The sequence below is a fragment of the Lacimonas salitolerans genome (genome assembly GCF_042677865.1).
Lineage (GTDB): Bacteria > Pseudomonadota > Alphaproteobacteria > Rhodobacterales > Rhodobacteraceae > Lutimaribacter > Lutimaribacter salitolerans.
The window spans coordinates 1-50,580 of the sequence record NZ_JBHUDD010000153.1 but is presented as its reverse complement, the minus strand read 5'-3'; the positions used below and the strand labels follow the sequence as shown (position 1 = coordinate 50,580).

Genomic DNA, 50,580 nt, shown 5'->3' with positions numbered 1-50,580 from the left:
GGGCGGCATCTTCTCAAGCGTCGCGACCAAGGATTCTCATCCTGATTGACGCGCTCTTCTCATCAAGTTTGTCGCGCTACAGTTTATAGCCCCGGCCCATTATGTCGATATCCTGCCCTGTCTCACGGCTCCAGTCGGCCACGACATGCCGCAGCTTGTGCCCCGGTTGCTTTGCTTTCGCAGAGGCGATCAGCGAACACATCGCGTGCTTGGTCAGGTCGATCTTTTGCCAGTCGGGCACCCATGACCCGGCAATCGGGAAAAACGCAGCGTTGGGACAGTGCGCCAGCAAGTCGCTGTCGGCGGTCAGGACGCGGTGAAACCGGCGATGAAACAGACGGATCAGGGACATGTGCCTGTGATGCACGGCGCGGGGTTCAAGAAGCATGACAGAGACCCGCGCGCGCGTGCCAAAGGACGGGCGAAAGTACAGGGTTGTGTGCGGTGGCGTCAGTACATGATCTGTCGGTTCAAGGTCGGCCAGTGTCTTGCCCTGAATATCGTCGGGGGTGCCGAGCGGCCAATGCAGGTCTGACAGTGGCAGCTGCGCGGCTTTCCATCCAAGACGCTGGCGGTAGGGAAGAACGCATACTTTGGGCGTTTGGTGTGTCATTGACCTGTTTCCGGTTTCCTTCGGGCCGTCAGTGCCGCGGCGCGCTGTGCGACGGTCACGGCGTGCTTGGGCGATGGGGCACTGTTTCGACGTAGGGGCAGCGGCTGTCCACTGCTTTTGTGGCACAGGACCAAGGGTCAGGCCCGGGTTGCTGCGTAGCCGGCGCACAGCCATGACCAGTCCGGGGAGTGTCCTGAACTTTGTGTATCTGGCCCGGTCCATGCGGTTTCAGATACTCAAGCGTCGAAGCGCTCGCCAAACATTATGGCGAACTGGTTGCGGGCTGCAAACCATTCCCTGACATTTCTGCCGTCCTTTTCAAAGTTGCGGATGGCGAGATAGATCAGCTTGGTTGCAGCCTCGTCGGTCGGGAAAGAGCCGCGCGTCTTGATCGATTTTCGGATCACCCGGTTCAGACTTTCTATGGCATTCGTCGTGTAGATGATCTTGCGGATCGCCGGATCGAAGCCAAAGAACGGGGTCACCTCCTGCCATGCCCTGCGCCAGGCCGGGGCGATGGAGGCATATTTTCCGGCCCATTTGTCCTCGAAGGCATCAAGTTCGGCCTCGGCAATATCGGCGGTCGCGGCCCCGTAGATCCGGCGCAGGTCGGCGGCCACGGCCTTGCGGTCCTTCCAGGAGCAGAAGTTCAGAGAATGGCGCACCAGATGCACGATGCAAGTCTGGACCATGGTGTCAGGAAAGGCCGCTGTGATCGCATCTGGGAAGCCCTTCAGCCCGTCCACGACCGCGATCAGGATGTCCTGGACGCCCCGGTTCTTCAGCTCGTTCATAACCGACAACCAGAATTTGGCGCCCTCGTTCTCGGCGATCCACAGGCCCAGAACCTCACGCTGGCCATCGCGGGTGACGCCGAGGGCGACATAGACGGCCTTGTTCTTGACCGTCCGGCTGTCGGCGTCGCGGATCTTCACCCGCAGCGCGTCGAAAAGAACGATGGGATACATCCGGTCCAGTGCCCGGCTTTGCCATTCGCGGACCTCGTCCAGCACAGCAGCGGTGACGCGGCTGATCAGGTCGGGCGAGACCTTCAGGCCATAGAGGTCGAGCAGATGCGCCTGGATGTCCCGCACCGTCAGCCCGGCGGCATAGAGCCCGATGATCTTGTCATCCATCCCGTCGATCCGGGTCTGGCCCTTCTTCACCATCTCCGGCTCGAAGCTGCTGTCCCGGTCCCGCGGGATCGCCACCGGCAATTCCCCGTCCTGCCCTTTCAGAACCTTGGCCGATGTGCCGTTGCGGCGGTTGGATTGGCTCGGCGGCGCGCTCTCGCCATCTTCATAGCCAAGATGCGCAGTCAGTTCGGCACCAAGCATCCGCTCCATGAGCTTGATCTTCAGCTCTTTCATCAGCCCGGCGTCGCCAAGCAGGTCTTCAGGGCGCTCCACGCCCTTCAGCAGTTCGTCGAGGATTTCTTTCGAGATGGTCATTCATGCTTCCTTTTGGTGAAGCATGAACCGGATTACTCATACACAAAAGATCGGACACTCTCCCAGTCCGAATCCGACCAGAAAAGCGCAGGGTGCTTGCGGCTTTCCTTGTCCAGCGACCGCCTGAGCCGGGACAGGTTGTGGTCTTGCCATGCGCCTTTTGCCCGGCAACGACACTTGTCGAAATCAATCAGCGACGCCTGCATCTGCGCGTCCAGCAGGATGTTGCGACAATTCAGGTCGGAATGATCGACACCCAGCGCATGCATCCGGCCGATCGCCTGTCCGATCCCTGACCAGACCTCGGGCGGCAACTCGGACTCTTGCAGAACATCTGCCAGGGGTTTCGCCTGCGGTATCCGCAGCGTTATCAGCTCCGCACGATAGAAACCCCCCGCAGGAACGTAGCGCGCCGCCACCGGACGCGGCACCGCAAGACCCTGCTCGTGCATCCATTCAAGCAAACTGTATTCCCGGAACACGCGGCTGCGTTCGGCCCCAAGGCGCAGGTACAGGCTGCGGTTGATCTTTCCCATCAACCCGCCCCGCCGATAGGGGCGCAAGACCAGATCATGGCCATTGAGATGCAGGAAATGTGCTTTGCTCCTGCCAGGCGCACTGCCGGTCCTATTGCCTTGGCGGAACTGATAGTCAGTATCGAAGGTGCTTGGAGAGACCCGAAGTGAAATTTGCGGATCGTACCAGATGACCTGCCCATTGATGTTCAAGCGTTCTCTTGTGTTCACGTTATCGCCCCTAGCCTGGCGCACATGGTGTCCGACGGCCGGGCGTATTGCAAGAAACCAGTTTTTTCCCAGACCACGGGACTGTTCCACAAAGCCTTTGCCGCGGACCGCCGGGCATTAATCGCCAAAGCTGCACGGAAACTCAAAGTTTTGCATGCTTCTTGCGGGATCGGCGTGCGTGTGTGTCAGGTTTCGTTCAAGGTGTTGATCGCAATCAGGCCCGCTGGCTCCAGAGCGCATTGAGGTTCGGATAGGCAAGGGTGATCTGCTCGGTTGAACGGTTTGTCGATCAACCCGATCGGCGCGTTAGCGGGTGGACCAGCCTCCACAGCATTACGTTTCTACAGTTTGATCGCACGTCCCGTGGTGAAAACCGCCGGCCTGCGGCCAACCCGAGGGAAAGGCCCGGATCGCCCAAGCGCACAAAGACTGCCGGACTGCGTGGCGGGCACGACGCACACACTGATTAAGGGCCGATACGTTCCGTCAAGAACCAGACAATCCACGTTTCGCAGGGGATGCTTCGGGGGGCTCCATCCCGGCGATGTAAGATTTAGCTGAGCAAATCAATCGCTTGAAGGGGAAAGTGGCGGACTGGGGAGGATTCGAACCCCCGACCCCTTGATTCGTAGTCAAGTACTCTATCCAACTGAGCTACCAGTCCGTGGAGGCGGGGTTTAGTCGCCATGCCGGGGTTATGCAAGGGCAAATTTCAGGATTTCTTCAATCGCCCCGATCCCTGCCGCAGCAGGATGGCCGCCCCTACATCAGGTTGCCGAAACCCTGCTGGAACGACAGCTTGACCACGTCAACCGTGCCCTGCAGATCGCCCTCGGGCAGATAGGCCAGCAACTCGGTCATGCCGTCGATGCTGACACCATCACGCAGCATCAGCCCGCAAATCCCCAACGACATGATCGCCAGAAATGCAATCGCGCCACGGGTCAGGGCGTTGAACAAGATCATACCGGATACTCCACTGTGTCAGATGCGGGCACCGTCGCGACACAGCGGGGCCTGGGTAGGGCGCAAATGTGGCAGACAAGAGGCTTTTGCCCTCCTCGCCCCTTTGCCCGGCTGTCAGCCGGTTTCGCCCATCGGCAGGGAAATGCGGAACACCGTGCCGTCGGGGCCGGTGCGTTCCAGCGTCAGCGTGCCACCATGACCACGGATGAGTTCGGCCGAGATCGCCAGACCCAGCCCCGAGCCGCCCTTGCGCGCCCCGCCCTGGAACGGGGTGAACAGGTTGGCCTGCGCCTTTGGCGGCAGGCCCGGCCCGGTATCGGTCACCTCGATCTTCCACGCGCCGTCCTCTTCGCAGGCGCGCAGGCCGATCTCGCCGCCCTTGCCGGTCTGGGCCAGCGCCTGCCGCGCGTTGCGCACGAGGTTTGACAGCACGCGGAACAGTTGCTCGGGATCGGCACGCACCACCAACCCGGTCGGCACGTCCCCCGACATCGAGATATCGGAGTCGTCGCTGACGGCCATCCGTTCGCTGTCCAGCACATCCTCGACGATATCGGCCAGCGCCACGCGCGCCAGCTTGGGCGGCGGCTCCTCGGCCTTGCCGAAGGCGAGGGTGGATTCCGTCAGGTTGATCGCCCGGGTGATCGAGTTCACCAGCTTGGGTGCAAGGCGGCGCACGCTTGGGTCTTCGCTCATCTCGATCCGGTCGGTGAAAAGCTGCGCCGAGGTCAGGATATTGCGCAGGTCGTGGCTGATCTTGGCGACGGCCCCACCCAGTTGGGCCAGCCGCTCCTTTTGGCGCAGCGCGCCGGTCAGTTCGGTTTCCATCTTGGCCAGCGCCTCTTCGGCTTCGCGCAGTTCGGTCACCGTGGCGCTGGGGGTGATGATGCGGCGGGCATCCTCGGGGTTGGCGGCGTAGTTCTGCATCGCCGCCACCACGCCCTTGATCGGCTTGACCAGCAGTGCGCGCACCGACAGGAACAGCAACGAGGCGGTGAAGATCGAGATCACTGCCGACAGGATCAGGATGCGCAGCCCGTAATCCAGCATGGCCGCCCGCAGGCCCGAGGTCTCCATCGTCACCTCGATCAGCAGCCCCGCCTCGCGCACCGGGTTGCCGATGACACGGATGACGCGGGGTTCAGGATCGGCCAGCCGCAGCATGGCATCGCGGATCAGCACCAGAGGGGACGGATCGCGCAGATCAAAGGTGGCATGGATCGGCTGCGGCACGGGCGATTGCAGGATGAGCTGCCGCGCCTCGTTGCGGCGCAGCACGACGTTGAACACCTCGGCGTTGCGCAGCAGTTCCTCTTCCAGATCGGGGCCGATCATGTCGTCGGCCAGCAAGGCCAGCGACGCGATCTGCGCGCGTTCCAGCCGCGAGAACAGGTAATCCTCGCGGAACCGCGCGATCGACGGCACAAAGATCAGGATTTCCGCCAGCATCACGAAGATGACGGTCAGGATCAGAAATCGCCCGGACAGGGTGCGCAACATTCAAGCCCCTCGTAACTCGCACGCTATGGCAGCCAGCGTTGCACCGCCCTTACCACGCGTTTGACCCAAGGGTTATCAAACAGTTTCGGCGAGAAATAGGCCCCAGCCGCGCGCTTGTTGATTTCGGCAAATGTCGGGTAGGCGGCCACCATCCCGGCCACGGCAGACATCTTCAGCCCGTTGGCGATGGCCATGGACCACAGGGCAATCAATTCGCCCGCCTGATGGCCCACGATGGTCACGCCCACGGGCTTGCCCCCCACCACCATGACCTTGATCGCGCCGGTGGTGTGACCGGTGGCGATGGCCCGGTCATTGTGGTGATAGTCGAACCGCGCGACATCCAACCCGAGCCCATGCCTCTTGCGTGCCTGCGCCTCGGTCAGGCCGACCTGCGCCAGTTCGGGGCTGGTATAGGTGGCGCGCGGCAGGTGGGCGGTTTTCACCTTTGCAGGCAGGCCGAACAGCACCTCGCGGATGATCAGCCCGGCGTGGTAGCCCGCCACATGGGTGAACTGCATCCCCCCAGCGACATCGCCGATGGCATAGACCTTGGTGTTGGTCGTGCGCAGGCGGTCATCGACCCTGATGCCCGTCCTGGTGGTCTTGATGCCCGCCGCCTCCAGGTTCAGCCGGTCGGTATTGGCGCGGCGGCCCACGGCGACCAGCAGATGCGTGCCCTTGAAGACGCGGCCATCCTTGGCCTCGACCTCGATCGCGCCTGCCTGCCCCCGCACCTCTGATGCCAGCGCGCCTTCTTCGATGGTGATGCCCTCGGCGCGCAGGCGGTCCAGCACGATGGCGACCATTTCAGGGTCGTCATTGGCCAGCGCCCGGTCGCCTTCGATCACAGTCACATCACAGCCCAGCCGCCGATGCGCCTGCGCCAGTTCCATGCCGATCGGGCCGCCGCCGATGATCAGCAGGTGATCCGGCCGGTCGCGCAGGTCGAAAATCGTCTCGTTGGTGAAATGCGGCACGCCGTCCAGCCCCGGAATGGGTGGCACCAGCGGGCTTGAGCCTGTGGCGATCACGATGCGCCGGGCGGTGATCTCATGCGCGCCCGCCTGCACGGTGTTGCGCCCAGTGAAAGTCCCGTATTCGGTGATCACGCGCACGCCCAGCCCCTCGAACCGTTCGACGCTGTCCACGGGCTTGATGGTGTCGATCACGCGGGTCACGTGATCCTTGGCGGCGGCGAAATCCACCTCCGGGGCCACCGGGGTGATGCCCATCGCGCCGCCCGCCTGCATCGCATGGGCGGCATGGGCCGCCGCCAGCAGCGACTTGGACGGCACGCAGCCGTAGTTCAGGCAATCGCCACCCATCCTGTGCCCTTCCAGCAGCACGACGCTCGCTCCCATCTGAACGGCCCCGGCGGCCACCGACAGCCCGCCAGACCCCGCACCGATCACCAGCAGGTCGGTCTTGATCTTTTCCATGTCTCAGATGCCTTTCTTGCCACGGATGGCCTTGATCACAACGGGCAGAAGCGCCAGCGCGCACAGGCCCAGGATCGGGCCAAGGATGTAGGGTTCGAAAATGATGCCAAGGTCGGGCGTCTCGCCACGCGCGAACACATCGCCCAGCCCCGCGCCGACCGAGGTGTAGACAACACCGCCCGGGATGATCCCGAAAAAGGTCGACACCGCAAAGCGAAACAGAGTGACCCCAACCAGCGCGGGCAGGATATTGGCGACAAAGAACGGCACCGCGGGCACCAGCCGGATCAGGAACAGCATCGACCACTGGTTTTCGTCGATCCCGTCCTTGATGCGCCTGATCGTGCCTGTCCCGGTGTCCATCCGAGCTTCCATGCGCGCCCCCAGCCCCATTTTTGCAGCCAGAAAGATGGCGATGGCCCCGATGGTGGCCGATGTCACGTTCAGCGCCGATCCCACCCAGGTGCCGAACAGGAACCCGCCGGTCAGCGTGGCCAGCGTGGCCCCGGGCAGTGAAAACGCCACGATCAGGATGTAGACCGCCATGAAACCCAGCGCAGTCACCAGATAGTTGGCATCGCGAAACGCCAGCAGCGCCTCGCGGTTGTCGCGCAGCGTGTCGAATGTCAGCACGTCGCGCAGGGTGAACGCCCCGATGGCCGCCACGACCGCGATCACGATCAGCGGCAGATTGCGCCGCAGCAGGTTTTTTTGCGGCTGGGCCTCGTCGGAATGCTGGGTCATCAGGGTGCCTTGGTTGTTGCAGGCCCAACATGCGGGGGCGGTGCAGGATTTGACAGCCCCCTCACGCCGCCTTGATCCCGGGTGACGACAGCGCGGGCGCATTGCCTGCAAAACCCTGTTGCTGTAACACTTGGCAGGTGCCGGCAGGAATTTTGTTTCAAACCCGTCACACTCGGTTTGACTTATGCGGATGTCCCGCCTATAGACCGGGCTTCAGTTCACTGGCCCCGCGCGAATCCGCGTGGCGGGCTTGCTTTAGTCGGAGATGGCAGCGATGAAACGCACCTTTCAACCCTCGAACCTGGTTCGCAAGCGCCGCCATGGTTTTCGCGCCCGTATGGCCACCAAGGCCGGTCGCAAGATCCTGAACGCGCGCCGTGCGCGTGGCCGCAAGAGCCTGAGCGCCTGATCCCAACCGATCGGACCGCAACGATGACACCGCCGGAGGCCCCGAGGGACGCGAAACCGCCCCAAGGGAACATGCCCCCGGCGGTGTCCGTTTGCGCGCGCCCCAAGGTGGCGGACAAGACCGACAAGGCCGGTCTGGTCACGCTGAAGGCGCGCAGCGACTTCCTGCGGGCCGCCCGCGCGCGACGGCAGGGCACGTCGGGCATGATGGTGCAGGCACGCGCGCGCCATGACGGCTCGGATGCGATCCGCGTGGGATTCACCTGTTCGAAAAAGGTCGGCAACGCCGTGGCCCGCAACCGGGCCAAGCGCCGCCTGCGCGCGGTGGCCCGCGACATCCTGCCGACGCAGGGCCGCCCCGGCTGGGATTACGTGCTGATCGGCCGGGCCGAGCACACCGCCGCCCGCCCCTTTGCACAGTTGCAACAGGACCTGGCATGGGCGCTGCGCAAACTGCACGGTGACGCATGACACCGTTGGCCCGCCTGATCGCCCTGCCGGTCCGGGCCTACCGGCTGCTCTGGTCGCCTTGGGTCGGGCACAACTGCCGTTACCTGCCAACATGCAGCGCCTACGCGCTGGAAGCTCTGGAAAAACACGGGCCGGTGCGCGGCACATGGCTGGCGATGCGCCGGATCGGACGCTGTCACCCCTGGGGCAGCAGCGGCTATGATCCCGTGCCGCCCGGAAAGAACGATACGGACAGGGAATGAGCCAGCGACAGTTCATCTTTGTCATCGCCCCCGCGCGCAGCGGCACAGGGTTTCTGGCCGAACTGTTGCGACAAAACCTGCAAGGCGCGGCCCATGTCATCCGGGCAAGACAGGGCTGGCGCGATCCCGGCGTACATGGACCGGATGGCGCCCATCACATGTGCTTTGGTGCGGTCGGCAACGACACGACCGTGCGCGCGTTCTGGCAGCAGAAGATCCAGCGCCTTATCCGGTCAAAGGCTTCGGTTGTGGCCGAAACGGACCCGGGTTTCGCCCGCGCGGGCCTGATCGAGAATATCGCCCCGCTGACGCAGGCAGGCCGGGTCGATCTGGTTGTGCTGGGCCGGGAGACATCACCGCTGATGTGGAGCCTGATGAACCGTCTGGCCCTGCATGTCGAGAATGCGCGCTGGCTGACCGCGCTGGACCCGCGCCTGCCCAATGTGATCGTCGATCCCAAACCGTTCAACGCAGCCAAGGTGCCCGGTCAGACCCTGTGGTACATCCATGAAATGCGCACGCGGGCAGAATACTATCGCCTGCTGCTGCGCGGCACGCCCAATATCCGACTGCACGAGTGCAGTCTGGAGCAGATCACGACCCGTGATGGTGCAGGCGCATTGCTTGCGGCGTTGGGGCACGGGGCGGATGATCTTGCCCTGCCCGGTCCGGTGAACACCCTGCGCCACACCTATTTCAATGCCGGGATGCAGGCGCGCTGCGAAGGGCTGGTAACCAAGTTCCGCGTCGATCCCGTGCAGATCGCGGCCGAGTATTTCGAGGCAGGCCGTCGGCTGGAACTGGGACCAAAGCAGCGCCTGAGCGCGCCGCCCGACGCGCGGGTGCACTGAACGCCCCAGAGTGCGGTCGTTGATCCATTCGGCTTGCCCTGCAGGCGCGGCTGCTCTAATCCGATCCCATGCTCGATGATGCCGACGATATCCATCCGCTCTTTCACGGTGCCCCCAAAAGCACCGAGTTCAAGAAGCTGCGCAAACGCATCGTGCAACACACGCGCGAGGCCATCGAGCAGTATGGCATGATCGAACCGGGCGCGCGCTGGCTGGTCTGCCTGTCGGGCGGCAAGGACAGCTATACCCTGCTGGCGGTGCTGTACGAGCTGAAATGGCGTGGGCTGCTGCCCGTCGACCTGCTGGCCTGCAACCTGGACCAGGGACAGCCAGGCTTTCCCGCCACGGTGCTGCCCGCGTTTCTGGAAAAGATGGGCGTGCCGCACCGGATCGAGTATCAGGACACCTATTCCATCGTGATGGACAAGGTGCCCGAGGGGCGGACCTTCTGCGCGCTATGCTCGCGCCTGCGACGCGGCAACCTCTATCGCGTGGCGCGCGAAGAGGGTTGTTCGGCCGTGGTTCTGGGCCATCACCGCGATGATATACTCGAGACGTTTTTCATGAACCTGTTTCACGGCTCGCGGCTGGCCACGATGCCGCCCAAGCTGGTGAACGAAGAAGGGGACCTGTTCGTCTATCGCCCCCTCGCCCATGTGGCCGAGGCCGATTGCGAGCGGTTTGCCCGCGCCATGGAGTATCCGATCATCCCCTGCGACCTGTGCGGATCGCAGGATGGTCTGCAACGGATGCAGGTCAAGGCGCTGCTGGACCAGTGGGAAAAGAATCACCCCGGACGGCGGCAAAAGATGTTCCGCGCGCTGATGAACATCCGCCCGTCGCACATGCTGGACCCGGATTTGTTCGACTTTGCCGGTCTTGTGCGGGATTTGGATAAAAACGACCGCGACTCCGAGGTGATTCCCGTTTTGCGTTAAAGTTGCGTTCAGGCTGCGCGCGTAGCCTGAGGCGAGACTAGCAAAGGGAACCCGCCCATGACCCCTATCGCCCGGCGTCTGACGCTTATGCGTGGTTTGGCCCGACGTGTCCTGTCGGGCCCTCCGGCGCTGGCCTTCATGCCTGCAGCCATTCTGGCGTCTTTCTGGCTGGGTGGCGAGGGGTGGCTGGTGGTGCTGGCGCTGACCTTGCCGGTGCTGTTCGCCGCCCTTGGGCTGTTCGATCAGCCCGGGGCCAATGCCCTGACCCAGCCCCAGCCCAACACGCAAGAGGCGATGGAACGCGCGCTGACTCGCGCGGCCCAATCGGGGCGGCACACCGCCTGTATCCTGCTGGAACTGGACGATTTCGAAACGATCCGCGCGCGCTATGGCAGTGCGGGCAGCGCGCGCATCGTTGCCCGTGTGCTCGACCGCTTGCGCAGCGCCACGCGCGACGGCGATCACGTGGCGCAACTGCAACCGGGCCGTTTTGCCGTGGTCTATGCCCCGATGCGCCATCTGGATCTGGAGGTGGCGATACAGATGTCCGGTCGCCTTCAAACTCGGGTCGAGGAACCAGTGTCGCTGGATGCGCAGGCGGTTTACCTGTCATGTTCTCTGGGCTTTGCGCTGGACAGCCAGGTGCGCGGGGCCAGTGCGCGGGACATGCTGACCGCAGCCGATCTCGCGCTTGAGGTTGCGCGCGCAAATGCGCCATCGGCGATCCGGGCCTATGCGCCCGATATGGCGCGCGGTCCCACAACACCCGACCAACTGGCCGATGAACTGGCAAGTGCGTTGGAAAAGGGTCAGATCGTCCCCTGGTTTCAGCCACAGCTGTCCACCGATACCGGCCGTGTCTCGGGGTTCGAGGCGCTGGCGCGCTGGCACCACCCCGAGCGCGGGCTGATTCCACCGTCGGAGTTTCTGCCGGTGATCACTCGCTCGGGCCAGTTGGAACGCTTGGGCGAGGTGATCCTGTTCAACGCGCTAGAGGCCCTGCGGGCGTGGGATGACGCCGGGTTCGAGGTGCCTCGCGTGGCGGTCAATTTCGCCGGCGACGAGCTGCGCAATCCCAAGCTGATCGACAAGATCCGGTGGGAGCTGGACCGGTTCGACCTGACACCCGACCGGCTGTGCATCGAGGTGCTGGAAACAGTCGTTGCCGCCTCGCCGGATGACATCGTGGCGCGCAACATCAACGGGTTGGCCGAACTGGGATGCAGTATCGACCTGGACGATTTCGGCACCGGCCACGCCTCGATCAGCTCGATCCGGCGGTTTTCCGTCAACCGTCTGAAAATCGACCGGTCCTTTGTGCTCAAGGTCGATCGCGATCCCGAACAGCAGCGCATGGTGGCCGCAATCCTGACCATGGCCGAGCGTCTGGGTCTGGACGTGCTGGCCGAGGGTGTCGAAACCGCCGGCGAGCATACCATGCTGGCGCAACTGGGCTGCAATCATGTACAGGGCTTCGGTATCGCGCGGCCCATGCCGGTGGATCAGACCGCGCACTGGCTGCGCGACCACAGCACCCGTCTGGCCGAGCCGCCACAGATCGGTCGCGGCACCTCTTGACCCTGCCGCAACCGCGCCGATTGGGCGCGATTGCCCTAATGCCCCTTGACCTTTGGGCCTCACCTCTGTTGAACCGCCCTGAAACGATCAGGACAGGTAGCGCCCCGACATGGACGATCAGAACAAGAACCTCATTTTGGCCACCGCACTCAGCTTTGCGGTAATCCTGGTCTGGTTTCTGCTGTTTCCCCCACCCGAACCGGTCGAAGATCCCAACGATCCGACCGTGGCCGAAAGCACGGAAGGTGCGGTTGATTCAACAGGCGCGCCGATCGCGGCCACGCCTCAGGTGGCCCCGGGCGAACCGGGCGCGGCCCGGTCCGAACCGGAAACGGCCGACGCGCCGCGTCTGGCCATTGAAACCGGCACGCTGACCGGTGCGATTTCTCTTCAGGGCGGGCGGATCGATCAGCTTTCGCTGAAAAACTACCGCGAGTCGCTGGAACCCGGTGCCGATATCGTGTCGATGCTCAAGCCCGTTGGCAGCGCCGATGCCTATTACGCGCTGTATGGCTGGGCGCCCGGTGGCGACCTGACACCCGATCTGGTGCCCGGGCCCAACACGCTGTGGCAGGCCCCCGATGGCGCAACCCTGTCGCCCGGCGCGCCGGTCACCCTGACCTGGGACAACGGGCAGGGTCTGGAATTCGCGCGCGAGATCAGCATCGACCAAGACTACATGTTCACCGTCACGCAGTCGGTCACCAACACCGGCAGCGCCAATGCCACTCTGGCCCCCTATGGCATCCTGGCCCGCCACGGTGAGCCGCAGGACCTGAAGAATTTCTTCATCCTGCACGAAGGCATGATCGCCATGGCCGATGGCGAGTTGACCGAAACCAGCTATGACGATCTGGACCCGGCCACGCGGTACGACGAAATGGCTGTCGAAAACTCCGGCTGGATCGGGTTCACCGATCATTACTGGATGTCCACGATGATCCCGGCCAAGGGCACCGCCGTGCGGTTCAGCGCCTTTCACGACGGCGCGCGCGATATCTACCAGACCACCATGCGCAAACCGACGCAGACGCTCGCTCCGGGGGCCACCGTTGCCATGACATCGCAACTGTTTGCCGGCCCCAAGGAGTGGAACACCATCCGCAACTACGAGGCGGGGGAGCGGCTGGACAGCTTTGGCAGTTCGCTGATGTACGGTCTGGGGCTGCAATCGGCCCAGCCGCACGGCATAGACGGGTTCATCGACGCGATCGACTGGGGATGGTTCTTTTTCCTGACCAAGCCGATCTTTTTCGGCCTGCACGAGTTGAACGCCGCCATCGGCAACATGGGGTGGGCGATCATCGCGCTGACCCTGATCATCAAGGCGCTGGTCTTTCCGCTGGCCTACAAGTCCTACGCCAGCATGGCGCGGATGAAAGAGCTTCAGCCCAAGATGGAAGAGATCAAGGAGCGCGTGGGCGACGATCGCCAGAAGATGCAGCAAGAGATCATGGCGCTGTACAAGAAGGAAAAGGTGAACCCGGCCTCGGGCTGTCTGCCGATCCTGATCCAGATCCCGATCTTTTTCTCGCTCTACAAGGTGATCTTTGTCACGCTGGAACTGCGCCATGCGCCGTTCATCGGCTGGCTGCGCGATCTGTCGGCCCCCGATCCGTCTTCGATCTTCAACCTGTTCGGCCTGATGCCGTGGGATGCGCCCGACCCCAATTCGATCGTGGCACTGATCTTTATCGGGGTGTTGCCGATCCTGCTGGGCGTGACCATGTGGATCCAGCAAAAGCTGAACCCGGCCCCCACCGATCCCACGCAAAAGATGATCTTTGCCTGGATGCCTTGGGTGTTCATGTTCATGCTGGGCGGCTTTGCCAGCGGGCTGGTTGTCTACTGGATCGCGAACAACACGATCACCTTCACCCAGCAATACCTGATCATGCGCAGCCACGGGTACAAACCCGATGTGTTCGGCAACATCCTGTCCAGCTTTCGCCGGGAAAAAACGGATGACGGCAAATGACCGGACAGGTCGCAGCCCTGTGGCGGCACCCGATCAAGGGGATCGGGGCCGAGGCGTTGCAGACCGTGGCGCTGAGCCCCAACCGCCCCCTGCCCGGTGACCGGGCCTGGGCGGTGCAGCACGCGGGCGCGCCGACGGATGCAACAGGCTGGCGGCCCTGCCGCGAGTTTCTGCGCGGGGCCAGCAGTGCGACGCTGATGGCGATCACGGCGCAGACTGCTGCGGACGGCGCGATCGCCCTGCGCCACCCGGATCGTCCTGATCTGACGGTGCGGCCCGACGCCGATGCGCAGGCCCTGCTGGACTGGCTGCTGCCGTTGTGGCCCCGCGACCGTCCTGCGCCAACACGCCTCGTCAAGGCACCCGAGACGGGGATGACCGATGTGGCCTTTCCGTCGGTCGCGATCCTGAACACCACCAGCCTGCGCGCCTTGGGGCAGCGGCTGGGACAAGAGCTGGACCAGCGCCGGTTTCGCGGCAACATCTGGCTGGACGGTCTGGCCCCCTGGGAAGAGTTCGATCTGGTGGGGCAGGAAATCACCATCGGCACCGCACGCCTGAAGATCGAAGAGCGGATCACCCGTTGCCGCGCGACCGAGGCCAATCCCGATACCGGCCAGCGCGATGCCGCTACCCTGCAAATGCTGCAAGAGGGCTGGGGCCATCAGGATTTCGGCGTCTATGCCTGCGTCGTCGCCAGCGGCGATGTGGCGATCGGTAACACGGCAGAGGTTGCCTGAGATGCAGATGCCCTTTCCCCTGGCCGAGGCCCCCGACGACATCACCGCCGAGCGGGGGCGCAAGCTGTTTGCCGGCCAGTCCGAGTTTGTCAAAGGCGTGGTCGCCATGTCCGGCCTGCCCCCGGCCGACCGGATCGAGGTGTGCTTTGCCGGGCGATCGAATGTGGGCAAGTCCACGCTGATCAACGCGCTGACCGGGCGCAAGGGGCTGGCGCGGGCATCCAACACCCCGGGCCGCACGCAGGAGATCAACTTTTTCACCATCGGGCCCGAGCACTATCTGGTCGACCTGCCCGGCTATGGCTATGCCAATGCGCCGCTGGCGGTGGTGGAAAAATGGCAAAAGCTGCTCAAGCAATACCTGTCGGGCCGCCCCACCCTGCGGCGCGCCTTCGTGCTGGTCGACACGCGCCATGGCATCAAGGACGTGGACGAGGAAATCATGTCCCTGCTCGACAGTGCGGCGGTGACATTTCAGGTGGTGCTGACCAAGGCCGACAAGCTGCGTGAGGCCGAACAGCAAAAGGTGCTGGCGCAGGTGCGCGACAAGCTGGCCAGACACCCCGCCGCCTATCCGGAGATCGTGATGACCTCGTCCGAAAAGGGCGATGGCATCGCCACCCTGCGCGCGATCATCGCCGGTCTGGAGTAGACCCCGGCAACAGCCGCGCCAGTGCCGGATGCGGAAACTTGCGCGGCAGTGTCACGGCATAAAAGCTTTCGACGATATCCAGATCAAAGGGCGCGAGGGTCAGCAGCCCCGCCGCGATCTCATCCGCCAGCACGACGGCAGGCGCGATGGCCAGCCCCGCCCCCTCGCGCGCCAGCAGGCGGACCATCGCCATGTCGTCCACCTCGGCCACGATGCGCGGCGCGACGCCCAGCCGGGCCACCAGACCGTCGAACCCGGTGCGGATCGAGCTTTCGGTTGGCAGGATCACGGGCTCCGCCGCCAACATGTCTGCCAGTGTTGCATGGCCCAGCCGCGCGGGTGCCCCATAGAGGCCGACAGGCTGTTCGGCGATCCGATGCGCCACCAGATCGGAAAACGCATCGCGATGGGGCGGCTCGGTCGTCAGCACCACATCCAGCGCCAGCGATGTCAGCGCCTGCAACAGCACCGAACCGCTGCCGGAACTCAGCACCAGATCAACACCCGAATCGCCCAGAACCGGGCGCAGGAACCGAAGCTGGAAATTGCGCGACAGGGTCGACAGCGCGCCCACGCGCAGCGGCTGACGGCTGTGGCCGGTCTGGTTCAGCGTCGCCAGCAATTCGTCACCCGCACTGAAGATGCGGTCAGCGTGATCCAGCGCGATGCGCCCCGCCTCGGTCAGGTGCAGCTGACGGCCCTGGCGGGTGAACAGGTCATGCCCCAGACGCGCCTCCAACTGCTTGATCTGCGTCGACAAAGCCGATTGCGACAGGTGCAGCCGATGGGCCGCCCGCGTCAGGTTCCCCTCATGCGCGACCTCGCGGAAATAGCGCAGATGGTGATAGTTGATGCCAGACATGCATCTATAAAACAGAACGTTTTTGCAAAAACAATGTAATTTTCTTTATGCCGCAGCGCAGCTAACTCGGTCCAACACCCAAGGATGGAGGGATGAATGACCTTGCTGCCCCTGATCGCCCCGCTTGCGCTGCTGCTGGTGGCGCTGGATCTGATCCGCCGCCCCGTGCCGCGCGCGGACACGCGGCTGCGCCTGCCCGAATATGCCGCTTTGCTGGCCGTGGGGCTTGCCATCGGCGCAGCCACGGCGCTGGCAGCGCATGGCCCTGTGACCAGCCCGGTTCTGGGCATCGCCGGTCTTGGCCTGTCGGTGCGCATCGACATCGTGTCGGTCGCCATGTTGCTGACCGTGTCCTTTGTCGGCTGGATCGTCCTGCGGTTTTCGCGCACCGCGCTGGATGGCGAGGCCGGTCAGGCCCGGTTCATGGCGGCCATGTCGGCCACGCTGGCCTGTGTGCTGCTGCTGGTCAGCGCGGGCAATCTGGTGCAACTGATGCTGGCCTGGGTGGCCATCGGCGTCGGTCTGCACCGGCTTTTGCTGTTCTATCCCGACCGCCCCCGCGCACAGCGCGCCGCACGGAAGAAAACCATAAGCGGACTCATCGGCAGCGGCGCCTTGCTGGGGGCGGCGGCCATCATGATCACCGGTTTCGGCACGGCTGACATCGCCACGATTGCGCAGGCCGCAAGCGAGGGCGAGGTGCCCGGCACGATCTGGCTGGCCGCGACATTGCTGGCGGTGGCGGCGGTGTTCAAATCGGCGCTGATCCCCACGAACGGCTGGCTGACCGAGGTGATGGAGGCCCCCACCCCGGTATCCGCCCTGCTGCATGCGGGCGTGGTGAATGCCGGTGGCTTCCTGCTGATCCGCTTTGCCGATGTGCTGCTAGCGTCCCCGGGCGTGCTGGCCCTGCTGGCACTGATCGGCGGGTTCAGCGCGCTGGTGGGGGCAGCGGTGGCGTTGACGCAACCGGCGGTCAAGACCGCGCTGGCTTGGTCCACCTGTGCGCAGATGGGGTTCATGGTGCTGCAATGCGGTCTGGCGCTGTTCCCGCTGGCGCTGCTGCACATCGTGGCGCATTCGCTGTACAAGGCGCATGCCTTTCTGGCCTCAGGCGGCGCGGTCGAGCAGGTGGCCGCGATCCGCCGCCCCGGCCCTGTGGCGGTGCCGGATCTGGCCGCAGTTGGCCGCGCCTTTGCCATCGCCCTTGGCATCTATGTCGCTGTGGGCCTGGGCTTTGGCTTTCTGTCCAAGCCGCCGCAGGTGGTGGCGCTGGGGGCGATCCTGATCTTTGGCGTGGCGTATCTGATCGCGCAGGGTCTGGCCGACCTGGCCCCGTGGCCCCTGACATGGCGCACGGCGGCGATGTCGCTGGCAGCGACGCTGGCCTATTTCACCCTGCAAACCGGCGCAGTGGCCCTGTCGGCGGGCACCCTGCCCGCCCCGCCGCAGCCTGACGGGCTGATCTGGGCGGCGATCGTTCTGGCGCTTGCCAGCTTTGGGCTGGCGGCGGTGGCGCAGGCGACATTCCCGCTCTGGGCCGGGCACCCGGCGGCAACTGGCATGCGGGTTCATCTGATGAACGGTCTGTATTTCAACGCCCTGACCGATCGGCTGACCGGCCATTGGCGCGCAACGAAAGGATAAGAGAATGACCGCACCGAACCTGAATTTTCCCGGCCCCGCGCTGGAGCTGTTCGCGGCCGCGCAGGACGCCGTGGCGCAAATCCCCCCGGCCTTTCCGCTGGCGGCGACCGTGGTGGTCAACCCATTCCTTGGGCAGACCGGCGCGCCGCGCGCACAGACCGCCGCGCGCATGGCCAGGGTGGCCGGCCTGCGCATCTTTCCGGCGCGGAGCGGCTATGCCGCACGGATCGCCACGGGCCAGATCACGCAGGACGACCTGACCGCCGCCGCTGCCGCGCACGGGGTCACCGCGCACGACCTGCGCAACGCAGCGATGCAGCCAGCCCCCACGCCAAGCGCCCTGCCGACGGTTGCGGAACTGGCCGAGGCGGCAACCGGCGTCGATTGGCCCGAGTTTCTGGCCGACCGCATCGGCACATGGGCCGCCGTGCATTTCGACAAGGGGCAGGCGTTCTGGCCCGCGCCCGACATGCCCGCCTTTGCCGCGTGGAAGGCGTTTGCCAGCCGCGATCTGACCCCGGGCATCGCCGGTCTGTCAGGCTTCGCCGCCCATGTCGCCAACCTGTCAGGCGATCCGCGACTGGCCTTTCTGGACGCCTGCGAGGCTCTGGGCCTGACACCCGCGACTGCCCCGGTCTGTTTCCACCGCCTGCTGATGACGCTGGAAGGCTGGGGGCAGTACGCCCGCCACATCGGCTGGCTGGCCGAGCGGGACGGCGGCACCGATGACACCCTTTTTCAGATGCTGACCATCCGGCTGGTGTGGGAGGCGGCGTTGCTGGAGCGTTTCGGGGCAGACCTGCGCCACGACTGGCAGGCTGTGCTGGCCAGCTACGGCGCCCCGGTTACGCCATCGCGGGATGACCTGCTTGACGCGGCCCTGCAGGACGCCTCGGATCGGGCAGCGGAACGCGCGCTGGCCGCTCGGATCGTGCCATCGCTGACCGGCGACACCGACCGCCCCGCCATTCAGGCCGCGTTCTGCATCGATGTCCGGTCCGAGGTGGTCCGCCGCGCGCTGGAGCAGGCCGACACCGGCATCCGCACCAAGGGCTTTGCGGGCTTTTTCGGTCTGGCCACCACGCATCAGTCCCACGGCTCTGACGTGACCGAGGCGCGCGCGCCGGTGCTGCTGCGCCCCGGGTTGCGCACCAGCGCCGCCGATCCGGTGACCGAAACCGCCACCCGCATTTCGCGGCGCGGCACACGGGCCTGGGGCCGGTTCAAGATGGCCGCCGTCTCGGCCTTTGCCTTTGTCGAGGCGGCTGGCCCGTTGTACATCGCCAAGCTGCTGCGCGACACGCAGGCCCGGCCCAGATCGGCGCCCATCGACCCGGCACCGCAGATCGACCTGCCGCTGCCCGACCGCGTTGCCGCCGCAGCGGCCGTCCTGCGCGCCATGTCGCTGACGGACGGGTTTGCGCGGCTGATCCTGATCGCGGGGCATGGGGCCACGGTGACCAACGCCCCCCACGGCAGCGCGCTGCAATGCGGGGCCTGTGGTGGCCATGCGGGCGATGTGAACGCGCGCCTGCTGGCCGCGCTGCTGAGCGATGCAGAGGTGCGCGATGGGCTGCTGGCCGAGGGGATCACCCTGCCAAAGGATACGCTGTTCGTGGCGGGGTTGCACGACACGGTGTCGGATGCGATCACGCTGTTCGACGCGCCCAAGGGCGGCACGCATGCGCCCGATCTGGCACGCCTGCGCAGCGCGCTGAAACTGGCCGGCAAGGCCGCGCGGGGGGAGCGCGCGGCCCTGTTGCCGCGTGGCACGGCGGCAACCCTGCCCTCGCGCGGCGGTGACTGGGCCGAGTTGCGGCCCGAATGGGGGCTGGCAGGCTGCAACGCCTTTGTGGCGGCCCCGCGCCGCGCCACGGCGGGCAGCGATCTGGGCGGGCGGGTGTTTCTGCACGACTATGACTGGCAGGCCGACCGCGATTTCGCCACGCTGGAACTGATCCTGACCGCGCCGGTGGTGGTGGCAAGCTGGATTTCGCTGCAATACTACGGCTCGTCCGTCGCGCCGCAGGTCTTTGGCGCGGGCAACAAGCTGCTCCACAATGTCACCGGCGGTATCGGCGTGGTCGAAGGCAACGGTGGCCTGTTGCGCGCCGGTCTGCCGCTGCAATCGGTGCATGACGGCGACGCCCTGCGCCATACCCCAGACCGGCTGTCGGTGGTGATGGCCGCGCCGGCCCATGCCATCAGCGCCGTGCTGACGCGCCACGCGGGCCTGCGCGAGTTGTTCGACAACGGCTGGCTGGCGCTGCTGCGGATGGATGATGCAGGCGCGATCGTGGAGCGTTACGAACGCGGCGCATGGCAGCCCTTTGCGGCCCAGCAGGATCAGGCCCGCGTGGCCTGATCCGTCTTACACGTGCTGACCGCCATTGATCTCGATCTCGGTCCCGGAAATGTACGAGCTTTCTGGCGAACACAGGAAATAGATCGTGGCGGCCACCTCTTCGGGCTGACCAAGACGGCGCAGCGGCAACTGCTCGACCAGCTTGTCCGTGCCCGGCGACAGGATCGCGGTTTCGATCTCGCCCGGGGCGATCGCGTTGACCCGCACGCCCATCGGCCCGAAATCATGCGCCATCTCGCGCGTCAGCGCCTTGAGCGCGGCCTTGGACGTGGCATAGGCGGCACCGGCAAAGGGATGCACCTCGTTCCCGGCAATCGAGGTCACGTTGACCACGGCCCCCTTGGCCGCGGCCAGCTCCTCCATCATGCCGCGGGCCAGCACGACCGAGGAAAAGAAATTGACGTGAAACACATGACCCCAGGTGCGCAGGTCGGTGGTCAGGGTGTTCAGCCGCTCGCCTTCGGGGCCCTTGGGGGAAATACCCGCATTGTTGACAAGCGCATCCAGCCTGCCATCCAGCCGCCCGCGGATCTGTTCGACCTTTTCGATCACGTCGCTGGGGTTGGCCAGGTCGATCTGAACATGGTTTTCCTCACCACCGCCCCAGGGGCATTCCTCGGGGAAGGGTTGGCGCGAACAGGTGATCACGCGCCAGCCTTCGCGGTTGAACCGCCGCACCGTGGCATGGCCGATTCCCCGGCTGGCCCCGGTCAACAACAATGTCTTTTGCCGCTCGCTCATCACGCTTTGCTCCTGTGCCTGATGGCGCACACCCTAACACCGCGCCACGCCACTGCAACGCGCACTTGGCACCGGGGGCGGCAGGCGCTACCAAAGGCCGTCGAAAGGGACGTCCCAGATGAGAAAGCAGACCATGAACCGCGACTGGATTGCCACCGCCCGCACGCTGTCCGAGGCGTTGCCCTATCTGCAACGCTATGCCGGGGCCATCGTGGTGGTGAAATTCGGCGGCAATGCCATGGGCGACGATGACGCGATGGCGGAGTTTGCCCGCGATATCGTGCTGATGCGCCATGTCGGGCTGAACCCGGTGGTGGTGCATGGCGGCGGCCCGATGATCAACGACATGCTGGCGCGGCTGGGCATCGAATCGAGCTTCGTGCGTGGCAAGCGGGTGACCGACAAGGCCACGGTCGAGGTTGTCGAGATGGTGCTGTCGGGTCTGGTGAACAAGCGCATCGTGCAGGCGATCAACGATCAGGGCGGCCGTGCCGTGGGCCTGTCGGGCAAGGACGCCAACCTTATGGTCTGCGAACCCGACGACCCCGAACTGGGCTTTGTCGGGCGGCCCGTGCAGATGAACCCGCAGGTGCTGCGCGATCTGTTCGCCACCGATATCATCCCGGTGATCGCCCCGCTTGGCACCGGCTTTGGCGAGAATGAAACCTTCAACGTCAATGGCGACACGGCTGCCGGGGCCATCGCGGGCGCCTTGCAGGCCGACCGCCTGCTGCTGCTGACCGATGTGCCAGGCGTCAAGAACACCGCAGGCGAGGTGGTGACCGAACTGACCCCCGAGGAGGTCCGGCGCATGACGGACGACGGGGTTATCGCCGGTGGCATGATCCCCAAGACCCAGACCGCGCTTGAAGCAATCGCGCAGGGCGTGCGCGGGGTGGTGATCATCGACGGGCGGGTGCCCAATGCCTGCCTGCTGGAGCTGTTCACCGAACACGGCTCTGGCTCGCTCATCCGGCCCAACAATCTGCCGCCGCGCCGGTGACCGACCATGCTGCCATCGCAGATGCGCTGACCCCGCACGGGTTGATCGCGATGGGCGGCGTTGCGTTGGAGGACCCGGCGCGCAGCCTGATCCTTGTGGGGGCGGGCCCGGATTTCTGGCCGGTGTTCACCGCCAGCCCGGAATACAGCGATGGCGCGGCTGACCCGCTGAACCGCTGGTCGACGCGCATTGTTTCGGGGCTGGCACGGGATCTGGGGGCGCAGGCGGTGTTTCCTTTCGGCGGGCCACCCTATGAGCCGTTTCTGCGGTGGGCGCTGGACAGCGGCCAAAGCCATCAAAGCCCGGTGGGGATGCTGGTGCATGACCGCGCGGGCATGATGATCTCGTTTCGCGGCGCGCTGATCTGGCCGGGGCGGATCGCCCTGCCCGCCCCTGCGCCCAACCCTTGCACACCCTGCGACCGCCCCTGCGTCACCGCCTGCCCTGTCGGCGCGCTGCGTGCCGATGCGCCCTATGACGTGGCGGCCTGCAAGGCGCACATTGCCAGCCCCGACGGGGCCGAGTGCCTGCGCGCGGGATGCCTTGTGCGCCGCGCCTGCCCCGTGTCACAAGAGTTTGGCCGTGACCCGGCACAATCGGGGTTTCACATGGCCGCTTTCCTTGGGGGATGAACCCGATGCGCCTGATCCTGATGCGCCACGCCAAGTCCGACTGGTCGGGGCCTGCCACGCCCGATCATGACCGCCCGCTGAACGCGCGGGGGCAGGCCTCGGCCATCGCACTGGGCGACTGGCTGCGCCTGCACGGCTATCTGCCGGACGAGGTTCTGTGCTCGACCGCGACACGCACGCGCGAAACGCTGGACGAGCTGGCCCTGACCGCGCCTGTGGACTACGTGTCACGGCTGTATCATGCCGAGCCGTGGGACATGCTGGACATCCTGCGCGGGGGCAAGGGCAGCTGTATTCTGATGATCGGCCACAATCCGGGCATCGCGGAATTCGCGCAGGATCTGGTCAGCGCCACGCCGGATCATCCGCGGTTTCACGACTATCCCACCTGCGCCACGCTGGTCGCCGATTTCGACGTGGCCGATTGGCCCGAGGTGACCCCCGGCACGGGGCAGGTGGTGGATTTCATCGTGCCCCGCGACCTGACTGATTGAGCCGCCTTTCCCGCCGCACTGCACGGCCTATCCTTGGGCCATGATGCAACCGGTTTTCATCGGGTCCGAGATCTATCGCGGATCAAGCTATGGCGTGCAGCATCCGCTGGCGATCCCGCGCGTGCCCACGGTCATCGACCTGTGCCGCGCCATGGGCTGGCTGCCGCGCGCGCAGTATCGCACCAGCCCGCGTGCCAAACCGCTGGCCTTGCAGGCGTTTCACACCCCCGCCTATATCACCGCCCTGCAACGGGCCGAGGCGGCAGGTGCTGTCGATCCTGCCACCCGCGACCGCCACCAGATCGGCACCCTGTCCAACCCGGTGTTCCCCGAGATGTTTCGCCGCCCCGCCACAGCGGCGGGCGGATCGCTGCTGGCGGCTGATCTGATCGCGCAGGGCGGGGTTGTCCATAACCCCGGGGGCGGCACCCATCACGGCATGGCCGATCATGCAGGCGGGTTCTGCTATCTCAACGATCCGGTCCTGGCCATCAAGGCGCTGCTGGCGCAGGGGCTGACCCGCGTGGTCTATGTGGATATCGACGCGCATCACTGCGACGGCGTCGCGGCGGCGTTTGACGGTGATCCGCGCGTGCTGATGATTTCCACGCACGAGGAACGCCGCTGGCCCTTTACCGGCGCGCTGGAGGATCGGGCGGGCGCGCAGGCGATCAACCTGCCGCTACCGCGTGGCACGAATGACAGCGGCTTTGCCATGGCGCTGGAGCAGGTGATCCTGCCCGCCGTGGCCGATTTCCGGCCACAGGCGCTGGTGCTGCAATGCGGAGCCGACGCGGTGACCGAAGATCCGCTGTCACGGCTGGCCCTGTCCAACAACGCGCATTGGGCCTGCGTCGCGGCCCTGCGCGACCTGTCCCCGCGCCTGCTGGTGCTGGGCGGTGGCGGCTACAATCCGTGGACGGTGGGGCGGCTGTGGTCGGGCGTCTGGGCCACGCTGAACGGGCATGAAATCCCCGACCGGCTGCCCGAACCCGCACGGGCGGTGCTGGCGGCGCTGACATGGACGCGGCGGCGCGGGGACAGGCCCGATTACCTGATCGACACGATCCGCGATGCCCCGCGTCATGGCGCTATTCCAGACGACCTGCGCCGCCGGGTGCAAATCTTGCAGGCCCGGCAGCGCATCTGGGTGTAGCGGTTCAGTGGGCCAGACTCAGTGGCCCAGGATCTGGCTGAGAAACAGCTTGGTCCGCTCGCTCTGCGGGTTGTTGAAGAACTCTTCGGGCTCGTTCTGCTCGACGATCTGGCCCTGATCCATAAAGATCACCCGGTGCGCCACCTGCCGGGCAAAGCCCATTTCATGGGTGACGCACAGCATGGTCATGCCGTCCTCGGCGAGGCTGACCATGGTGTCCAGCACCTCCTTGATCATCTCGGGGTCCAACGCCGATGTGGGCTCGTCAAACAGCATGATCCGGGGCTTCATGCACAGCGACCGGGCGATCGCCACGCGCTGCTGCTGACCGCCCGAAAGCTGGCCGGGGTATTTGTCCGCCTGCTCGGGGATCTTGACCTTTTCCAGGAAATGCATCGCGATTTCCTCGGCCTCGCGCTTGGGCGTCTTGCGCACCCAGATCGGGGCCAGCGTGCAGTTCTCCAGAATGGTCAGATGCGGGAACAGGTTGAAGTGTTGGAACACCATCCCGACCTCTGACCGGATCTTGTCGATGTTCTTGATGTCCGAGGACAGCACCGTGCCATCCACCTCGATCCGGCCCTTCTGATGCTCTTCCAGCGCGTTGATGCAGCGGATCAGCGTCGATTTCCCCGACCCCGACGGCCCGGCAATCACGATCCGTTCGCCCCGGTTCACATACAGGTTGATGTCGCGCAGAACGTGGAACGTCCCGAACCACTTGTTCATGCCCTCGATGGTGATCGCCACCTCGTCCGAGACTTGAAGTTTTGCCTGTTCAGCCATGAAACACGCCCTTTCTTAACGATGATCGCGCTGCAGCTGACGCTCCAGCCACTGCGAATACTGTGAAATCCCGTAGCAGACGACAAAGAACATCACGACGGCAAAGCCCCAAAGCTCCCAATACACGCCGTTCCATGCGGTCGAGGCCAGGATCGGGCCGCGGATCATCCCAACCAGGTCGAACATCGAGATGATCGAGACCAGCGTGGTGTCCTTGAACAGGCCCACAGCCACGTTGACGATGCCGGGGATCGAGATTTTCAGGGCCTGCGGCAGGATGATCAGCCGCATCGACTGCGCATAATCCAGCCCCAGGCTGTCCGCCGCCTCGTACTGACCGCTTGGCAGCGCGGCCAGGCCGCCCCGGATCACCTCGGCGATATAGGCCGAGGCAAAGGCCGTGATCATGATGACCACGCGGATGAACAGGTCGATATTGCTTTCCGGCGGAAAGAAATACGACAGCACGACGCTGGCCACGAACAGCAGGGTGATCAGCGGCACGCCGCGGATGAACTCGATGAACATCACGCAGATCCACTTGATGATCGGCATCGAGCTTTGCCGCCCCAGCGCCAGCAGGATGCCGATGGGCAGCGACAGCGAGACGCAGACCGTGCCCAGCATCATGTTCAGCATGAACCCGCCCAGATCGCGGCTGTTCACCGGCTGAAACGCCAGCACACCGGGGGCGGCCGCGGCCAGCAGGCCGCCCAGCCACGCCACCACGACAATCGTGGCAAGACCCGCCAGCAAGGCCATGACAACGCCAGACCATTCCAGCCGACGGAACACCATGACGCCCGCGACAAAGGCCACAAGGATCGCAAGCGGGGTCAGGATCGTGCCGCCCCAGATCAGCCAGTAGGCCACGAACGGATACAGGCCGGTCATGATCAGCATCTTGCGCGGCAGGTTGAAGAACAGCACCGGTGCGATCGCGACCAGAAGCAGGATCATCGCCAGCAACGGACGCCAATATTGATCGGACGGGTATCTGAAGCCAAACAGCAGCTGGTTCCAGCGCTCGGTCAGGACCGAGAAACAGCCGCCCGTCGCGCCCTGCAACACCTCGCGGCATTCGGACAGGCTGGAGGTCGTCCAGACCCCGTTCCAGAACCACGGCAATGCGCCCACGACGATCTGGTAGATGAAATAGATCGCCAGCAGCGTCATGACGGTGTTGATCGGGCCGGGAAACAGGTTCTCGCGCATCCATCTTATAACGCCTGCCTGCGACGCGGGCGGGGCTTGTTCGGGCAACATCGTGTCGCGGACATAGGCGATGGATCGAGCATGTGTATCACTCATCTCAGCGCTCCTTGAGCTTCACGGAGTTGTTGTAGACGTTCATCACCGCCGAGATGGCAAGGCTGATCGTGAGATAGAACAGCATCAGCAGCAGCACGCATTCGATGGCGCGCCCGGTCTGGTTCAGGGTAATGCCACCCAGCGTGCCGGTCAGGTCCATGTAACCGACCGCGATGGCAAGGCTGCTGTTCTTGGTCAGGTTCAGGTATTGCGAGATCAGCGGCGGGATGATCACCCGCAGCGCCTGCGGCAGGATCACAAGGTTCATGATCCGTCCCGGACGCAGGCCCAGCGACGCCGCCGCCTCGGTCTGGCCCCGCGAGATCGCAAGGATACCGGCGCGCACGGTTTCGGCGATAAAGGCCGCCGTGTAGATCGACAGCGCGAACCAAAGCGAAATCAGCGAGTTGCGCGCGAAGATGCCGCCCTGAAAGTTGAAGCCCGCAAGTTCGGGATATTCCATCGTGATCGGGCGGCCCATTGCGAAATACGCAAGGATCGCCGGTACGAAGAACAACGCGACAGACGGCCAAAAAACGGGCAGCAGCTTACCCTCGTCGAACAGCTTTTGCTTGACGTAGCGGCGGTAGGCAAAGATGCCCCCGATCGATGCGACAAACACGCCGACCACCACAGCCGAGCCTGCGCCGAACACGGGCAGCGGCGCATAAAAGCCCCGCCCGGTAAAGGCGAACATCCCGAACAGCATCGACGCCTCGGGGCTCTCGCCGCGGAAATCCCGCGGCTGCGGCAGCACGGCGGTAAAGATCGCCATGATGATCAAGATCCAGACCAGCACCGGCACGTTGCGGAAAATCTCGACATAGACCGACATCAGCTTGCGGATCAGCCAGTTCGGGCTGAGCCGCAGGATGCCCACGACAACCCCGATCAGCGTCGCCATCAGGCACCCCAGAAAGGCCACCAGAAGCGTGTTCAGCACGCCGACGATCGCGGCGCGAAGATGGCTGGACTGACTGTCGTATTCGATCAGGCGCTGGTTGATATCATAGCCCGCAGGTTCGGCCAAAAACCCGTAGCTGATGTTCAGCCCCGCAGCGGCAAGGTTCGACAGCAGGTTGCTGAGCAGGAAGGCCATTGCCGCGAACAGGGCAATCAGCGCCAGGAACTGGAATGTGTAGGATCGATAGCGGGTGTCGTTGACCAGCTGAGACAGGCGAAACGTCTCGGCCGGCGGATCGGAATACGTCGCCATATCTATGTTCCCTGGACTGTTCGTCTTGGTCCTGTCCGCGCAGCGGCTGCGTCTTTTTAGACAGGGACGAAACGTATGTTCTGTGAGGATACAGAAAGGGCGCGGTTTGACCGCGCCCTTTCAAAGGTCAGGTTACCGGAACGGCGGGCTGTAAAGCAGGCCACCATCGGTCCACTGTGCGTTCAGACCACGCGACAGGCCGATCGGGGTGCTTTCGCCGATGTGCTCTTCGAACACTTCGCCATAGTTGCCCACGGACTTGATGGCGCGCATGGCCCATTCGTTGTCCAGGCCCAGCATCTCGCCCAGGGTCCCTTCGGTGCCCAGCAGACGGTTGACCTCGGGGCTGTCGGTACCGCCGGCCATCTCGTCGATATTGGCCGAGGTCACGCCCAGCTCTTCGGCGGCGATCAGGGCGTTCAGGGTCCAGCGCACGACGTCGCCCCACTCGTTGTCACCGTGACGGACCAACGGGCCCAGCGGCTCTTTCGAGATGATTTCGGGCAGAATGACGTGATCACCCGGGGTTTCGAACGCGGCACGTGTCGCGGCCAGACCGGATGCGTCCGTCGTGTAGACGTCACATGCGCCTTCCAGATACAGCGGCTGCGCCTCGGCGTTGGTTTCGATCGGAACCGGCTCGTAGTTGATGTTGTTGGCACGGAAGTAATCGGCCAGGTTCAGCTCGGTCGTGGTGCCGGTCTGGATGCAGACGGTTGCCCCGTCCAGTTCCTTGGCCGAGGACACGCCAAGCTCTTTCGGGACCATAAAGCCTTGGCCATCGTAGTAGTTGATGCCGACGAATTCGAACTTCAGATCGACATCGCGCGAAAAGGTCCAGGTGGTGTTGCGCGCCAGCATGTCGATCTCGCCGGATGCAAGCGCGGTAAAGCGGGTCTTGCCCGTGGTCGGCACGAACTCGACAGCGGATGCGTCCCCCAGCACGGCAGCCGCAACAGCGCGGCAGACGGCAACATCAAACCCTTCCCACTCGCCATTGGCGTCGGGGGCCGCAAAGCCCACCAGACCGGTCGTCACGCCACAGTTCAGCGTTCCACGTGCCTTGACATCGTCCAGCGTCGCAGCAGCGGCGGCACCCGCCGTCAGACCAGCGACTGTCAGCGCGCCAAGAAATACGTTTTTTGTCATCTTTACCTCTTCCTGATTGTCCGCCCGTCTGTACAAATCGGGTTTGTACGGTTCCGATTTTCGGGACCGCAGGCGAAACTGCTTAAGGGATCTTCCCCATTCAGTGGATCAAGTTTGGCGGGATTCATCGCTAAAGGTCAAGTGACCTATCGCCAAAAATGATATGTCAGACCGGCTTACTCAAGGGCAACGCCCAACAGTTGCGCGTTCAGACGGCACCGCATAAATCGAAAAAGCGCTTGGCGTGGAAAAAACTGGCCTGCTTGATCGCGGCGTGTTCCGCAGCCTCTTCGTCATCGCCCCACTGCTCAACCTGCCATGTCTCGTCGATGCGCGAAAGGTCCCAGGCGTCATCCGGCGTCAGGTGGTCACGCGCGGCGGCAAACCCCAGGATCAGCGAGCCGGAAAGGCTCACCAGATCGTGAAAGGCGGTCAGGCGAAAGGCATCCAGATCATGCACATGACCACGCAGCCGCGTCAGCGCATCTGAGGGCTGCGGCACATGCATCACGCCCTGCGCCACGCCAAGGCGCGCGCCCAACGCTGCCTCGGCCCAGTCCAGCAGCGGGTCCCACCCCTGGGCCTGCCGCGCGACCAGTTCCGCCGGCGCATCGGCGCGATAGCACAGCAGATCGGCGTCGCCATAGGCGGCAATCATGTCGGCAACCTGCGGGTGTTGCGCCGTGACCTTGTCGATGGCGGCATTGGCCGAGCGGGTAAAGGGCATGGTGTGGGGGGTGATCTCGCCCTCCTGCGCGTCCCATTCGGCGGCGATTTCCTGCGCCATCGCCTGTGTCGGCACGACCAGCGGGGCCTTGGCCGGGGTGCGCACGGGCCGCATGTCCAGGTGAACGGCAAAGCCGTCACCCTCGGGGACAACCTGCGCCTGGGCCCAGAACCGCTTGGCTTTCCACTCGCTCATCTGCCTGCCCTCCATATCCCGTTCAGCGCCACATCCAGCGCGCCGAAATCATCGATCACCTGCCCGGCGTGTTCCTGCAACGCATCCACGGGATGATAACCCCACGCGACGCCGATGCCATGCGCCCCGGCGGCGCGGGCCATCTGCATGTCGAACACCGTGTCGCCCACCACGACGGTATCGCGCGGGTCCACCCCGGTTTCGTCCATCGCGGTAAGAACCATCGACGGGTGCGGCTTGGACGGGTGATGATCGGCCACCTGCTCGGTCACGAAAACGCCGCGCAAACCGTGGCTGTCCAGCAGCGCATCCAGCCCGCGCCGCGACTTGCCCGTGGCCACGCCGATCAGCACATCGTCCCGCCCCGCCAGCGCGCGCAAGACCTGCGCCGCACCGGGATACAATGGCGACGAGGCCGCCCCCTTGGTCGCGCGCAAAGCCACATAGCTGTCCTTGTAGGCGGCCACCATCCGGCCCTGCGCCGGTGCGTCAAGTTCGGGCGCCAGCCGCGCCATCGCCACGTCCAGCGACAGGCCCACGATGCCCAGCACCGTTGCCCGGTCGGGCACCGGATGGCCCACCGCGTCGAACGCCACCGTCATCGAGGCGACGATATCGCCCTGGCTGTCCACCAGCGTGCCATCCACATCGAAAAGGATCAGACGCAGGTCTGCGCTCATCTCAGGCTCTCGAACGGGTCTTCGGCGGCGATATCCTCGGCCCAGCCCAGCGTGTCCCAGCTTGACGCCATATGCTCGGGCAAGGGCGCGGTCACGGTGACGGGCTTGCGGGTGACGGGGTGTTCGAACCGCATGGTGCGCGCGTGCAGATGCAGCTTTTTCGAGATCACGCCGCCCAGTTGCGCGCCCCAGCCGTCGCCCATGTTCTCCTGCCCCGAGCCGCCGTATTTACCATCGCCGATGATCGGATGGCCGATCTCGGCCATGTGCGCACGCAACTGGTGTGTGCGCCCGGTCAGCGGCTCAAGCGCGACCCAGCTTGCACGGCTGGCCACGCGGTACAGCGTTGCATAAAGCGTATGCGCCCGCTTGGCCCCTGGTGTCTTGTTCATCTCGCGCGGGTGGATGCACAGCATCTTTTCCCCCTCGCCCTTGGCGCCATGCCCCGCCGCCTTGACCAGTCCGAACCGGATTTCACCGAGGTAAGGCGTGGGAACCCCTGCGACCAACGCCCAGTAGATCTTGCGCGTGTCCTTGTGGCGCATGGCGGCTGTCAGCCCCTGCGCCGCCGCGCGGTTGCGCGCCAGAAGCAGAACACCCGACGTGTCCTTGTCCAGCCGGTGCACAAGGCGCGGCTTGTCCTCGGCATCGAACCGCAGCGCCTCGGCCAGACCATCGACATGCTTGGTCTGCTTGCTGCCGCCCTGCGTGGGCAGGCCCGGCGGCTTGTTCAGGACGATCACGTCATCATCCATGTAGATCACGCAATCGCGGATCATCCGTGCGTCGGCCTCGGACACCCGCGCGTTGGGCGAGGCCGCCGGGCGCGAGCCCTCGTCCGGCAGCGGCGGAACACGCACCTGCTGGCCCGCCATCACGCGGGTGTTGGCCTTGACCCGGCCACCATCGACGCGCAGCTCGCCCTTGCGGCACATCTTTTCGACCATGCCCTGCGTGACCTGCGGAAAATGCCGTTTCAGCCAGCGGTCCAGCCGCTGGTCGGTATCGTCATCGGCGACGGTGACGGTTTGAACACCGCTCATTGAAGTACCCCACGGGTAAGAGACATGGCCATCATTATGGCCCCCAGCGACAACACGACCGATGCCGCCACATAAAACCCCGCCAGCAGAACCTGCCCGCGTTCCATCATCGCCACGGCATCCAGCGAGAACGCCGAAAACGTGGTGAACCCGCCCAGAACCCCGGTCATCAGGAACGGGGCCAGCCGGGTCGCATCCTTTTGCGCCAGCGCGACCACCAGCATCCCCATGGCAAAGGCCCCCAGCACGTTCACCGCCAGCGTACCCCAGGGAAATCCCGGCCCCATCACGCGCAGCGCCGCAACGCCGGTCAGATACCGGGCCAGGGCACCAAGGCCCCCCCCAAGGGCGACTTGCCAAAGCGTATGGATCATGGCCGCTCTCCTGTGCGCTGACCGGGTCAGAGTCAAGCCCGCAAGGGATTATCCCCCGCGTTTGGCCCGCAGATTGGCGAACCAGTCAAGCCGCTTTTTCAACTCACGCTCGAATCCGCGCTCGACAGGCTGATAGAACACCGGGCGCTTCATGTCGTCGGGAAAATAATCCTGCCCAGAAAACCCGTCCTCGGCGTCGTGATCATAGGCATAGCCGGTGCCGTACCCCTCGTCCTTCATCAGTTGCGTGGGCGCGTTCAGGATATGCTTGGGCGGCGGCGCGCTGCCGGTGGACTTGGCCGACCGGCGCGCGGCCTTGTAGGCGACGTAACCGGCGTTGGATTTGGGTGCCAGCGCCAGATAGGTCACCGCCTGCGCCAGCGCCAGTTCGCCCTCGGGCGATCCCAGCCTTTCATAGGTTTCCCATGCGTGCAGGCAGACGGTCTGCGCCTGCGGATCGGCCAGCCCGATGTCCTCGACCGCCATGCGGGTGATGCGCCGGGCCAGGTATCGCGGGTCCTCGCCGCCCTCCAGCATCCGCGCGTACCAGTACAGCGCCGCATCGGGATCAGACCCGCGCACCGATTTGTGCAAGGCCGAGATCAGGTTGTAATGTGCATCCCCCGATTTGTCATACTGCGCGGCGCGGCGCATCAGGCGGGTGGTCAACTGATCGGTGCCCAGCGTGCCATCGACCTTCCATGCGGCCACCTGCTCGATCAGGTTCAGCGCCGCGCGCCCGTCGCCATCGGCCATTTCCAGCAGCGCCTCGCGCGCATGCCCGTCCAGCGGCAGCGCGCGGCCCAGTTCCCGCTCGGCCCGTTGGGCCAGAAGTTCCAGATCGGCCAGCTCCAGCCGTTTCAGCACCAGAACCTGCGCGCGGCTCAGCAGCGCGGCGTTCAGCTCGAAACTGGGGTTTTCCGTGGTCGCCCCCACCAGCAGGATCGTCCCATCCTCCATATGCGGCAGGAACCCGTCCTGCTGGGCCTTGTTGAACCGGTGGATTTCATCGACGAACAGCAGCGTGCCCTGCCCGTTGGCATGGCGGTGGCGCGCGGCCTCGAACACCTTTTTCAGGTCGGGCACGCCGGTGAAGATCGCGCTGATCTGCACGAAATGCATGTCGGTATCATCCGCCAGCAGCCGGGCGATTGTTGTCTTGCCCACGCCCGGCGGCCCCCAGAAGATCACCGACGACAGGCTGCCCGAGGCCAGCATGACACCTAGCGGTCCTTCTGGCCCCAGAACCTGATCCTGTCCGATCACCTCGGCCAGCCGCGACGGGCGCAGCCGGTCGGCCAGCGGGCGCGGGCCTTTGGGGCCATCCGGGGCCGGAACGTCATCGAACAGGTCGCTCATGTCACAGCCTTGCGCGCAGGGTCAGGCGCTGGTTGCCACGCTGCGCGTCGATCGCCAGCGCGCGGGTGGCGTCGATCAGGGCGCGCTCGGCCTCGGCGGTGGTCTCCACCGGCTGACCGTTGATGCCGCGCAGGATGTCGCCGGGGCGCAGCCCAAGACGCCCGCCATAGGGGCCAGGGTCGTCCACCAGCACGCCGCTGGCGCTGATCGGCAGGCTGTATTCCGCCATCACCGCCGGGTTCAGGTTGGACAGCACCAGCCCGGGCAAGGCGCTGCGGTCGCCGGTCTGGCGCTGATCGCGCGGCGGATCGTCGGGCGGGGCGATCATCGCCACCGCGACGGTCTGCGCCTTCCCGTCGCGCAGCCGCGTCACCTGCGCGGAATTGCCCAGACCCGCGACCGCCATGCGAAACAGCATTTCCTGCGCCGAATTCACCGGCTGGCCGTCCACTTCGGCAACAATATCGCCCGGCTCAAATCCAGCCTCGGCAAAGGGGCTGGCCGGGTGCAGGGCGGAAATCACGATGCCCTCGGGCAGGCCAAGGCCCAGCGAGGCGGCGATATCCGCCTCGACCGGCTGCCCCGCGATGCCCGGCCAGGGCAGACCAAAGCGCGAGGCCCCGTCGCGCGCCTGCCGCACGAATTCGGCCACCAGATTGGCAGGGATTGCGAAACCGATACCGTTGGACCCGCCCGAGCGTGTCAGGATCGCCGTATTCACCCCGATCAGCCGCCCGGTCACGTCGATCAGCGCACCGCCCGAGTTGCCGGGGTTGATCGCCGCATCGGTCTGGATGAAATAGCCGCGCGCATTGCCGCCGCCCCCGCCGCCAGACCGCGCCAGCCCCGACACGATGCCGCTGCTGACGGTCTGGCCCACGCCAAAGGGATTGCCGATGGCCAGCACCAGCTCGCCCACCTCGACGCTGTCGCTGTCGCGCAGGGGCAGGCTGGGCAGGTCCGTGGCGTCGTCCAGTTGCAGGATGGCCAGATCGGCCTCCTGATCGCCCAGCACCACCTGCGCGCTGTATTCGCGCCGGTCCGACAGCACAACGCGGATGTCAGTGGCCTGCCCCACGACGTGGAAATTCGACACCACCAGCCCGTCACCCGACAGGATCACACCCGAGCCAAGGCTGTTTTGCACACGCGGACGACTGGGCGCGAAATCGCGGAAGAAATCACGAAAGAACGGATCGTTCCGAAACGGGCTGGAGCGCGATTCGACCACGCGCTTGGCGTAGATATTGACCACCGCCGGGGTGGCCTGCCGGACCAGCGGGGCAAAGCTCAGCGAAATTTCGGTCTGGCTTTGCGGCACGCGCGGGGTGTCGGCCGCGGCGGGGATGGCAAGGATCAGCAGGATCAGCAGGCTGCGCAGCATCTTGGCCTCCTTTTGTCATGCCAATGGATATGTCCGGGCGCGGGTTTCATTGCAAGACGCGACACACACGGCTGGCGCAAAAGAAAAGGCCCCACCGCGTGCGGCAGGGCCTGAATACCATTCTATGCCAGAGGCTTAGTCTTCGTCAGCTTCTGCTGCTTCGAGACGCGAGCGGTCCGACGCGCCCTTGGCATCCAGATCGCGGTCAACGAATTCGATGATCGCCATGGGCGCCATGTCGCCATACCGGAAACCGGCCTTGAGGATGCGGATATACCCGCCCTGACGATCCTTGTAGCGCGGGCCGAGAACGTCGAACAGCTTGGCGACCAGCGCCTCCTGCTTCAGACGGGCCGAGGCCTGACGGCGGGCGTGCAGATCGCCGCGCTTGGCCAGCGTGATCATCTTTTCGACGATCGGGCGCAGTTCCTTGGCCTTGGGCAGGGTGGTCTTGATCTGCTCGTGTTCGATCAGCGACCCGGCCATGTTGGCCCACAGGGCCTTGCGGTGTTCGTGGGTGCGGTTGAGGCGGCGATAGCCTTTTGCGTGACGCATGTCAGTCTCCTTATGTGCCCTCTACGGGCTGTTTTGCTTTGTCCGGCCAGCGATGCGTGTCACCGGCTCTCCTTGGGGCGGATGCCCGGATTTGCGATACACATGTGATGCACAGATCATGCACAGCCCATATGCAGCGCAGGTGGTGGGTTGGCACCCACCCTACGATCTGGCGTAGGGTGGATGAAACCCACCGGTCTTAAAAGGAGTCCTCGAACTTCTTGGCGAGATCCTCGATGTTGTCGGGCGGCCAGTCCTCGACATCCATGCCCAGATGCAGACCCATGCCCGACAAGACTTCCTTGATCTCGTTGAGCGACTTGCGGCCAAAGTTCGGCGTGCGCAGCATCTCGGCTTCGGTCTTCTGGATCAGGTCGCCGATATAGACGATGTTGTCGTTCTTGAGGCAGTTGGCCGAGCGCACCGACAGCTCCAGCTCGTCCACTTTCTTCAGCAGCAGCGGGTTGAATTCCAGCCCGTCGTCATCGTCCTGACGGGTGGCGCTTTCGGGTTCGTCGAAGTTGACGAAGATCGACAGTTGGTCCTGCACGATGCGCGCAGCATAGGCCACCGCATCCTCGGGCGTGACCGAGCCGTCGGTTTCCAGCTTGAGCGTTAGCTTGTCATAATCCAGCACCTGGCCCTCGCGGGTGGGCTGCACGTCATAGCTGACCTTCTTGACCGGGGAATAGATCGCGTCGATCGGAATCAGGCCGATGGGCGCATCCTCGGGCTTGTTCTTGTCGGCGGCGACATAGCCCTTGCCGGTGTTGACCGTCAGTTCCATGTAGACATCCGCGCCCTCGTCGAGGTGGCAGATCACATGGTCCTTGTTCAGCACCTCGATACCCGCGCTGTCGCTGATATCGCCGGCGGTGACGACGCCCGGGCCCTTGGCATTGACCGACAGGCGCTTTGGCCCCTCGACTTCCATGCGCAGGGATACACCCTTGAGATTCAGAATGATGTCTGTCACATCTTCCCGCACACCGGCGACGCTGGAAAACTCGTGCAGCACGTTGTCAATCTGCACCGAGGTGATGGCCGCACCCTGCAGCGACGACAAAAGAACGCGGCGCAGCGCGTTGCCCAGAGTCAAACCGAAACCGCGCTCCAGCGGTTCCGCGATGACGGTGGCCTGACGGGTCGGGTCATTGCCCGGCTTGACATCAAGCTGTGTCGGCTTGATCAGTTCGGCCCAATTCTTGTGGATCATGCGTCCCTCCATTCCTGTCCCGATCCCATGTCCTTAAGATCGAAACGCCCGAGGTTAAAATGACGGACTGGGGCCGTGCCTGCTGCACAGCCCCAGCCGATAAATTGCTGGATCAGACGCGCCGACGCTTGGGCGGGCGGCAGCCATTGTGGGCAATCGGCGTCACGTCACGGATCGACGTGATGTTGAAACCGACGGCAGCCAGCGCCCGCAGGGCGGACTCACGGCCCGAACCTGGGCCCTGAACCTCGACCTCGAGGGTCTTCATGCCATGCTCCTGCGCCTTCTTGCCTGCGTCTTCGGCGGCAAGCTGTGCGGCATAGGGAGTCGATTTCCGCGAGCCCTTGAAGCCCATGGTGCCGGCCGACGACCATGCGATCGCGTTGCCCTGCACGTCCGAGATCAGGATCTTGGTGTTGTTGAAAGAAGAATTCACATGAGCCACACCTGCGGCGATGTTCTTGGAGACCTTCTTCTTGCCTGCGCGTCTTGTATCGCGTGCCATTCTGTCAGCCCTCCCTTATTTCTTCTTGCCGGCAATGGCCTTTGCGGGGCCCTTGCGCGTGCGTGCGTTGGTGTGGGTACGCTGACCGCGCACGGGAAGGTTGCGGCGATGGCGCAGACCGCGATAGCAGCCCAGGTCCATCAGACGCTTGATGTTCATCTGCGTTTCGCGACGCAGGTCGCCTTCGACGGTGAAATTCGCGTCGATATGTTCGCGAACGGCCAGCACTTCGGCATCGCTCAGTTCGTTCACTCGGCGGGTCAGGTCGATGTTCACCGCTTCGCAGATTGCCCGCGCCGAGGCGGGGCCGATACCGGTGATGTAGGTCAGGGCGATGGGGACCCGTTTGTGGGTCGGGATATTGACGCCGGCAATACGTGCCACGTTATCTTTCCTTTCGTTGCGGTTCCGTAGTTCCAGAACCTTTTTTCACAACAAGGCCCGAGGCATCGCCTGCGGGCCATCGCTGATCATGAGGTGGCCTTGCACCACGCGCGGGAATCACCGCAAAGGGGCAAGATAGGGCTGGTTAGGGCCAATCCGCAGGGGCGTCAAGCCCCGATTGGGCACTTAGCCAAGCACCGCGTCGATGGCGGCCTTGACCTCGTCAATCTCGCCAAGGCCTTCGATGGATGTCAGATCGCCCTTGGCATAATAGTAGCCGATCAGCGGGCTGGTCTTTTTGTAATATTCCATCAGCCGGGTTTTCAGGCTTTCGGCATTGTCATCGGCGCGGCGCTTGAACTCGGCCTTCTGGCCGCAGCTTGTGCAGATGCCATCCGCCGGGATCGGCTTGGTGTTGTCGTTATAGACCTCGCCGCAGTTGCCGCAGGTCGAGCGCGCGGTGATGCGGCTGACCAGAGCCTCGTCATCGACCTGCATCTCGATCACGGCATCCAGCGTGTCGCCCGTCTCGGCCAAAAGGCCCGCCAGCGCATCCGCCTGTCCAAGGGTGCGCGGGAAGCCGTCGAAGATGAAACCGCCCTTCTTGTCGCCCTGCAGCTTTTCGCGGATCAGGCCGATGACGATCTCGTCCGTCACCAGATCGCCGCGGGCCATCACCTCGGCCACCAGCTTGCCCATGTCCGATCCGCTGTCCTTGGCCTCGCGCAGCATGTCGCCGGTCGAAAGCTGGATCATGTTGCGGTTTTCAACCAGCATGCGTGCCTGGGTGCCCTTGCCGGCCCCCGGCGGTCCGAGAAGGATAATGTTCATCTGCGTGCAGGCCCTTTTTTCCGCTTCTTGCTGCCCTTGCCGCGCAGCTGAGATTTCTCGATCAGCCCTTCATACTGATGGGCAAGCAGATGGCTTTGCACCTGCTGGATCGTGTCCATCGTCACCGAGACGACGATCAGAACCGAGGTGCCGCCGAAATAGAACGGGATCGCCAGCTGATCGCGCAGGATTTCCGGAAGCAGACACACAGCTGCAAGATAGCCCGAGCCCAGAACCAGCAGCCGGTTGACCACGTATTCCAGATACTCGGCGGTCTTCTTGCCGGGGCGGATGCCGGGCACGAAGCCGTTCTGGTTTTTCAGGTTGTCGGCCACGTCATCGGGTTTGAACGCCACGTTGAAGGTGTAGAAATAGGCAAAGAACACGATCATGATCGTGAAGAACGCCAGATAGAGCGGCTGGCCGGGGCCGAAATAGGCAAGGATGGTGCCCAGGATCGGGTTGGTCGAATTGCCCGAGAAGGTGGCCACGGTCGTCGGCAGCAGCAGCAGCGAGCTGGCAAAGATCGCCGGGATCACGCCTGACGGGTTGACCTTGACCGGCAGGTTGCTGGACCCGCCGTCATAGACCTTCATCCCCACCTGGCGGCGCGGATACTGGATGTGGATCTTGCGCAGGGCGCGCTCCATGAACACCACGAAGGCGATCACCGCAATCACCATCACGATCACGCCGACGATCACGGCCGGGCTGATCGCGCCCGAGCGGCCCTGGCTGAAGAACTGTGCCAGTGCTGCGGGCAATTCGGCGATGATGCCGACAAAGATGATCAGCGAGATGCCGTTGCCGATGCCGCGCGCGGTGATCTGCTCGCCCAGCCACATCAGGAACATCGTGCCGCCCACAAGCGTGATCACGGTCGAGGCGCGGAAGAACAGGCCCGGATCGGTCACAAGATCGCCAGTTTCCAGACTGACGGCGAGGCCATAGGCCTGCAGCGTGGCCAGAAACACCGTGCCGTAGCGGGTATACTGGTTAAGCTTCTTGCGGCCCTGTTCGCCCTCTTTCTTCATCTGCTCCATCGCGGGCACCATCGAGCCCAGCAACTGAACGATGATCGAGGCCGAGATATAAGGCATGATGCCAAGGGCAAAAATGCCCATCCGCCCCAGCGCGCCGCCGGTGAACATCGACAGGATGCCGCCCAGACCGGCTGCCGCCCCTTCCATGAATTCCCGCAGGGCCAGCCCGTCGATTCCCGGAACCGGGATGAACGTGCCCAGCCGGTAGACGATCAATAGCCCAAGGGTGAAGAGGATGCGGTTGCGAAGGTCTGTGGCCTTGCCTAGGGCGGCCCAGCTTGTGTTCGCCGCCATCTGTTCTGCTGCGGATACCATGCGGTCTCTCTCTAGCGCGAACGCCGCCCGACGCGTTTTCCGGCGTCAGGCGGCGTCATCAGGAAAACTGGGATGTATGTAAGCGGCGCGGACGCCGCCCACAACCCGTTATTCGGCGGCCTGCGCGGTTGTGACGGTCAGCGTGCCACCGGCCTTGGCCACCGCGTCGATCGCGGATTTGGACGCGCCGGTGACCGAAATGGTCAGACCCGACGAGATATCGCCCTTGGCCAGCACGCGGATACCGTCCAGCTTGCGCCGCACCAGACCCGACGAAATCAGGGTATCCTCGGTGATGTTGGCGGCGTCGAGCTTGCCGGCCTCGACGAATTTCTGGATCAGGCCCAGGTTGATGACGGCGAATTTCTTGCGGTTGGGCTTGTTGAAGCCACGCTTGGGCAGACGCTGGTACAGCGGCATCTGGCCGCCCTCGTAGCCCTTGATGGCCACGCCCGAGCGCGCCTTCTGGCCCTTGATACCACGGCCACCCATCTTGCCCTTGCCCGAGCCCGGGCCACGGCCGACGCGCATCCGTTTCTTGGTTGCGCCTTCGTTGTCGTGCAGTTCATGCAGTTTCATGTCGCTTCTCCTTAGCCGGAACTGACCCCGAAGCGGATTTGGTCAGACGCGGCGTTTCTTGATTATGATTCCGTGGCGCGGATGGCCACCCGGGCCTTATAGACGCGAGGCAGGCGCAATGCAAGCCTTGTGGTACTTGCCTCGCCCCACCCCGACCAAGACACGAAAATGCCCCGGCCATAACGGACAGGGGCATCATCTCATTCCGTAGGGTGGGTGACAACCCACCGTACCGAAGGCTCAGTCGCGCTCTTCGATGATCTGCACCAGGTGCGGGATGCTGTCCACCATACCGCGCACGGAGGGGGTATCCTCCAGCTCGCGGGTGCGGTGCATCTTGTTCAGGCCCAGGCCCACAAGCGTGGCGCGCTGGCTGGCGGGGCGGCGGATCGGTGATCCAACCTGTTTGACAACGATGGTCTTGGCCATGTTTCTCAAGCCTCCTCAGCCACTTGGCCGCTTTCCTGCGGCGTATCTTCACGCTTGGGCAGGATGTCGGCGACCTTCTTGCCGCGACGCTGCGCGACCGAGCGGGGCGACATGCCCTTTTGCAGACCGTCCAGAGTGGCGCGGATCATGTTGTAGGGGTTCTGCGAGCCGATCGACTTTGCCACCACGTCCTGGATGCCCAGCATCTCGAACACGGCACGCATCGGGCCACCTGCGATGATCCCGGTACCCTGCGGTGCCGTGCGCATCACCACCTTGCCGGCCCCGTGACGCCCTTCGATGTCGTGGTGCAGCGTGCGGCCTTCGCGCAGCGGCACCCGCATCATCTGGCGCTTGGCCTGCTCGGTCGCCTTGCGGATGGCTTCGGGCACTTCTTTCGCCTTGCCCTTGCCAAAGCCCACGCGGCCCTTCTGATCGCCCACGACCACGAGCGCGGCAAAGCCAAAGCGTTTGCCCCCCTTCACGGTCTTGGACACCCGGTTGATCGCTACGAGACGATCGGAGAACTCCGGTTTTTCGTCGCGGTCGCGACGGTCACGGCGGTTGTCATCTCTTGCCATATCTATCGTCTCCTTAGAACTTCAGTCCGCCTTCACGGGCGGCTTCGGCGAGAGCCTTGACCTTTCCGTGAAAGAGAAAGCCGCCACGGTCGAAATAGCACTCTTCGACACCCGCCTTCTTGGCACGCTCGGCAATCGCCGTGCCGACCTTGGCGGCCGCCTCGACGTTGTTCTTGCCCAGCACGCCCAGGTCCTTTTCGAGCGACGATGCGGCGGCCAGAGTGCGGCCCTGCACGTCGTCGATCAGCTGGACGCTGATGTTCTTGTTGCTGCGATGCACGGACAGGCGGATGCGTCCCGCATTCACCTTCCGCAGTTTGTTCCGGACGCGCAGGCGGCGCTTCTGGAACAGGATTCGTTTGCTGTTTGCCATCTGTCGCGTCCTTATTTCTTCTTGCCTTCCTTGCGGAAGATGAACTCGCCCTTATAGCGGATGCCCTTGCCCTTGTAGGGTTCGGGGCTGCGCCATTCGCGGATGTTTGCCGCGACCTGACCGACGAGTTGTGCGTCATCGCCCTCGACCACGATTTCGGTCTGCTTGGGGCAGGTCACGGTGACCCCCTTGGGCACTTCGAAATCCACGTCATGGCTGTAGCCAAGCGCCAGTTTAAGGATATTGCCCTGCATCTGTGCACGGTAGCCGACGCCGACGATCTCAAGCTCTTTCTTGAAACCTTCGGTGACGCCCTTGACCATGTTGGCGACAACCGTGCGGCTCATGCCCCACTGCTGGCGCGCGCGCTTGGATTTGCCGCGCGGCGTGACCGTCACGACATTGTCCTCGATGGCGATGGTTACGTCATCGGTGGCTGTGAAGCTGTGTGTGGCCTTGGGGCCCTTCACTTCGATCGTCTGGCCGGACAGGTTCGCGGAGACACCCGAGGGCAGCTCGACCGGCTTTTTCCCAATACGAGACATTCGCTCCTCCTTAGAACACCGTGCAAAGCACTTCGCCGCCGACATTGGCTGCGCGCGCATTTGCATCCGACATCACGCCCTTGGGCGTGCTGACAATCGAAACGCCCAGGCCCTGACGGACCTGCGGGATTTCCTTGACACCCATGTACACGCGGCGCCCGGGCTTGGAGACCCGCTTGACTTCGCGAATGACGGGGGTGCCGTCGAAATATTTGAGGCTGATTTCCAAGGTCGGATGGCCGTTGGCATCCGTGCCTTTCTCATAGCCGCGGATGTAGCCTTCGTCCGCCAGCACGTCCAGAACCCAGGCACGCAGTTTGGATGCGGGCGTGGACACCATGGACTTGCCGCGCATCTGCGCGTTGCGGATACGGGTGAGCATATCGCCGATAGGATCGTTCATATCACTCTCTCCCTTACCAGCTCGACTTCACCATGCCGGGGATCTGGCCATTCGAGCCAAGTTCCCGCAGCATGATCCGGCTGACCTTGAGCTTACGATAGTAAGCATGGGGCCGCCCGGTCAGCTGGCAGCGGTTGTGCAGACGGGTGGCAGAGCTGTTACGCGGCAGCTCGGCCAGCTTGAGGGAAGCGCGAAAACGCTCTTCCATCGGCTTGCTCTCGTCCTTGATGATGGTCTTCAACGCGGCGCGCCGGGTTGCATACTGCGCGACGAGGCGCTGACGCTTCTTTTCGCGTTCGATCATTGCTTTTTTAGCCATGTCTCTTTTCCTCTCCGCGATTAGCTGTTGAAGGGCATGTTGAAATGCTTCAACAGCGCCTTCGCTTCCGCATCGGTCGCGGCGTTGGTGGCAATCACGATGTCCATGCCCCAGGATTCGTCGATCTTGTCGAAGTTGATCTCGGGGAAGACGATATGTTCCTTCAGGCCCATGGCATAGTTGCCACGCCCGTCGAAGGATTTGCCGGAAACGCCGCGAAAGTCGCGGATACGCGGCATCGCGATGGTGATCAGGCGATCCAGGAATTCGTACATCCGGTCGCCCCGCAGGGTCACCTTGGCGCCCAGCGGCATGCCTTCCCGAACGCGGAAACCGGCGATCGAGTTCTTGGCCATGGTCACCACGGCCTTCTGGCCGGCGATGGTCGACAGGTCTTCCTGGGCCGATTTGGCCTTCTTGCTGTCGCGCACGGCTTCGGCACCGCAGCCGATGTTCAGAACGATCTTGTCCAGACGCGGGATCTGCATGTCGTTCTTGTAGCCGAACTCTTCCTTCATCGCGGGGCGGATCGTCTCGCGATACAGCGCGCGCAGGCGCGGGGTGTAGGTGGCGGTATCAAGCATCGATCGCATCCCCCGTGGTCTTGGCAATACGCACCTTCTTGTCGCCTTCGATCTTGAAACCGACGCGGGTGGGTTTGCCGTTCTTGTCCAGCATCGCCAGGTTCGACAGTTGGATCGGCATCGCCTTTGGAATGCGGCCGCCCTGGCTGGTCTGGCTTTGACGGGTGTGGCGGATCGCCATGTTCACACCGTCCACGACGGCCTTGCCGGATTTCGGGTCAACGCTGGCGATGGTGCCCTGCTTGCCCTTGTCCTTGCCGGTGAGAACGACGACCTTGTCGCCCTTTTTCAGTTTGGCTGCCATGTCACAGCACCTCCGGAGCGAGCGAGATGATCTTCATGAAGCTCTTGGCGCGCAGTTCGCGCACCACCGGGCCGAAGATACGCGTACCCACAGGCTCGTTGTTGTTGTTCAGGATCACCGCGGCGTTGCGGTCAAAACGGATGGCGGTGCCGTCTTCGCGACGGACCTCCTTGGCGGTGCGAACGACGACGGCTTTGCGCACGTCGCCCTTTTTCACACGGCCGCGCGGAATGGCTTCTTTCACCGAAACGACGATGATGTCACCAACCGACGCATAGCGGCGGTGCGAACCGCCCAGAACCTTGATGCACTGCACCCGGCGAGCGCCGGAGTTGTCAGCGACATCCAGATTGGTCTGCATCTGGATCATTGGGTGTCTCCCGACCTTTGGGGGGCCTCATTGCCATATCCCCAGGGTTTCGTTGACGCGGAAAGGACTGTTTCAAACCCATGCACGGCCCGAAGGCCGCGCGTTCAGGCTGTCACAACCTCCCAACGTTTGGTTTTCGACTTCGGTGCACATTCCTGAATGCGGACAATGTCACCGACGTTGAACTGGTTGTTCTCGTCATGCGCGCGATATTTCTTCGACTTGCGCACGGTCTTCTTGAGAACGGGGTGGGTAAAGCGGCGCTCGACCGAAACCGTCACGGTCTGGGCGTTCTGGTTCGAGGTCACGGTGCCTGTGAGAATACGTTTGGGCATCTGTCAGGCTCCTTACTGTGCGGCCGCTTGGGCTTTTTGGGTCAGAATCGTCTTCACGCGCGCGATGTTGCGGCGCACCTGACGCATCCGGGCGGTGTTTTCCATCGACCCGGTTGCCTGCTGAAAGCGCAGGTTGAACGATTCTTTTTTCAGGTTCACCAGCTCGTCACGGAGCTGATCGGGCGTCTTGTCACGCAGTTCGTTGGCGTCCATCGCCATATCCTTTCTCAACATCACCGGAGGGCCCCCTTGGGTAACCCCGATTCCGGTGGAGGTCTGATGAAGGCTGGGCATTACACCCCTGCCCTGCTGCTGGCAACCCCAAAGCCGCATTTCCGCGGCGTTTTGGCGGATCGGCGCGGTTTCCACCGCCGATCGTGCCGTTTTTGCCCTCTCGCCCTGAACCGCGGGCTGGGATATGACGCGGGGCATGGCACATATCGAATCCCTTTTCGTCACCCGTCTTTACCGCGCACAGCTTGGCAGCACCATCGACGCCGATGAGCTGGCGGCATCATGCTATTCCATCGCCGAGGATGACGAGGCCGGGCAGGACTGGTGCGCGGCCAACGGCTACCCCGGCTATACCTCCTATGCCTCGCTGACCGACCTGCCCTGGCGTTTTCCGATCTTTGCCGATCTGGTGGCCGCCCTTGATGCCCATGTGGCCGCCTTTGCGCAGGATCTGGAGTTCGATCTGGGCGAAGGAAAGCTGGTGCTGGAGGATCTGTGGATCAACATCCTGCCCGAGGGCGGGATGCACGCCAGCCACATCCACCCCCATTCGGTGATTTCCGGCACCACCTATGTGCAGATGCCCAAGGGTGCCTCGGCCCTGAAGCTGGAAGACCCGCGTTCAGCTCGCATGATGGCCGCCCCCACCCGGATCAAGGAGGCACGGCGCGAGTTGCAGCAGTTCATCTATGTCAAACCCGAGATGGGCGACGTGCTGCTGTGGGAAAGCTGGCTGCGCCACGAGGTGCCGATGAACCAGGCCGAGGACGAGCGGGTCAGCGTCAGCTTCAATTACAAGTGGGAGTGAGCGGTGGGTTGTCACCCACCCTACCCCCGCCATCATCCGTGAAACGAAAAACCCCCGGTGCTGTCACACCGGGGGTTTCTTGTGCGTAGGGTGGGTGCGAACCCACCGATTACCAGTCTTCGCGGATCACGAGCCGGGTCTTGATCGGCAGCTTCATCGCGGCCAGGCGCAGGGCCTCGCGGGCGATGTCTTCGCTGACGCCGTCGATCTCGAACATGACGCGACCGGGCTTGACCTTGCAGGCCCAGTAATCGACCGACCCCTTGCCCTTACCCATCCGAACTTCGGTGGGTTTGGACGTCACGGGCGTATCCGGGAAGATCCGGATCCAGACGCGGCCCTGACGTTTCATGTGGCGTGTCATCGCGCGGCGTGCAGCCTCGATCTGACGCGCGGTGATCCGCTCGGGCTGGGTGGCCTTGAGACCGTAGGTGCCAAAGTTCAGATCAAAGCCGCCCTTGGCCTCGCCCTTGATCCGGCCTTTGAACATCTTGCGGAATTTTGTACGCTTTGGTTGAAGCATTGTCCTGTCTCCTTACCGGCGGCCGCCGGCGCCACGGGGCGCTGGACCATCCTGGAGTTCCTGCTGACGGCGATCACGAGCAGCGGGGTCGTGCTCCATGATCTCGCCTTTGAAGATCCAGACCTTGATCCCGATGATACCATAGGGCGTCATGGCCTCGGCCAGCGCGTAATCGATGTCGGCGCGCAGCGTGTGCAGCGGCACACGGCCTTCGCGATACCACTCGGTCCGTGCGATCTCGGCACCGCCAAGACGGCCCGCGACGTTCACCCGGATACCCAGCGACCCCATGCGCATTGCGTTCTGAACAGACCGCTTCATCGCACGACGAAAGCTGACACGGCGCTCAAGCTGCTGCGCGATGCTTTCGGCGACCAGGGCCGCATCGAGCTCGGGCTTGCGCACCTCGACGATGTTCAGGTGCAGTTCGCTTGCGGTCATGGTCGACAGCTTCTTGCGCAGGGTTTCGATGTCTGCGCCTTTCTTGCCGATGATCACGCCCGGACGCGCGGTGTGAATGGTCACGCGGCACTTCTTGTGCGGACGTTCGATGATCACCCGCGAAATGCCGGCCTGCTTGCACTCTTCCGCGATGAAGGCACGCATCTTTACGTCTTCCAGCAACAGGTTGCCGAAATCCTTGCTGTCTGCGTACCAGCGGCTGTCCCAGGTGCGATTGACCTGAAGACGCATGCCGATCGGATTGACTTTCTGACCCATTAGGCTTGCTCCTCAACTTGACGCACCGTGATGGTGAGTTCCGAGAACGGCTTGATGATGCGGCCGAACCGGCCACGGGCGCGCGGGCGACCGCGCTTGAGCGTCAGGTTCTTGCCGACATAGGCCTCGGACACGACCAGTTCATCAACGTCCAGGTTGTGGTTGTTCTCGGCGTTGGCGATGGCGGACTGAAGACATTTCTTCACATCCGCGGCGATCCGCTTTTTCGAGAAGGTCAGATCGGTCAATGCGCGCTCTACCTTCTTGCCGCGGATCATCGCAGCGACGAGGTTCAGTTTCTGCGGGCTGGTGCGAAGCATCCGGACTTTGGCCATTGCTTCGTTGTCTGCCACGCGGCGGGGATTTTTTGCCTTGCCCATGACTTACTTCCGCTTCGCTTTTTTATCAGCCGCGTGACCATAGTAGGTCCGCGTCGGCGAATACTCACCGAACTTCTGGCCGATCATGTCTTCGGATACGTTCACCGGAACGTGCTTGTGGCCGTTGTAGACGCCAAAGGTCAATCCCACGAACTGTGGCAGGATCGTCGAGCGGCGCGACCAGATCTTGATGACTTCGTTGCGCCCCGACTCGCGCGATGCTTCGGCTTTCTTCAGCACGTAAGCGTCGACAAAGGGGCCTTTCCATACAGAGCGAGACATATCTTAGCGCCCTTTCTTTCTGGCGTGACGCGAGCGGACGATCAGCTTTTGCGACGCTTTGTTCTTGTTCCGGGTGCGGGCACCCTTTGTCGGCTTGCCCCAGGGCGTGACCGGGTGGCGACCACCCGAGGTCCGGCCTTCACCACCACCATGGGGGTGGTCGATCGGGTTCATGACCACGCCGCGCACGGACGGGCGGATGCCCTTGTGGCGCATGCGGCCGGCCTTGCCGTAGTTCTGGTTGCTGTTGTCGGGGTTCGACACGGCACCGACGGTGGCCATGCATTCCTGACGCACCAGACGCAGCTCGCCCGAGGACAGGCGGATCTGGGCGTAGCCGCCATCGCGGCCGACGAACTGGGCATAGGTACCAGCGGCGCGCGCGATCTGGCCGCCCTTGCCGGGCTTCATCTCGATGTTGTGGACAATGGTACCGATGGGCATGCCGCTGAAGGGCATCGCGTTGCCCGGCTTGATGTCCACCTTGGTGCCGGCCAGAACCTTGTCACCCACAGCCAGACGCTGCGGAGCCAGGATATAGGTCTGCTCGCCATCTTCGTATTTGATCAGTGCAATGAAGGCGGTCCGGTTCGGGTCATATTCGATCCGTTCGACGGTGGCCGCGACATCATATTTGTTACGCTTGAAATCGACGATCCGGTAGAGGCGTTTTGCCCCACCCCCGCGACGACGCGAGGTGATCCGCCCGGTGTTGTTGCGACCGCCCGATTTCGTCAGACCCTCGGTGAGGGCCTTGACGGGACGTCCCTTGAACAGCTCCGAACGGTCGATCAGCACCAGCCCACGCTGGCCCGGCGTCGTCGGCTTGTACGACTTGAGTGCCATGCTTTCTGTCTTCCGTTAGCAAACGGCAGGTTGCCCTGCCTATGTGATAGCCCCCCGTAGGTGGCCGATGGTATAGGCCCCCGCAGGTGCCCGGTTCGTGTGTTCTTGCGAACAATGACAAAGCCCCGGACGAATCCGGGGCCTTGCGGATGTGTTCTGTTAGTAGAGAGCGCCCCGAGGGTCAAGCCATGAAGGCGATAAAGGGGCGGCGTTGCGCGTCTGACCGGATAGAGGCGGCTTTTGCGGTTTGCAGGGGTGGGTTGGCACCCACCCTACACTGACCGAAAAGCCCCCGCCTTGCGGCAGGGGCCTGTCATTGTCCAAAAGGCGGGTTCACCCCGCCACGATCACAAACCGGTGGTCACGTCGATCGTGTTGCCCTCTTCCAGGGTGACATAGGCCTTTTTCACGTCTTTCCGGCGGCCCAACTGGCCGCGGAAGCGCTTGACCTTGCCCTTGGTGATGGTGGTGTTGACCGCCTTCACCTTGACCCCGAACAGCGTCTCGACCGCTTCCTTGATCTGCGGTTTCGCCGCGTCGATCGCCACTTCGAACACCACCGCGCCGTTTTCCGACGCCATGGTGGTTTTCTCGGTGATGATCGGCTTGCGGATCACATCGTAATGTTCTGCCTTCGCGCTCATTTCAGACGAGCCTCCAGTGCTTCGACACCCGCCTTGGTCAGAACCAGCGTGTCCCGCTTGAGGATTTCATAAACGTTTGCGCCCATCGACGGCAGGACATCCAGACCTTCGATATTGCGCGCGGCGCGGGCAAAGCCCTCGTTCACGGCGGCCCCGTCGATGATCAGCGCGCGCTTCCAGCCCAGGTTCTTCACCTGCTTGGCCAGGGCTGCGGTCTTGCCATCGCTTTCGGCCGACTCGATCACGACCAGTTCGCCCGCCTTGGCCTTGGCCGACAGCGCGTGGCGCAGGCCAAGTTTGCGGAACTTCTTGGGCAGGTCGTGCCCGTGGTCACGCGGGGTCGGACCCTTGTAGATACCACCCTTGCGGAAGATCGGCGCGTTGCGGTCACCGTGGCGTGCGCCGCCGGTGCCCTTCTGGCGATAGATCTTCTTGGTGGAATAGCTGGTTTCCGACCGGGTCTTGACCTTGTGCGTGCCGGCCATCGCATTGTTGCGCTGCCAGCGGACGACGCGGTGCAGAATGTCGGCGCGCGGCTCGAGTCCGAACAGGTCGTCGGACAGATCCACGGAGCCGGCAGTCTCGCCGTCCAGTTTGATCACGTCGAGTTTCATTCGTCGCCTTCCTTCTTCTCGGCCTGAATGTCAGCCTCGGCTTCTTTCAGAGCTTCTTCCTGCTGGGCGGCTTCCTCGGCCAGGCGTGCCTCTTCGGCGGCCTTGGCTTCGGCTTCGGCCTGAGCAGCGGCTTCTTCAGCGGCTTTTGCAGCCTCTTCCGCAGCCGAGCGCAGCGCGGCGGGCAGGATGGCGTTTTCCGGGAACGGCTTTTTCACCGCGTCCTTGATCGTCACCCAACCGCCCTTGGAGCCGGGAACGGCGCCACGCACCATGATCAGCCCACGGTCGGCGTCGGTCCGGATGACCTGCAGGTTCTGCGTGGTCACGCGGGCGGCGCCCATGTGGCCGGCCATCTTCTTGCCCTTGAACACCTTGCCGGGGTCCTGACACTGGCCGGTCGAACCATGCGAACGGTGCGAGATCGACACGCCGTGCGAGGCGCGCAGACCGCCGAAGTTGTGCCGCTTCATGGCACCGGCGAAACCCTTACCGATCGAGGTGCCCGTCACGTCGACGAACTGCCCTTCAAAGTAGTGGTTGGCGGTGATTTCCTCGCCCACGTTGATCAGGTTCTCGGGATCGACCCGGAACTCGGCCAGCTTCCGCTTGGGCTCGACATTGGCGGCGGCGAAATGGCCACGCATCGGCTGCGTGGTCCGCTTGGCCTTGGCCGTGCCGGCACCCAACTGAACGGCGCTGTAGCCATCCTTTTCAGCGGTGCGCTGCGCGATCACCTGCAGCTTGTCCAGCTGCAGCACGGTCACGGGCACCTGCTTGCCATCTTCTTGGAAGATACGGGTCATCCCGACCTTCTTTGCGATAATACCAGAGCGCAACATGTTCTCCGCCCCCCTTACGACTGCAGCTTGATTTCGACATCAACGCCGGCGGCGAGGTCGAGCTTCATCAGCGCGTCCACCGTCTGCGGTGTCGGATCAACGATGTCGAGAAGGCGCTTGTGCGTGCGGATCTCGAACTGGTCGCGCGACTTCTTGTCGATGTGCGGACCACGGAGAACCGTGAATTTCTCGATCTTGTTCGGCAGCGGAATGGGCCCGCGCACCTGTGCGCCGGTCCGCTTGGCGGTGTTCACGATTTCCTGCGTGCTGGCATCCAGTACGCGGTAATCGAACGCCTTGAGCCGAATGCGAATGTTCTGGCTTTGCATTGTTTTAGCCTTTCGCGGCTTGGAGTTGATAGGAGGACCGGCAGACCATCTGCCGGCCCTCTTCGAACCCGGAGGTTTTTCTTATGCGATGATCTTCGACACGACGCCGGCGCCGACGGTGCGGCCGCCTTCGCGGATGGCGAAGCGCAGGCCGTCTTCCATCGCGATCGGGGCGATCAGCTCGACCTCGAACTTCAGGTTGTCGCCGGGCATCACCATTTCCGTGCCCTCGGGCAGGGTCACGGT

63 protein-coding genes and 1 tRNA gene are annotated in these 50,580 nt (G+C 63.9%); 16 read left to right on the top strand and 48 right to left on the bottom strand.

Translation table 11 applies throughout. The features are described from left to right. Positions 1-76 precede the first annotated feature (76 nt). From ACFTOW_RS17420 to ACFTOW_RS17385, 8 genes are all read right to left on the bottom strand, one after another. Complete coding sequence (locus tag ACFTOW_RS17420; RefSeq protein ID WP_379918069.1) at positions 77-352, bottom strand: hypothetical protein; 276 nt, start codon at positions 350-352, stop codon at positions 77-79. 497 nt (positions 353-849) lie between these two features. Then, positions 850-2,064: an IS256 family transposase gene (locus ACFTOW_RS17415; RefSeq protein WP_379918067.1), complete on the bottom strand. Its 1,215-nt coding sequence runs from the start codon at positions 2,062-2,064 to the stop codon at positions 850-852. Positions 2,065-2,096: 32 nt separating this feature from the next. Next, positions 2,097-2,810: a 3-deoxy-D-manno-octulosonic acid kinase gene (locus tag ACFTOW_RS17410; protein WP_379918064.1), complete on the bottom strand. Its 714-nt coding sequence runs from the start codon at positions 2,808-2,810 to the stop codon at positions 2,097-2,099. A gap of 587 nt (positions 2,811-3,397) precedes the next feature. Then, a tRNA-Arg gene (locus ACFTOW_RS17405) sits at positions 3,398-3,474 on the bottom strand. A 98-nt stretch (positions 3,475-3,572) separates the two neighbouring features. Continuing rightward, positions 3,573-3,776, bottom strand: coding sequence for a hypothetical protein (locus tag ACFTOW_RS17400; protein ID WP_379918062.1), 204 nt, complete (start codon positions 3,774-3,776; stop codon positions 3,573-3,575). A gap of 114 nt (positions 3,777-3,890) precedes the next feature. After that, on the bottom strand, positions 3,891-5,276 hold the full coding sequence (locus tag ACFTOW_RS17395) for a sensor histidine kinase (protein WP_379918060.1): 1,386 nt from the start codon (positions 5,274-5,276) through the stop codon (positions 3,891-3,893). Between the two features lie 23 nt (positions 5,277-5,299). Beyond that, positions 5,300-6,718: a dihydrolipoyl dehydrogenase family protein gene (locus tag ACFTOW_RS17390; RefSeq protein WP_379918058.1), complete on the bottom strand. Its 1,419-nt coding sequence runs from the start codon at positions 6,716-6,718 to the stop codon at positions 5,300-5,302. A gap of 3 nt (positions 6,719-6,721) precedes the next feature. Then, complete coding sequence (locus ACFTOW_RS17385; protein WP_379918056.1) at positions 6,722-7,462, bottom strand: TVP38/TMEM64 family protein; 741 nt, start codon at positions 7,460-7,462, stop codon at positions 6,722-6,724. A gap of 274 nt (positions 7,463-7,736) precedes the next feature. On the opposite strand from ACFTOW_RS17385, the gene rpmH reads away from it, so the two are divergent. The 9 genes from rpmH (at position 7,737) to yihA (ending at position 15,320) form a co-directional block, all read left to right on the top strand. Next, the gene (gene rpmH / locus ACFTOW_RS17380; protein WP_012177012.1) at positions 7,737-7,871 is read left to right on the top strand and encodes a 50S ribosomal protein L34; all 135 of its coding nucleotides are present in this window, start codon (positions 7,737-7,739) and stop codon (positions 7,869-7,871) included. A gap of 23 nt (positions 7,872-7,894) precedes the next feature. Continuing rightward, positions 7,895-8,341, top strand: a complete 447-nt coding sequence (gene rnpA, locus ACFTOW_RS17375; protein ID WP_379918053.1) for a ribonuclease P protein component — start codon at positions 7,895-7,897, stop codon at positions 8,339-8,341. Beyond that, complete coding sequence (gene yidD, locus ACFTOW_RS17370; protein ID WP_379918051.1) at positions 8,338-8,583, top strand: membrane protein insertion efficiency factor YidD; 246 nt, start codon at positions 8,338-8,340, stop codon at positions 8,581-8,583. The genes rnpA and yidD overlap by 4 nt, the downstream gene beginning before the upstream one ends. Beyond that, a complete protein-coding gene (locus tag ACFTOW_RS17365; RefSeq protein ID WP_379918049.1) occupies positions 8,580-9,434 on the top strand; it encodes a hypothetical protein in 855 nt (284 codons plus the stop codon). The genes yidD and ACFTOW_RS17365 overlap by 4 nt, the downstream gene beginning before the upstream one ends. 68 nt (positions 9,435-9,502) lie before the next feature. Then, positions 9,503-10,372 carry a tRNA 2-thiocytidine(32) synthetase TtcA gene (gene ttcA, locus ACFTOW_RS17360; protein ID WP_379918047.1) on the top strand — a complete coding sequence of 290 codons (870 nt, stop codon included), beginning with the start codon at positions 9,503-9,505 and terminating at the stop codon, positions 10,370-10,372. 57 nt (positions 10,373-10,429) lie between these two features. Then, positions 10,430-11,950, top strand: a complete 1,521-nt coding sequence (locus ACFTOW_RS17355) for a putative bifunctional diguanylate cyclase/phosphodiesterase (protein ID WP_379918044.1) — start codon at positions 10,430-10,432, stop codon at positions 11,948-11,950. 109 nt (positions 11,951-12,059) lie between these two features. Then, positions 12,060-13,928: a membrane protein insertase YidC gene (gene yidC / locus ACFTOW_RS17350; RefSeq protein WP_379918042.1), complete on the top strand. Its 1,869-nt coding sequence runs from the start codon at positions 12,060-12,062 to the stop codon at positions 13,926-13,928. Continuing rightward, complete coding sequence (locus tag ACFTOW_RS17345) at positions 13,925-14,668, top strand: MOSC domain-containing protein (protein WP_379918040.1); 744 nt, start codon at positions 13,925-13,927, stop codon at positions 14,666-14,668. The genes yidC and ACFTOW_RS17345 overlap by 4 nt, the downstream gene beginning before the upstream one ends. 1 nt (position 14,669) lies before the next feature. Continuing rightward, a complete protein-coding gene (gene yihA / locus ACFTOW_RS17340; protein WP_379918037.1) occupies positions 14,670-15,320 on the top strand; it encodes a ribosome biogenesis GTP-binding protein YihA/YsxC in 651 nt (216 codons plus the stop codon). Here the strand turns inward: yihA and ACFTOW_RS17335 are convergent. After that, complete coding sequence (locus ACFTOW_RS17335; protein WP_379918035.1) at positions 15,301-16,182, bottom strand: LysR family transcriptional regulator; 882 nt, start codon at positions 16,180-16,182, stop codon at positions 15,301-15,303. The genes yihA and ACFTOW_RS17335 overlap by 20 nt on opposite strands. A 96-nt stretch (positions 16,183-16,278) precedes the next feature. Between ACFTOW_RS17335 and ACFTOW_RS17330 the strand changes: the two genes are divergently transcribed. Further along, the gene (locus ACFTOW_RS17330) at positions 16,279-17,829 is read left to right on the top strand and encodes a proton-conducting transporter transmembrane domain-containing protein (RefSeq protein WP_379918033.1); all 1,551 of its coding nucleotides are present in this window, start codon (positions 16,279-16,281) and stop codon (positions 17,827-17,829) included. A gap of 4 nt (positions 17,830-17,833) precedes the next feature. Beyond that, positions 17,834-20,194 carry a YbcC family protein gene (locus ACFTOW_RS17325; RefSeq protein WP_379918030.1) on the top strand — a complete coding sequence of 787 codons (2,361 nt, stop codon included), beginning with the start codon at positions 17,834-17,836 and terminating at the stop codon, positions 20,192-20,194. 6 nt (positions 20,195-20,200) lie between these two features. On the opposite strand, the gene ACFTOW_RS17320 is transcribed toward ACFTOW_RS17325, so the two are convergent. Continuing rightward, on the bottom strand, positions 20,201-20,935 hold the full coding sequence (locus ACFTOW_RS17320) for an SDR family NAD(P)-dependent oxidoreductase (protein WP_379918028.1): 735 nt from the start codon (positions 20,933-20,935) through the stop codon (positions 20,201-20,203). Between the two features lie 118 nt (positions 20,936-21,053). Between ACFTOW_RS17320 and argB the strand changes: the two genes are divergently transcribed. Genes argB through ACFTOW_RS17300 form a run of 4 tightly spaced genes read left to right on the top strand, consistent with a single transcriptional unit; the run spans position 21,054 to position 24,220 of the window. Further along, complete coding sequence (argB, locus tag ACFTOW_RS17315; RefSeq protein ID WP_379918026.1) at positions 21,054-21,938, top strand: acetylglutamate kinase; 885 nt, start codon at positions 21,054-21,056, stop codon at positions 21,936-21,938. Then, positions 21,935-22,570, top strand: coding sequence for a ferredoxin (locus ACFTOW_RS17310; RefSeq protein ID WP_379918024.1), 636 nt, complete (start codon positions 21,935-21,937; stop codon positions 22,568-22,570). The genes argB and ACFTOW_RS17310 overlap by 4 nt, the downstream gene beginning before the upstream one ends. Before the next feature lie 5 nt (positions 22,571-22,575). After that, a complete protein-coding gene (locus ACFTOW_RS17305; protein ID WP_379918022.1) occupies positions 22,576-23,064 on the top strand; it encodes a SixA phosphatase family protein in 489 nt (162 codons plus the stop codon). A gap of 40 nt (positions 23,065-23,104) precedes the next feature. Continuing rightward, positions 23,105-24,220, top strand: coding sequence for an acetoin utilization protein AcuC (locus ACFTOW_RS17300; protein WP_379918020.1), 1,116 nt, complete (start codon positions 23,105-23,107; stop codon positions 24,218-24,220). 18 nt (positions 24,221-24,238) lie between these two features. Here the strand turns inward: ACFTOW_RS17300 and ACFTOW_RS17295 are convergent, their stop codons facing one another. From ACFTOW_RS17295 to rpmC, 28 genes are all read right to left on the bottom strand, one after another. After that, the gene (locus ACFTOW_RS17295) at positions 24,239-25,006 is read right to left on the bottom strand and encodes an amino acid ABC transporter ATP-binding protein (protein WP_379918017.1); all 768 of its coding nucleotides are present in this window, start codon (positions 25,004-25,006) and stop codon (positions 24,239-24,241) included. Positions 25,007-25,021: 15 nt separating this feature from the next. Then, positions 25,022-26,317, bottom strand: coding sequence for an amino acid ABC transporter permease (locus ACFTOW_RS17290; RefSeq protein WP_379918015.1), 1,296 nt, complete (start codon positions 26,315-26,317; stop codon positions 25,022-25,024). A 1-nt stretch (position 26,318) separates the two neighbouring features. After that, on the bottom strand, positions 26,319-27,533 hold the full coding sequence (locus ACFTOW_RS17285; RefSeq protein WP_379918013.1) for an amino acid ABC transporter permease: 1,215 nt from the start codon (positions 27,531-27,533) through the stop codon (positions 26,319-26,321). 132 nt (positions 27,534-27,665) lie between these two features. Further along, positions 27,666-28,682, bottom strand: a complete 1,017-nt coding sequence (locus tag ACFTOW_RS17280) for an amino acid ABC transporter substrate-binding protein (RefSeq protein WP_379918010.1) — start codon at positions 28,680-28,682, stop codon at positions 27,666-27,668. A 208-nt stretch (positions 28,683-28,890) separates the two neighbouring features. Then, positions 28,891-29,604, bottom strand: a complete 714-nt coding sequence (locus ACFTOW_RS17275; protein WP_379918008.1) for an ATP12 family chaperone protein — start codon at positions 29,602-29,604, stop codon at positions 28,891-28,893. Then, entirely contained in the window at positions 29,601-30,284 is a 684-nt protein-coding gene (locus tag ACFTOW_RS17270) for an HAD-IA family hydrolase (RefSeq protein WP_379918006.1), read from the bottom strand. The genes ACFTOW_RS17275 and ACFTOW_RS17270 overlap by 4 nt, the downstream gene beginning before the upstream one ends. Further along, on the bottom strand, positions 30,281-31,327 hold the full coding sequence (locus tag ACFTOW_RS17265; protein WP_379918004.1) for an RluA family pseudouridine synthase: 1,047 nt from the start codon (positions 31,325-31,327) through the stop codon (positions 30,281-30,283). The genes ACFTOW_RS17270 and ACFTOW_RS17265 overlap by 4 nt, the downstream gene beginning before the upstream one ends. After that, on the bottom strand, positions 31,324-31,701 hold the full coding sequence (gene crcB, locus ACFTOW_RS17260) for a fluoride efflux transporter CrcB (protein ID WP_379918002.1): 378 nt from the start codon (positions 31,699-31,701) through the stop codon (positions 31,324-31,326). Before crcB ends, ACFTOW_RS17265 begins: the two co-directional genes overlap by 4 nt. 48 nt (positions 31,702-31,749) lie before the next feature. Next, positions 31,750-33,060, bottom strand: a complete 1,311-nt coding sequence (locus ACFTOW_RS17255) for a replication-associated recombination protein A (protein ID WP_379918000.1) — start codon at positions 33,058-33,060, stop codon at positions 31,750-31,752. A gap of 1 nt (position 33,061) precedes the next feature. Then, positions 33,062-34,444: a trypsin-like peptidase domain-containing protein gene (locus ACFTOW_RS17250; protein ID WP_379917998.1), complete on the bottom strand. Its 1,383-nt coding sequence runs from the start codon at positions 34,442-34,444 to the stop codon at positions 33,062-33,064. A gap of 135 nt (positions 34,445-34,579) precedes the next feature. Then, positions 34,580-34,999, bottom strand: coding sequence for a 50S ribosomal protein L17 (gene rplQ / locus ACFTOW_RS17245; protein WP_379917996.1), 420 nt, complete (start codon positions 34,997-34,999; stop codon positions 34,580-34,582). A gap of 199 nt (positions 35,000-35,198) precedes the next feature. Further along, a complete protein-coding gene (locus ACFTOW_RS17240; RefSeq protein ID WP_379917994.1) occupies positions 35,199-36,215 on the bottom strand; it encodes a DNA-directed RNA polymerase subunit alpha in 1,017 nt (338 codons plus the stop codon). A 112-nt stretch (positions 36,216-36,327) separates the two neighbouring features. After that, a complete protein-coding gene (rpsK, locus tag ACFTOW_RS17235) occupies positions 36,328-36,720 on the bottom strand; it encodes a 30S ribosomal protein S11 (protein ID WP_024809790.1) in 393 nt (130 codons plus the stop codon). Between the two features lie 15 nt (positions 36,721-36,735). Continuing rightward, positions 36,736-37,104, bottom strand: a complete 369-nt coding sequence (rpsM, locus tag ACFTOW_RS17230) for a 30S ribosomal protein S13 (RefSeq protein WP_379917991.1) — start codon at positions 37,102-37,104, stop codon at positions 36,736-36,738. Between the two features lie 186 nt (positions 37,105-37,290). Beyond that, positions 37,291-37,935: an adenylate kinase gene (locus ACFTOW_RS17225; protein WP_379917989.1), complete on the bottom strand. Its 645-nt coding sequence runs from the start codon at positions 37,933-37,935 to the stop codon at positions 37,291-37,293. Further along, a complete protein-coding gene (gene secY / locus ACFTOW_RS17220; RefSeq protein ID WP_379917987.1) occupies positions 37,932-39,293 on the bottom strand; it encodes a preprotein translocase subunit SecY in 1,362 nt (453 codons plus the stop codon). The genes ACFTOW_RS17225 and secY overlap by 4 nt, the downstream gene beginning before the upstream one ends. 108 nt (positions 39,294-39,401) lie before the next feature. Beyond that, the gene (gene rplO, locus ACFTOW_RS17215; protein ID WP_379917985.1) at positions 39,402-39,872 is read right to left on the bottom strand and encodes a 50S ribosomal protein L15; all 471 of its coding nucleotides are present in this window, start codon (positions 39,870-39,872) and stop codon (positions 39,402-39,404) included. A 240-nt stretch (positions 39,873-40,112) separates the two neighbouring features. Next, positions 40,113-40,301 (bottom strand): 50S ribosomal protein L30, encoded by a 189-nt coding sequence (rpmD, locus tag ACFTOW_RS17210; protein ID WP_379917983.1) that lies wholly within the window; start codon positions 40,299-40,301, stop codon positions 40,113-40,115. 5 nt (positions 40,302-40,306) lie between these two features. Continuing rightward, on the bottom strand, positions 40,307-40,882 hold the full coding sequence (rpsE, locus tag ACFTOW_RS17205) for a 30S ribosomal protein S5 (RefSeq protein WP_379917981.1): 576 nt from the start codon (positions 40,880-40,882) through the stop codon (positions 40,307-40,309). Between the two features lie 13 nt (positions 40,883-40,895). Continuing rightward, on the bottom strand, positions 40,896-41,255 hold the full coding sequence (gene rplR, locus ACFTOW_RS17200) for a 50S ribosomal protein L18 (protein WP_024809797.1): 360 nt from the start codon (positions 41,253-41,255) through the stop codon (positions 40,896-40,898). Between the two features lie 11 nt (positions 41,256-41,266). Continuing rightward, a complete protein-coding gene (gene rplF, locus ACFTOW_RS17195) occupies positions 41,267-41,800 on the bottom strand; it encodes a 50S ribosomal protein L6 (RefSeq protein WP_379917978.1) in 534 nt (177 codons plus the stop codon). A gap of 10 nt (positions 41,801-41,810) precedes the next feature. Next, positions 41,811-42,203 (bottom strand): 30S ribosomal protein S8, encoded by a 393-nt coding sequence (rpsH, locus tag ACFTOW_RS17190; protein WP_379917976.1) that lies wholly within the window; start codon positions 42,201-42,203, stop codon positions 41,811-41,813. 13 nt (positions 42,204-42,216) lie between these two features. Further along, positions 42,217-42,522 (bottom strand): 30S ribosomal protein S14, encoded by a 306-nt coding sequence (gene rpsN / locus ACFTOW_RS17185; RefSeq protein WP_024809800.1) that lies wholly within the window; start codon positions 42,520-42,522, stop codon positions 42,217-42,219. A gap of 20 nt (positions 42,523-42,542) precedes the next feature. After that, positions 42,543-43,106 carry a 50S ribosomal protein L5 gene (rplE, locus tag ACFTOW_RS17180; protein ID WP_024809801.1) on the bottom strand — a complete coding sequence of 188 codons (564 nt, stop codon included), beginning with the start codon at positions 43,104-43,106 and terminating at the stop codon, positions 42,543-42,545. Then, positions 43,099-43,410, bottom strand: a complete 312-nt coding sequence (gene rplX, locus ACFTOW_RS17175) for a 50S ribosomal protein L24 (RefSeq protein ID WP_379917973.1) — start codon at positions 43,408-43,410, stop codon at positions 43,099-43,101. Before rplX ends, rplE begins: the two co-directional genes overlap by 8 nt. A 1-nt stretch (position 43,411) precedes the next feature. Beyond that, on the bottom strand, positions 43,412-43,780 hold the full coding sequence (gene rplN, locus ACFTOW_RS17170) for a 50S ribosomal protein L14 (protein WP_024809803.1): 369 nt from the start codon (positions 43,778-43,780) through the stop codon (positions 43,412-43,414). Positions 43,781-43,884: 104 nt separating this feature from the next. After that, positions 43,885-44,115, bottom strand: coding sequence for a 30S ribosomal protein S17 (rpsQ, locus tag ACFTOW_RS17165; protein ID WP_379917971.1), 231 nt, complete (start codon positions 44,113-44,115; stop codon positions 43,885-43,887). A 12-nt stretch (positions 44,116-44,127) separates the two neighbouring features. Next, a complete protein-coding gene (rpmC, locus tag ACFTOW_RS17160) occupies positions 44,128-44,328 on the bottom strand; it encodes a 50S ribosomal protein L29 (protein ID WP_024809805.1) in 201 nt (66 codons plus the stop codon). Between the two features lie 217 nt (positions 44,329-44,545). On the opposite strand from rpmC, the gene ACFTOW_RS17155 reads away from it, so the two are divergent. Further along, on the top strand, positions 44,546-45,157 hold the full coding sequence (locus tag ACFTOW_RS17155; RefSeq protein WP_379917968.1) for a 2OG-Fe(II) oxygenase family protein: 612 nt from the start codon (positions 44,546-44,548) through the stop codon (positions 45,155-45,157). Positions 45,158-45,266: 109 nt separating this feature from the next. On the opposite strand, the gene rplP is transcribed toward ACFTOW_RS17155, so the two are convergent. The 10 genes from rplP to ACFTOW_RS17105 form a co-directional block, all read right to left on the bottom strand. Then, positions 45,267-45,680 (bottom strand): 50S ribosomal protein L16, encoded by a 414-nt coding sequence (rplP, locus tag ACFTOW_RS17150; protein WP_379917966.1) that lies wholly within the window; start codon positions 45,678-45,680, stop codon positions 45,267-45,269. Between the two features lie 12 nt (positions 45,681-45,692). After that, positions 45,693-46,400, bottom strand: a complete 708-nt coding sequence (gene rpsC / locus ACFTOW_RS17145; protein WP_036563489.1) for a 30S ribosomal protein S3 — start codon at positions 46,398-46,400, stop codon at positions 45,693-45,695. After that, positions 46,400-46,780, bottom strand: coding sequence for a 50S ribosomal protein L22 (rplV, locus tag ACFTOW_RS17140; RefSeq protein WP_379917964.1), 381 nt, complete (start codon positions 46,778-46,780; stop codon positions 46,400-46,402). The genes rpsC and rplV overlap by 1 nt, the downstream gene beginning before the upstream one ends. Before the next feature lie 3 nt (positions 46,781-46,783). Continuing rightward, positions 46,784-47,062: a 30S ribosomal protein S19 gene (gene rpsS / locus ACFTOW_RS17135; RefSeq protein ID WP_024809810.1), complete on the bottom strand. Its 279-nt coding sequence runs from the start codon at positions 47,060-47,062 to the stop codon at positions 46,784-46,786. A gap of 3 nt (positions 47,063-47,065) precedes the next feature. Next, positions 47,066-47,908 (bottom strand): 50S ribosomal protein L2, encoded by an 843-nt coding sequence (gene rplB / locus ACFTOW_RS17130; RefSeq protein WP_379917961.1) that lies wholly within the window; start codon positions 47,906-47,908, stop codon positions 47,066-47,068. A 347-nt stretch (positions 47,909-48,255) separates the two neighbouring features. Next, complete coding sequence (locus ACFTOW_RS17125) at positions 48,256-48,552, bottom strand: 50S ribosomal protein L23 (RefSeq protein WP_024809813.1); 297 nt, start codon at positions 48,550-48,552, stop codon at positions 48,256-48,258. Further along, positions 48,549-49,166, bottom strand: coding sequence for a 50S ribosomal protein L4 (gene rplD / locus ACFTOW_RS17120; protein ID WP_379917959.1), 618 nt, complete (start codon positions 49,164-49,166; stop codon positions 48,549-48,551). The genes ACFTOW_RS17125 and rplD overlap by 4 nt, the downstream gene beginning before the upstream one ends. After that, complete coding sequence (gene rplC / locus ACFTOW_RS17115) at positions 49,163-50,005, bottom strand: 50S ribosomal protein L3 (RefSeq protein WP_379917957.1); 843 nt, start codon at positions 50,003-50,005, stop codon at positions 49,163-49,165. The genes rplD and rplC overlap by 4 nt, the downstream gene beginning before the upstream one ends. A gap of 14 nt (positions 50,006-50,019) precedes the next feature. Then, positions 50,020-50,334 carry a 30S ribosomal protein S10 gene (gene rpsJ / locus ACFTOW_RS17110; RefSeq protein ID WP_024809816.1) on the bottom strand — a complete coding sequence of 105 codons (315 nt, stop codon included), beginning with the start codon at positions 50,332-50,334 and terminating at the stop codon, positions 50,020-50,022. Between the two features lie 81 nt (positions 50,335-50,415). After that, positions 50,416-50,580 (bottom strand): EF-Tu C-terminal domain-related protein (locus ACFTOW_RS17105; protein ID WP_465261611.1); only part of this gene is annotated, 165 nt, incomplete at its 5' end.

What these genes read in the sequence shown, in the direction of transcription:
- rplR (WP_024809797.1), bottom strand. Translation starts at nt 41,255, where the DNA reads ATGGCAAACAGCAAACGAATCCTGTTCCAGAAGCGCCGCCTGCGCGTC.
- ACFTOW_RS17365 (WP_379918049.1), top strand. Translation starts at nt 8,580, where the DNA reads ATGAGCCAGCGACAGTTCATCTTTGTCATCGCCCCCGCGCGCAGCGGC.
- ACFTOW_RS17415 (WP_379918067.1), bottom strand. Translation starts at nt 2,064, where the DNA reads ATGACCATCTCGAAAGAAATCCTCGACGAACTGCTGAAGGGCGTGGAG.
- ACFTOW_RS17255 (WP_379918000.1), bottom strand. Translation starts at nt 33,060, where the DNA reads ATGAGCGACCTGTTCGATGACGTTCCGGCCCCGGATGGCCCCAAAGGC.
- ACFTOW_RS17325 (WP_379918030.1), top strand. Translation starts at nt 17,834, where the DNA reads ATGACCGCACCGAACCTGAATTTTCCCGGCCCCGCGCTGGAGCTGTTC.
- ACFTOW_RS17385 (WP_379918056.1), bottom strand. Translation starts at nt 7,462, where the DNA reads ATGACCCAGCATTCCGACGAGGCCCAGCCGCAAAAAAACCTGCTGCGG.
- ACFTOW_RS17400 (WP_379918062.1), bottom strand. Translation starts at nt 3,776, where the DNA reads ATGATCTTGTTCAACGCCCTGACCCGTGGCGCGATTGCATTTCTGGCG.
- rpsH (WP_379917976.1), bottom strand. Translation starts at nt 42,203, where the DNA reads ATGAACGATCCTATCGGCGATATGCTCACCCGTATCCGCAACGCGCAG.
- rplB (WP_379917961.1), bottom strand. Translation starts at nt 47,908, where the DNA reads ATGGCACTCAAGTCGTACAAGCCGACGACGCCGGGCCAGCGTGGGCTG.
- yidD (WP_379918051.1), top strand. Translation starts at nt 8,338, where the DNA reads ATGACACCGTTGGCCCGCCTGATCGCCCTGCCGGTCCGGGCCTACCGG.
- ACFTOW_RS17285 (WP_379918013.1), bottom strand. Translation starts at nt 27,533, where the DNA reads ATGGCGACGTATTCCGATCCGCCGGCCGAGACGTTTCGCCTGTCTCAG.
- ACFTOW_RS17305 (WP_379918022.1), top strand. Translation starts at nt 22,576, where the DNA reads ATGCGCCTGATCCTGATGCGCCACGCCAAGTCCGACTGGTCGGGGCCT.
- ACFTOW_RS17240 (WP_379917994.1), bottom strand. Translation starts at nt 36,215, where the DNA reads ATGATCCACAAGAATTGGGCCGAACTGATCAAGCCGACACAGCTTGAT.
- rplP (WP_379917966.1), bottom strand. Translation starts at nt 45,680, where the DNA reads ATGCTTCAACCAAAGCGTACAAAATTCCGCAAGATGTTCAAAGGCCGG.
- rpmC (WP_024809805.1), bottom strand. Translation starts at nt 44,328, where the DNA reads ATGGACGCCAACGAACTGCGTGACAAGACGCCCGATCAGCTCCGTGAC.
- ACFTOW_RS17265 (WP_379918004.1), bottom strand. Translation starts at nt 31,327, where the DNA reads ATGAGCGGTGTTCAAACCGTCACCGTCGCCGATGACGATACCGACCAG.
- ACFTOW_RS17335 (WP_379918035.1), bottom strand. Translation starts at nt 16,182, where the DNA reads ATGTCTGGCATCAACTATCACCATCTGCGCTATTTCCGCGAGGTCGCG.
- rpsC (WP_036563489.1), bottom strand. Translation starts at nt 46,400, where the DNA reads ATGGGTCAGAAAGTCAATCCGATCGGCATGCGTCTTCAGGTCAATCGC.
- yidC (WP_379918042.1), top strand. Translation starts at nt 12,060, where the DNA reads ATGGACGATCAGAACAAGAACCTCATTTTGGCCACCGCACTCAGCTTT.
- ACFTOW_RS17345 (WP_379918040.1), top strand. Translation starts at nt 13,925, where the DNA reads ATGACCGGACAGGTCGCAGCCCTGTGGCGGCACCCGATCAAGGGGATC.
- rpsS (WP_024809810.1), bottom strand. Translation starts at nt 47,062, where the DNA reads ATGTCTCGCTCTGTATGGAAAGGCCCCTTTGTCGACGCTTACGTGCTG.
- rplV (WP_379917964.1), bottom strand. Translation starts at nt 46,780, where the DNA reads ATGGGCAAGGCAAAAAATCCCCGCCGCGTGGCAGACAACGAAGCAATG.
- ACFTOW_RS17295 (WP_379918017.1), bottom strand. Translation starts at nt 25,006, where the DNA reads ATGGCTGAACAGGCAAAACTTCAAGTCTCGGACGAGGTGGCGATCACC.
- rpsQ (WP_379917971.1), bottom strand. Translation starts at nt 44,115, where the DNA reads ATGCCCAAACGTATTCTCACAGGCACCGTGACCTCGAACCAGAACGCC.
- ACFTOW_RS17395 (WP_379918060.1), bottom strand. Translation starts at nt 5,276, where the DNA reads ATGTTGCGCACCCTGTCCGGGCGATTTCTGATCCTGACCGTCATCTTC.
- rplD (WP_379917959.1), bottom strand. Translation starts at nt 49,166, where the DNA reads ATGAAACTCGACGTGATCAAACTGGACGGCGAGACTGCCGGCTCCGTG.
- ACFTOW_RS17275 (WP_379918008.1), bottom strand. Translation starts at nt 29,604, where the DNA reads ATGAGCGAGTGGAAAGCCAAGCGGTTCTGGGCCCAGGCGCAGGTTGTC.
- secY (WP_379917987.1), bottom strand. Translation starts at nt 39,293, where the DNA reads ATGGTATCCGCAGCAGAACAGATGGCGGCGAACACAAGCTGGGCCGCC.
- rpmD (WP_379917983.1), bottom strand. Translation starts at nt 40,301, where the DNA reads ATGGCCAAGACCATCGTTGTCAAACAGGTTGGATCACCGATCCGCCGC.
- rplN (WP_024809803.1), bottom strand. Translation starts at nt 43,780, where the DNA reads ATGATCCAGATGCAGACCAATCTGGATGTCGCTGACAACTCCGGCGCT.
- ACFTOW_RS17280 (WP_379918010.1), bottom strand. Translation starts at nt 28,682, where the DNA reads ATGACAAAAAACGTATTTCTTGGCGCGCTGACAGTCGCTGGTCTGACG.
- crcB (WP_379918002.1), bottom strand. Translation starts at nt 31,701, where the DNA reads ATGATCCATACGCTTTGGCAAGTCGCCCTTGGGGGGGGCCTTGGTGCC.
- ACFTOW_RS17420 (WP_379918069.1), bottom strand. Translation starts at nt 352, where the DNA reads ATGTCCCTGATCCGTCTGTTTCATCGCCGGTTTCACCGCGTCCTGACC.
- ACFTOW_RS17225 (WP_379917989.1), bottom strand. Translation starts at nt 37,935, where the DNA reads ATGAACATTATCCTTCTCGGACCGCCGGGGGCCGGCAAGGGCACCCAG.
- rpsJ (WP_024809816.1), bottom strand. Translation starts at nt 50,334, where the DNA reads ATGCAAAGCCAGAACATTCGCATTCGGCTCAAGGCGTTCGATTACCGC.
- ACFTOW_RS17330 (WP_379918033.1), top strand. Translation starts at nt 16,279, where the DNA reads ATGACCTTGCTGCCCCTGATCGCCCCGCTTGCGCTGCTGCTGGTGGCG.
- ACFTOW_RS17300 (WP_379918020.1), top strand. Translation starts at nt 23,105, where the DNA reads ATGATGCAACCGGTTTTCATCGGGTCCGAGATCTATCGCGGATCAAGC.
- rpsK (WP_024809790.1), bottom strand. Translation starts at nt 36,720, where the DNA reads ATGGCACGCGATACAAGACGCGCAGGCAAGAAGAAGGTCTCCAAGAAC.
- ACFTOW_RS17270 (WP_379918006.1), bottom strand. Translation starts at nt 30,284, where the DNA reads ATGAGCGCAGACCTGCGTCTGATCCTTTTCGATGTGGATGGCACGCTG.
- rplF (WP_379917978.1), bottom strand. Translation starts at nt 41,800, where the DNA reads ATGTCTCGTATTGGGAAAAAGCCGGTCGAGCTGCCCTCGGGTGTCTCC.
- rnpA (WP_379918053.1), top strand. Translation starts at nt 7,895, where the DNA reads ATGACACCGCCGGAGGCCCCGAGGGACGCGAAACCGCCCCAAGGGAAC.
- ACFTOW_RS17355 (WP_379918044.1), top strand. Translation starts at nt 10,430, where the DNA reads ATGACCCCTATCGCCCGGCGTCTGACGCTTATGCGTGGTTTGGCCCGA.
- ACFTOW_RS17290 (WP_379918015.1), bottom strand. Translation starts at nt 26,317, where the DNA reads ATGAGTGATACACATGCTCGATCCATCGCCTATGTCCGCGACACGATG.
- ACFTOW_RS17320 (WP_379918028.1), bottom strand. Translation starts at nt 20,935, where the DNA reads ATGAGCGAGCGGCAAAAGACATTGTTGTTGACCGGGGCCAGCCGGGGA.
- ttcA (WP_379918047.1), top strand. Translation starts at nt 9,503, where the DNA reads ATGCTCGATGATGCCGACGATATCCATCCGCTCTTTCACGGTGCCCCC.
- ACFTOW_RS17250 (WP_379917998.1), bottom strand. Translation starts at nt 34,444, where the DNA reads ATGCTGCGCAGCCTGCTGATCCTGCTGATCCTTGCCATCCCCGCCGCG.
- rplE (WP_024809801.1), bottom strand. Translation starts at nt 43,106, where the DNA reads ATGCTTGATACCGCCACCTACACCCCGCGCCTGCGCGCGCTGTATCGC.
- rplQ (WP_379917996.1), bottom strand. Translation starts at nt 34,999, where the DNA reads ATGCGTCACGCAAAAGGCTATCGCCGCCTCAACCGCACCCACGAACAC.
- rpsN (WP_024809800.1), bottom strand. Translation starts at nt 42,522, where the DNA reads ATGGCTAAAAAAGCAATGATCGAACGCGAAAAGAAGCGTCAGCGCCTC.
- rpsE (WP_379917981.1), bottom strand. Translation starts at nt 40,882, where the DNA reads ATGGCAAGAGATGACAACCGCCGTGACCGTCGCGACCGCGACGAAAAA.
- rplC (WP_379917957.1), bottom strand. Translation starts at nt 50,005, where the DNA reads ATGTTGCGCTCTGGTATTATCGCAAAGAAGGTCGGGATGACCCGTATC.
- ACFTOW_RS17155 (WP_379917968.1), top strand. Translation starts at nt 44,546, where the DNA reads ATGGCACATATCGAATCCCTTTTCGTCACCCGTCTTTACCGCGCACAG.
- argB (WP_379918026.1), top strand. Translation starts at nt 21,054, where the DNA reads ATGAGAAAGCAGACCATGAACCGCGACTGGATTGCCACCGCCCGCACG.
- yihA (WP_379918037.1), top strand. Translation starts at nt 14,670, where the DNA reads ATGCAGATGCCCTTTCCCCTGGCCGAGGCCCCCGACGACATCACCGCC.
- rplO (WP_379917985.1), bottom strand. Translation starts at nt 39,872, where the DNA reads ATGAAACTGCATGAACTGCACGACAACGAAGGCGCAACCAAGAAACGG.
- ACFTOW_RS17125 (WP_024809813.1), bottom strand. Translation starts at nt 48,552, where the DNA reads ATGAGCGCGAAGGCAGAACATTACGATGTGATCCGCAAGCCGATCATC.
- ACFTOW_RS17390 (WP_379918058.1), bottom strand. Translation starts at nt 6,718, where the DNA reads ATGGAAAAGATCAAGACCGACCTGCTGGTGATCGGTGCGGGGTCTGGC.
- rplX (WP_379917973.1), bottom strand. Translation starts at nt 43,410, where the DNA reads ATGGCAGCCAAACTGAAAAAGGGCGACAAGGTCGTCGTTCTCACCGGC.
- rpmH (WP_012177012.1), top strand. Translation starts at nt 7,737, where the DNA reads ATGAAACGCACCTTTCAACCCTCGAACCTGGTTCGCAAGCGCCGCCAT.